Annotated in this window: 43 protein-coding genes and 1 pseudogene (2 of these 44 only partly in view); 18 read left to right on the top strand and 26 right to left on the bottom strand. The window is 61.9% G+C overall.

Annotated features, from left to right (window positions below):
* A protein-coding gene (mdeB, locus tag AC0IYN_RS27200) for an alpha-ketoglutarate dehydrogenase (protein WP_471844184.1) crosses the window boundary here: on the top strand, window positions 1-1350 show its 3' portion. It extends 1317 nt beyond the left edge of the window; the window shows 1350 of its 2667 coding nt (coding positions 1318-2667); its start codon lies beyond the left edge, outside the window; it ends in the stop codon at window positions 1348-1350.
* Window positions 1351-1386: 36 nt separating this feature from the next.
* On the opposite strand, the gene AC0IYN_RS27195 is transcribed toward mdeB, so the two are convergent.
* Both AC0IYN_RS27195 and AC0IYN_RS27190 read right to left on the bottom strand, forming a co-directional pair.
* Window positions 1387-1875 carry a DUF1289 domain-containing protein gene (locus AC0IYN_RS27195; protein ID WP_406598242.1) on the bottom strand — a complete coding sequence of 163 codons (489 nt, stop codon included), beginning with the start codon at window positions 1873-1875 and terminating at the stop codon, window positions 1387-1389.
* A gap of 150 nt (window positions 1876-2025) precedes the next feature.
* On the bottom strand, window positions 2026-3276 hold the full coding sequence (locus AC0IYN_RS27190) for a ribonucleotide-diphosphate reductase subunit beta (protein WP_005788524.1): 1251 nt from the start codon (window positions 3274-3276) through the stop codon (window positions 2026-2028).
* A 300-nt stretch (window positions 3277-3576) separates the two neighbouring features.
* Here AC0IYN_RS27190 and fae point away from each other — a divergent pair, with 300 nt between their 5' ends.
* From fae to AC0IYN_RS27170, 4 genes are all read left to right on the top strand, one after another.
* Window positions 3577-4089 (top strand): formaldehyde-activating enzyme, encoded by a 513-nt coding sequence (gene fae, locus AC0IYN_RS27185; protein ID WP_406598241.1) that lies wholly within the window; start codon window positions 3577-3579, stop codon window positions 4087-4089.
* 10 nt (window positions 4090-4099) lie between these two features.
* Window positions 4100-5134: an aldo/keto reductase gene (locus AC0IYN_RS27180; RefSeq protein ID WP_457240470.1), complete on the top strand. Its 1035-nt coding sequence runs from the start codon at window positions 4100-4102 to the stop codon at window positions 5132-5134.
* Window positions 5131-6564 (top strand): NAD-dependent succinate-semialdehyde dehydrogenase, encoded by a 1434-nt coding sequence (locus AC0IYN_RS27175; protein WP_471844182.1) that lies wholly within the window; start codon window positions 5131-5133, stop codon window positions 6562-6564. The genes AC0IYN_RS27180 and AC0IYN_RS27175 overlap by 4 nt, the downstream gene beginning before the upstream one ends.
* Window positions 6565-6780: 216 nt before the next feature.
* On the top strand, window positions 6781-8157 hold the full coding sequence (locus AC0IYN_RS27170; protein ID WP_457249227.1) for an MFS transporter: 1377 nt from the start codon (window positions 6781-6783) through the stop codon (window positions 8155-8157).
* On the opposite strand, the gene AC0IYN_RS27165 is transcribed toward AC0IYN_RS27170, so the two are convergent.
* The 6 genes from AC0IYN_RS27165 to AC0IYN_RS27140 form a co-directional block, all read right to left on the bottom strand.
* Entirely contained in the window at window positions 8104-8979 is an 876-nt protein-coding gene (locus AC0IYN_RS27165) for a LysR substrate-binding domain-containing protein (RefSeq protein WP_457249228.1), read from the bottom strand. The two genes, AC0IYN_RS27170 and AC0IYN_RS27165, sit on opposite strands and share 54 nt — an antisense overlap.
* A gap of 133 nt (window positions 8980-9112) precedes the next feature.
* Window positions 9113-10282 (bottom strand): hypothetical protein, encoded by a 1170-nt coding sequence (locus AC0IYN_RS27160; protein ID WP_078048212.1) that lies wholly within the window; start codon window positions 10280-10282, stop codon window positions 9113-9115.
* Window positions 10283-10366: 84 nt separating this feature from the next.
* A complete protein-coding gene (locus AC0IYN_RS27155) occupies window positions 10367-12007 on the bottom strand; it encodes a dipeptide ABC transporter ATP-binding protein (RefSeq protein ID WP_406598236.1) in 1641 nt (546 codons plus the stop codon).
* A 2-nt stretch (window positions 12008-12009) separates the two neighbouring features.
* On the bottom strand, window positions 12010-12846 hold the full coding sequence (locus AC0IYN_RS27150) for an ABC transporter permease (RefSeq protein WP_406598235.1): 837 nt from the start codon (window positions 12844-12846) through the stop codon (window positions 12010-12012).
* Window positions 12843-13796 (bottom strand): ABC transporter permease, encoded by a 954-nt coding sequence (locus tag AC0IYN_RS27145; RefSeq protein WP_099493384.1) that lies wholly within the window; start codon window positions 13794-13796, stop codon window positions 12843-12845. The genes AC0IYN_RS27150 and AC0IYN_RS27145 overlap by 4 nt, the downstream gene beginning before the upstream one ends.
* 43 nt (window positions 13797-13839) lie before the next feature.
* Window positions 13840-15483 carry an ABC transporter substrate-binding protein gene (locus tag AC0IYN_RS27140; RefSeq protein ID WP_406598234.1) on the bottom strand — a complete coding sequence of 548 codons (1644 nt, stop codon included), beginning with the start codon at window positions 15481-15483 and terminating at the stop codon, window positions 13840-13842.
* A gap of 235 nt (window positions 15484-15718) precedes the next feature.
* On the opposite strand from AC0IYN_RS27140, the gene AC0IYN_RS27135 reads away from it, so the two are divergent.
* Window positions 15719-16648: a LysR substrate-binding domain-containing protein gene (locus tag AC0IYN_RS27135; protein WP_406598233.1), complete on the top strand. Its 930-nt coding sequence runs from the start codon at window positions 15719-15721 to the stop codon at window positions 16646-16648.
* A gap of 460 nt (window positions 16649-17108) precedes the next feature.
* Here AC0IYN_RS27135 and AC0IYN_RS27130 read toward each other — a convergent pair whose 3' ends face one another.
* Window positions 17109-18413 (bottom strand): ATP-binding protein, encoded by a 1305-nt coding sequence (locus tag AC0IYN_RS27130; protein ID WP_471844177.1) that lies wholly within the window; start codon window positions 18411-18413, stop codon window positions 17109-17111.
* Window positions 18410-19150 (bottom strand): response regulator, encoded by a 741-nt coding sequence (locus AC0IYN_RS27125; RefSeq protein WP_028616631.1) that lies wholly within the window; start codon window positions 19148-19150, stop codon window positions 18410-18412. The genes AC0IYN_RS27130 and AC0IYN_RS27125 overlap by 4 nt, the downstream gene beginning before the upstream one ends.
* A 255-nt stretch (window positions 19151-19405) precedes the next feature.
* Between AC0IYN_RS27125 and AC0IYN_RS27120 the strand changes: the two are divergent.
* Window positions 19406-19930: pseudogene (locus tag AC0IYN_RS27120) on the top strand (sigma-54 factor interaction domain-containing protein); the annotation flags it as partial.
* A gap of 58 nt (window positions 19931-19988) precedes the next feature.
* Here the strand turns inward: AC0IYN_RS27120 and AC0IYN_RS27115 are convergent.
* Complete coding sequence (locus tag AC0IYN_RS27115) at window positions 19989-21401, bottom strand: aminotransferase-like domain-containing protein (RefSeq protein WP_471844175.1); 1413 nt, start codon at window positions 21399-21401, stop codon at window positions 19989-19991.
* Window positions 21402-21524: 123 nt separating this feature from the next.
* Here AC0IYN_RS27115 and AC0IYN_RS27110 point away from each other — a divergent pair, with 123 nt between their 5' ends.
* From AC0IYN_RS27110 to AC0IYN_RS27100, 3 genes are all read left to right on the top strand, one after another.
* A complete protein-coding gene (locus AC0IYN_RS27110) occupies window positions 21525-22157 on the top strand; it encodes a LysE family translocator (RefSeq protein WP_471844173.1) in 633 nt (210 codons plus the stop codon).
* An 82-nt stretch (window positions 22158-22239) separates the two neighbouring features.
* Entirely contained in the window at window positions 22240-23298 is a 1059-nt protein-coding gene (locus AC0IYN_RS27105; protein ID WP_457240285.1) for a diguanylate cyclase, read from the top strand.
* Window positions 23299-23345: 47 nt separating this feature from the next.
* Window positions 23346-24575 (top strand): M20/M25/M40 family metallo-hydrolase, encoded by a 1230-nt coding sequence (locus AC0IYN_RS27100; RefSeq protein WP_471844171.1) that lies wholly within the window; start codon window positions 23346-23348, stop codon window positions 24573-24575.
* A 641-nt stretch (window positions 24576-25216) separates the two neighbouring features.
* Here the strand turns inward: AC0IYN_RS27100 and AC0IYN_RS27095 are convergent.
* From AC0IYN_RS27095 to AC0IYN_RS27075, 5 genes are all read right to left on the bottom strand, one after another.
* The gene (locus tag AC0IYN_RS27095) at window positions 25217-25501 is read right to left on the bottom strand and encodes a hypothetical protein (protein ID WP_471844169.1); all 285 of its coding nucleotides are present in this window, start codon (window positions 25499-25501) and stop codon (window positions 25217-25219) included.
* A gap of 309 nt (window positions 25502-25810) precedes the next feature.
* The gene (locus AC0IYN_RS27090; protein ID WP_471844167.1) at window positions 25811-26131 is read right to left on the bottom strand and encodes a contact-dependent growth inhibition system immunity protein; all 321 of its coding nucleotides are present in this window, start codon (window positions 26129-26131) and stop codon (window positions 25811-25813) included.
* Window positions 26128-30771 (bottom strand): RHS repeat-associated core domain-containing protein, encoded by a 4644-nt coding sequence (locus AC0IYN_RS27085; protein ID WP_471844836.1) that lies wholly within the window; start codon window positions 30769-30771, stop codon window positions 26128-26130. Before AC0IYN_RS27085 ends, AC0IYN_RS27090 begins: the two co-directional genes overlap by 4 nt.
* 131 nt (window positions 30772-30902) lie before the next feature.
* Window positions 30903-33986: an efflux RND transporter permease subunit gene (locus AC0IYN_RS27080; protein WP_471844165.1), complete on the bottom strand. Its 3084-nt coding sequence runs from the start codon at window positions 33984-33986 to the stop codon at window positions 30903-30905.
* Between the two features lie 2 nt (window positions 33987-33988).
* Window positions 33989-35095 (bottom strand): efflux RND transporter periplasmic adaptor subunit, encoded by a 1107-nt coding sequence (locus tag AC0IYN_RS27075; protein ID WP_457249058.1) that lies wholly within the window; start codon window positions 35093-35095, stop codon window positions 33989-33991.
* Window positions 35096-35197: 102 nt separating this feature from the next.
* Here AC0IYN_RS27075 and AC0IYN_RS27070 point away from each other — a divergent pair, with 102 nt between their 5' ends.
* From AC0IYN_RS27070 to AC0IYN_RS27040, 7 genes are all read left to right on the top strand, one after another.
* Window positions 35198-36403 carry a multidrug effflux MFS transporter gene (locus AC0IYN_RS27070; RefSeq protein WP_406599200.1) on the top strand — a complete coding sequence of 402 codons (1206 nt, stop codon included), beginning with the start codon at window positions 35198-35200 and terminating at the stop codon, window positions 36401-36403.
* A 76-nt stretch (window positions 36404-36479) separates the two neighbouring features.
* Window positions 36480-37346, top strand: a complete 867-nt coding sequence (locus AC0IYN_RS27065) for a pirin family protein (RefSeq protein WP_471844162.1) — start codon at window positions 36480-36482, stop codon at window positions 37344-37346.
* A gap of 166 nt (window positions 37347-37512) precedes the next feature.
* Complete coding sequence (locus AC0IYN_RS27060; protein ID WP_406599202.1) at window positions 37513-38958, top strand: mechanosensitive ion channel domain-containing protein; 1446 nt, start codon at window positions 37513-37515, stop codon at window positions 38956-38958.
* A gap of 122 nt (window positions 38959-39080) precedes the next feature.
* Window positions 39081-40505 (top strand): aldehyde dehydrogenase, encoded by a 1425-nt coding sequence (gene aldA, locus AC0IYN_RS27055; RefSeq protein ID WP_457240179.1) that lies wholly within the window; start codon window positions 39081-39083, stop codon window positions 40503-40505.
* A 76-nt stretch (window positions 40506-40581) separates the two neighbouring features.
* The gene (locus AC0IYN_RS27050) at window positions 40582-41892 is read left to right on the top strand and encodes an MFS transporter (RefSeq protein ID WP_406599204.1); all 1311 of its coding nucleotides are present in this window, start codon (window positions 40582-40584) and stop codon (window positions 41890-41892) included.
* Between the two features lies 1 nt (window position 41893).
* A complete protein-coding gene (locus AC0IYN_RS27045; RefSeq protein WP_471844159.1) occupies window positions 41894-43111 on the top strand; it encodes a mandelate racemase/muconate lactonizing enzyme family protein in 1218 nt (405 codons plus the stop codon).
* 27 nt (window positions 43112-43138) lie between these two features.
* Window positions 43139-44752, top strand: a complete 1614-nt coding sequence (locus AC0IYN_RS27040; protein WP_471844157.1) for a GMC family oxidoreductase — start codon at window positions 43139-43141, stop codon at window positions 44750-44752.
* Window positions 44753-44968: 216 nt separating this feature from the next.
* On the opposite strand, the gene AC0IYN_RS27035 is transcribed toward AC0IYN_RS27040, so the two are convergent.
* Window positions 44969-46066, bottom strand: coding sequence for a DSD1 family PLP-dependent enzyme (locus AC0IYN_RS27035; RefSeq protein WP_471844156.1), 1098 nt, complete (start codon window positions 46064-46066; stop codon window positions 44969-44971).
* Between the two features lie 70 nt (window positions 46067-46136).
* Here AC0IYN_RS27035 and AC0IYN_RS27030 point away from each other — a divergent pair, with 70 nt between their 5' ends.
* Window positions 46137-46763: a helix-turn-helix transcriptional regulator gene (locus AC0IYN_RS27030; RefSeq protein WP_471844154.1), complete on the top strand. Its 627-nt coding sequence runs from the start codon at window positions 46137-46139 to the stop codon at window positions 46761-46763.
* Here the strand turns inward: AC0IYN_RS27030 and AC0IYN_RS27025 are convergent.
* The 9 genes from AC0IYN_RS27025 to AC0IYN_RS26985 form a co-directional block, all read right to left on the bottom strand.
* A complete protein-coding gene (locus AC0IYN_RS27025) occupies window positions 46751-47131 on the bottom strand; it encodes a RidA family protein (protein ID WP_078048236.1) in 381 nt (126 codons plus the stop codon). The genes AC0IYN_RS27030 and AC0IYN_RS27025 overlap by 13 nt on opposite strands.
* The gene (locus tag AC0IYN_RS27020) at window positions 47128-48093 is read right to left on the bottom strand and encodes a threo-3-hydroxy-L-aspartate ammonia-lyase (RefSeq protein ID WP_471844152.1); all 966 of its coding nucleotides are present in this window, start codon (window positions 48091-48093) and stop codon (window positions 47128-47130) included. The genes AC0IYN_RS27025 and AC0IYN_RS27020 overlap by 4 nt, the downstream gene beginning before the upstream one ends.
* A gap of 70 nt (window positions 48094-48163) precedes the next feature.
* Window positions 48164-48943 (bottom strand): ABC transporter ATP-binding protein, encoded by a 780-nt coding sequence (locus AC0IYN_RS27015; protein ID WP_406599209.1) that lies wholly within the window; start codon window positions 48941-48943, stop codon window positions 48164-48166.
* 11 nt (window positions 48944-48954) lie between these two features.
* Window positions 48955-49716 carry an ABC transporter permease gene (locus tag AC0IYN_RS27010; RefSeq protein WP_252994101.1) on the bottom strand — a complete coding sequence of 254 codons (762 nt, stop codon included), beginning with the start codon at window positions 49714-49716 and terminating at the stop codon, window positions 48955-48957.
* A 10-nt stretch (window positions 49717-49726) separates the two neighbouring features.
* Complete coding sequence (locus tag AC0IYN_RS27005) at window positions 49727-50479, bottom strand: ABC transporter permease (RefSeq protein ID WP_252994102.1); 753 nt, start codon at window positions 50477-50479, stop codon at window positions 49727-49729.
* A gap of 203 nt (window positions 50480-50682) precedes the next feature.
* On the bottom strand, window positions 50683-53148 hold the full coding sequence (locus tag AC0IYN_RS27000) for a TonB-dependent receptor plug domain-containing protein (protein WP_406599210.1): 2466 nt from the start codon (window positions 53146-53148) through the stop codon (window positions 50683-50685).
* 139 nt (window positions 53149-53287) lie between these two features.
* On the bottom strand, window positions 53288-55528 hold the full coding sequence (locus AC0IYN_RS26995) for a TonB-dependent receptor (RefSeq protein WP_406599211.1): 2241 nt from the start codon (window positions 55526-55528) through the stop codon (window positions 53288-53290).
* Between the two features lie 323 nt (window positions 55529-55851).
* A complete protein-coding gene (locus AC0IYN_RS26990) occupies window positions 55852-56910 on the bottom strand; it encodes an ABC transporter substrate-binding protein (protein WP_078048243.1) in 1059 nt (352 codons plus the stop codon).
* A 107-nt stretch (window positions 56911-57017) separates the two neighbouring features.
* Window positions 57018-57671: the 3' portion of an ABC transporter substrate-binding protein gene (locus AC0IYN_RS26985; RefSeq protein ID WP_078048244.1), read on the bottom strand. 396 nt of this gene lie beyond the right edge of the window; the window shows 654 of its 1050 coding nt (coding positions 397-1050); its start codon lies beyond the right edge, outside the window; its stop codon occupies window positions 57018-57020.

Genomic DNA, 57671 nt, shown 5'->3' with positions numbered 1-57671 from the left:
TCCCTGAGCTTCTTCAAACCCGCGCCGGACAGCCTGGAATTACGCTACCTGCACCAGCGGCGCCAGGCGTTGGGCGGCTATGTGCCCAGCCGCAGCCCGGTGGCCGCGCCCGTGAGTGTGCCGGCGGTGTCGGGCTACGCCGGTTTTGCCACCGCCGCCGACGGCAAGGAAATGTCCACCACCATGGCCTTTGTGCGCATGCTCACCAACCTGCTCAAGGACAATGCCCTGGGCCCGCGCATCGTGCCCATCGTCGCCGATGAGGCGCGCACCTTTGGCATGGCCAACCTGTTCAAGCAGATCGGCATTTATTCCAGTGTCGGCCAGCGCTACGAGCCGGAAGACATCGGCTCGATCCTCAGCTACCGCGAAGCCACCGACGGGCAGATCCTGGAGGAGGGCATCAGCGAAGCCAGCGCCATCAGCTCCTGGGTTGCGGCGGCCACCAGTTACTCGGTGCATGGCCTGCGCATGTTGCCGTTCTACATCTATTACTCGATGTTCGGCTTCCAGCGCGTGGGCGACCTGATCTGGGCTGCCGCCGACCAGCGCGCCCGTGGCTTCCTGCTCGGCGCCACCGCCGGGCGCACCACCCTGGGCGGCGAAGGCTTGCAGCATCAGGACGGCAGCAGCCATCTCACCGCCGCCACCGTGCCCAACTGCCGCGCCTACGACCCGGCGTTCGCCGGGGAATTCGCGGTGATCCTCGACCACGGCATGCGCCAGATGCTGGAGCACGATGTGGACGAGTTTTACTACGTGACCCTGATGAACGAAAACTACCCGCAGCCCAGCCTGCCGGACGGGGTTGAAGCAGCGATCATCAAAGGCATGTACCGCCTGCAAGGCACCGCCGATGCCCAGGTGCGCCTGCTGGGTTCCGGCACGCTGGTGCGTGAGGCCCAGGCAGCTGCGCAGTTGCTGGCGGAGGACTGGCAGGTGGCGAGCGAGGTGTTCAGTGTCACCAGTTTCAGCGAACTGGCACGGGACGCACGGGAGGTGGAGCGGTGGAATCGCTTGCATCCGCAGGCGGTCGCACGGGTTAGCCACCTGAATGAGTGCCTGCCCAGCGGCGCGCCGGTGGTGGCGGTGTCCGACTATGTGCGGGCAGTGCCACAGATGATCGGCTCGTATCTGGATTCGCGCTACACGGTACTTGGCACCGATGGCTTTGGCCGCAGTGATACGCGGGCGGCGTTGCGGGATTTCTTCGAGGTAGATCGCCATCACCTGGTGCTGGCAGCACTGACGGCGCTGGTCGAGCAGGGCAGCCTGCCGCCGCAGGTGTGCCAACAGGCGATTGCACGCTACGGCCTGCAAACAGAACGCGAAGCCTCCTGGACGCGCTGACTGGCGCACATCCAAATGTGGGAGCTTGTGGTGTTTTTAGACAGTGGCGATCAGGGCGGGCCCGAACGCTTCCTTCAGGAAGCCGGGGGCGATGTACCGCTCGTAATGCGCTTCGGACAAGAGGAAAAACTCCCGGTCAATCGCATCACGCAAATCCGCCAGGCTGCGCTCACGAAACTCCGGCAGCAATGCCAGCCCATACGCGTCCAGCTTGGAGATCACCCGCGCGCCCCGTGCAATCAACTGGTAGGCCCAGCAATACGGGGACTGGTGCGGCATAAAGCGGATCTTGCGATTTTCCAGTTGCTGGCGCAGCAGGTGCGCGTCAAACACCTCCAGCTTGCTGGCCATCACCTGCACCAGCAATTGCTCCAGGCGCAGCCACACTGCCTGTTTTTCCTCGGCGTTGTAGCCGTTCCACTGGATCACTTCGTGGTGGTAACGCTTGCAACCCCGGCAGACCAGGTCCCCGTAAACGGTGGAGCACAGGCCGACGCAGGGCGTCTTGATCGTGTGATTGGGCATAAGTGGCAATTTGCAAAGTCTGTAAAACACCGCAGACCCAATGTGGGAGCGGGCTTGCTCGCGAATGCAGAGTGTCAGTTGATAAATCTGGTAACTGATACACCGCTTTCGCGAGCAAGCCCGCTCCCACAGTTAGGTCTGTGTCGTTGATTAATCCCAGCTCAGCGCGCCGCCAGTCTGGTACTCGATCACACGGGTCTCGAAGAAGTTTTTCTCTTTCTTCAAGTCCATGATCTCGCTCATCCACGGGAACGGATTCGTCGTCCCTGGGTACTCTTCCTTCAAGCCAATCTGCGACAGACGACGGTTGGCGATGAACTTGAGGTAATCCTCCATCATCGCCGCGTTCATGCCCAGCACGCCGCGCGGCATGGTGTCACGCGCGTATTCGATCTCCAGCTGAGTCCCTTGCAGGATCATCTGGGTCGCTTCTTCCTTCATCTCGGCATCCCACAGGTGTGGGTTTTCGATTTTGATCTGGTTGATCACATCGATACCGAAGTTCAGGTGCATCGACTCGTCACGCAGGATGTACTGGAACTGCTCGGCGACGCCGGTCATTTTGTTGCGACGGCCCATGGACAGGATCTGGGTGAAGCCGCAGTAGAAGAAGATGCCTTCCAATACGCAGTAGTAGGCGACCAGGTTGCGCAGCAGCTCTTTGTCGGTCTCGACGGTGCCGGTTTCGAACTTCGGATCGGAGATCGAACGGGTGTACTTCAGGCCCCAGGCGGCCTTTTTGGCGACCGATGGGATCTCGTGGTACATGTTGAAGATCTCGCCTTCATCCATGGCCAGCGATTCGATGCAGTACTGGTAGGCGTGGGTGTGGATCGCTTCCTCGAAGGCCTGGCGCAGGATGTACTGGCGGCACTCCGGGTTGGTGATCAGGCGGTACACGGCCAGCACCAGGTTATTGGCGACCAGGGAGTCGGCGGTGGAGAAGAAGCCCAGGTTGCGCATGACGATGCGACGTTCGTCGTCGGTCAGGCCTTCGGGGTTTTTCCACAGGGCGATGTCGGCGGTCATGTTGACCTCTTGCGGCATCCAGTGGTTGGCGCAGCCGTCGAGGTACTTCTGCCAGGCCCAGTCGTACTTGAAGGGCACGAGTTGGTTGAGGTCGGCGCGGCAGTTGATCATGCGCTTTTCGTCAACGGCGACACGGGCGGCGGAACCTTCCAGCTCGGCGAGGCCTTCGGCGACGTCGAGTTTGTCGAGGGCGGCCTTGGCGCGGATGATCGCGGCGGAGTCGTTGGCGGTCACGTTACGGGCTTCCAGCGCAGCGGCGGCGCCGGCACCGTCAAGACGGTCCATGTTGGCTTCGCTGGCGTGGCCGGCGTTGGCGCCCTTGATCACCGCTGCACCGGTGTCTTCGTTGTCGACTTCATCCCAACTCAGCATTGAAATTCTCCTTCCTGGTACTCGAAAAATAAGTGTTTTTGCAGGCTTCAAGGCATTGAAATACTGCGCATAGTGTGGTCGGTAAATACCGATACTGCACACTATGTAGTGGTCCGTTGTGTTTGTGGGCACACTATATGGTGTGTAACAACGATGGTCAACGCACAAGACGGCTGCCGATGTCGCAGGGGTATGAGCAAAACTCACAGCCCCATGACTTTTAATGGTTACGGCCGCTTTCCTCCCCAGTGCTAAAAATTTGCCAACCAGCTCCCCATAACAACAAAGAGCGTTTGCGCAATGAAAACACTGGATCTCTACATCGGCGAAGGTTTCGAAGGCCCGGGCGTCAACGCGGCCCATATCAACATCCTGATCGGCCCACGCAACGGCCCGGCCGGCCAGGCGTTCGCTAACAGTCTCGCTTCCCCCAGCCAGGGGCACTGCCCGTTCATGGTGATCGCCCAGCCGAATATCCCGGTCAAGCCCATGACCCTGTACGTCAACAAGGCTGAAATCAGCAGCGACCTGCACGGCAACGCCACCTGGGGCGCGTCCCAGGCCGGCATCGCCAAGGCTGTGCTAGAAGCCTTGCTCGACGGCACCTTGCCGGCCGAGGCCGAAGACGAGTGGGCCATTGTCACCGCCAACTGGGTCAACCCCGCCTGCGATGACCTCGACGCCGTCTACCTGAACAACTACAACGCCTGCCGCACCGCGATCCGCGCCGCCCTGACCGGCACGCCGTTCACCGCGCAACTGGCGGATGTGGTCAACCACATCAGCAACCCTTTCTACACGCCCAAGGCCTGAGGAGATTCCCATGCAATACATCCGTTTGGGCAATTCCGGCCTGCAAGTCTCGCGCCTGTGCCTGGGCACCATGAACATGGGCACCCCGGACTGGAAACCGTGGATCTTCGACGAAAAGCAAAGTGAGCCCATCGTCGCCCACGCGCTGGACAACGGTGTCAACTTCATCGACCTGGCTGACTTCTATTCCGCCGGCGTCGGCGAGGAAGTGGTAGGGCGCATCCTCAAGCGCGTGGCGCGGCGTGACGACATCGTGGTCACCACCAAGGTCGGCTACGGCACCCGCAGCGGCATCAACGCCAGTGGGCATTCGCGCAAGCACATCATGGACAGCATCGACGCGTCCCTCAGCCGCCTGGGCATGGATTACGTCGACGTGTTCATGCTGCACTACTTCGACGTGAACACCCCCGTGGAAGAAACCATGAGCGCATTGAACGACATCGTGCGTTCCGGCAAGGCGCGCTACATCGGCGTGTCGACCATGCTCACCGGCCAGTTGGCGAAAATCCTCATGGCCTGCGAGCGCAATGGCTGGGTCAAGCCGATCAATATGCAGCTGCAACTGAACTGCGCCTACCGCGAAGAAGAGCGCGAGATGATCCCGTTCTGCCGCGACCAGGGCCTGGGCGTCTCGGTGTTCAGCCCGCTGGCCCGTGGCTTGCTCACCGGCGAGGTGCAGTCGACCCGCAACCAGACCGACTTCTTCACCCAGCAGATGTACAGCGACCAGGCCTCGTTCGACATCGCGCACTCGGTGCAACGCGTGGCCCGCGCCCGTGGCGTCTCCAATGCACAGATCGCCCAGGCCTGGGTCGCCAACCACCCAGGCGTCGATGTGATGCTGGTCGGCGCCGACACCACCGAGCAATTCGACAGCGCCCTGGCAGCCCTCGACACGCAACTGGATGCCGAGGAGCTGCACGAGCTGGAACGCAACTACACCCCGTGCGATGTGATCAACGACTACACCGCCGGCAAGCGCATCCTGCGTGCGGCCCGCCCGGGCCTGGAACGTTTCAACCTGATTGAGGCCGTGGCATGAACCCGCTGATCCACAATGGCAACTACATCGATGGCCAATGGTCGAGCGGTGGGCCGACCTACCCGGTGCTTAACCCGGCCAATGGCGCGCTGATTACTGAGGTACAGCGCGCCACCGCCGAAGAAACCAACCTGGCCATCGACGCCGCCAGCCGCGCGTTGCCGGCCTGGCGCAAGCTCACCGCCAAGGAACGCAGCCAGCGCCTCAAGCGCTGGAGCGAGCTGATGCTCAGCAACCAGAAGGACCTGGCGCACCTGCTCAGCCTGGAACAGGGCAAGCCGCTGGCCGAGGCCATGGGCGAAGTGGTCTACGCCGCGAGCTTCCTGGAGTGGTTCGGCGAAGAAGCCAAGCGCGCCTATGGTGACGTGATCCCGAGCCACAAGGCGGATGCACGCATCATCGTGGTCAAGGAAGCCATCGGAGTGGTCGCCGCGATCACACCGTGGAACTTCCCGCTGGCGATGGTCACCCGCAAGGTCGGCCCGGCGCTGGCGGCGGGGTGCACCATGATCCTCAAGCCATCGGAAGAGACGCCCTTGTCGGCGTTTGCCCTGGCGGTGCTGGCCGAACAGGCGGGAATTCCGGCCGGCGTGTTCAATATCGTCTCCGGCGACGCCGTGGCGATTGGCGGTGCGCTGCAAGCCTCCAGCGTGGTGCGCAAGCTGTCGTTCACCGGTTCCACCCGCACCGGCAAGCTGCTGATGCGCCAGGCGGCCGACACGCTGAAAAAGGTCTCCCTGGAGCTGGGCGGCAACGCGCCGTTTATCGTGTTTGACGACGCCGACCTCGACGCCGCCGTCAAAGGCGCCATGGCCTCCAAATTCCGCAACACCGGGCAGACCTGTGTGTGCGTCAACCGCTTCTTTATCCAGGACGGCGTGTACGACGCCTTCACCCGCAAACTGGCAGAGGCAGTGGGCGCCATGCGGGTCGGCAGCGCGCTGGACGGCGACACCGAGCAAGGCCCACTGATCAACGCCGCCGCCCTGGCCAAGGTCGAAGCCCATGTCGGTGATGCCTTGGAGAAGGGTGCGAAGCTGGTGTGCGGTGGCCGTCGCCATGCGTTGGGCGGCACCTTCTTCGAACCGACCATCCTCACCGAAGCCCACGGCGACATGCTCATCGCCCAGGAAGAAACCTTTGGCCCGGTGGCCGCGTGCTTCCGTTTCAAGGACGAAGCCGACGTGCTGCAACGCGCCAATGACACGCCGTTCGGTTTGTCCGCCTACTTCTACAGCCGCGACATCGGCCGCGTGTGGCGCATGGCCGAAGGCCTGGAAGCCGGCATGGTCGGTATCAACGAAGGGATCATCTCCACCGAAGTCGCGCCGTTTGGCGGCATCAAGGAATCCGGCCTGGGCCGCGAAGGCTCCAAGTACGGGTTGGATGACTACCTGGAGATCAAGTACCTGCTGATGGGCGGCCTCTAATCCGCTGTGATTTTGCTGTGGTGAGCGGGCTTGCCCCGCGCTGGGGCGCGAAGCGGCCCTCATTCAGACAACTCAGTCATCCAGCCAGGCTTCATTGGCAGGTTTTGGGGCTGCTGCGCGGCCCAGCGCGGGGCAAGCCCGCTCACCACAACATCCCGCTCGCTACAAAAGTTCGCTTTTCGTTACTCCGTCAAGAACAACAATATGGAGAACACCATGACTGCTCAATCGATCAAAATCGACGACCTGCCGATCGGCCGTTTTCACCTGAAAATCGCCGGCCTGACCTTTGGCGCGCATTTCACCGACGGCTATATCCTCGGCCTGATCGGTATCGCCTTCACCCTGCTGAGCCCACAGATGCAACTCGATGCTTTCTGGCAAGGCCTGATCGGCGCCTCGGCCCTGATCGGCCTGTTCCTGGGCAGCCTGTTTTTTGGCTGGATCTCCGACACCCTCGGCCGGCAAAAAATCTTCCTGGTCAGCTTTGTGCTGATCACCGTGGCCTCGGTCATGCAGTTCTACGCCGAAACGGCCATGGGCCTGCTGCTGTGCCGCATCCTCATCGGCATTGGCCTGGGCGGCGACTTCAGTGTCGGCCACGCCATGCTGGCCGAGTTTTCACCGAAGAAACACCGTGGCGTGCTGCTCGGTTCGTTCAGCGTGATCTGGACCTTCGGCTATGTGGCCGCGACTTTTGTCGGCACCGCCATGCTCAGCCTGGGCGATGATGCCTGGCGCTGGATGCTGGCGTCGTCGGCGATACCCGCCGGCTTGATCCTGATCGCGCGCATCGGCACCCCGGAATCGCCGCGCTGGCTGGTCAACCGTGGGCGCATCGCCGAGGCCCGCGCTATCGTCAAGAAACACCTTGGCGAGCACGTGGTGCTGGATGAAGAACCGTCGACCCAGGCCCGTTCCGGCTACGGCGTGCTGTTCAGCCGTGAATACCGCAAGCGTACCGCGTTCAATTGTTTGTTCTTCGTGTGCATCGTCATGCCGTATTTCGCGATCTATACCTTCCTGCCGTCGATCCTGCAGAAGATGGGGCTGTCCCAGGGCTTTGGCACCGAGCTGCTGCTTAACCTGCTGCTGATTGTCGGCGCGTTGATTGGCATCTGGTGCACAGTGAAGTTCTCGCGCCGGGGCTTCTTGATCAACGCGTTCATCATCCTTGCGGCGGCGTTGTTTCTGTTGGCGGTGTTGCCGGGGAGCCTGGCGTGGTTGATGGTGCTGACCTTCGGCGTATTTACCTTGGTGCTGTCGGCGGTGAGCAATCTGGTGGGGGTATTCCCGGCAGAAAGTTTCCCCACCGAAGTGCGCGCCAGTGGCATCGGCCTGGCCACGGCGGTCAGTCGCCTGGGCTCGGCGATCAGCACCTTTCTGTTGCCGGTGAGTGTGGCCGGGATCGGCTTGAGCCCGACCATGGGCATTCTCGCGGCGATCCTGGTATTTGGCGCGATCATTTCCTGGGCCTGGGCGCCGGAAACCAAGGCGTTGACCCTGAGCCAGGCGTGCAAGGCCGAGGCGCCCCCGGTGTCAGGGGTTGCTGACCTGGCCCAGCCACTGCGTAAACAACCGCACCTTGGATAAACCCTGTTTGTCCGTCGCCACATCCAGCCAATAGCCATAGGGGCCGATCACCTCCACGGGGGTGATCGGCAACAGGCTGCCGTTGGCCAGCTCGCGTTCGATCATCTGCCGGTCGATCACCGCCAAGCCACCGCCTGCCAGGGCGGTATGGATCACTTGGTCGAGGGTGCTGAATTCCAGGCCCTGGTCGGCATCGATATCCTCCCGGCCCATGGCCGCCAACCAGTTCTCCCAGACCTTCAAGCGTTTGCCGTCGTGCAGGATGTGCAGCAACGGGGAGCACCGCAGATCCGGCGGCTGGCCGTCGCTGAACAATTCCGGGCTGGCAACCGCAATATGTCGCTCCATCACCAGCAGCTCGCTGCTGCAATGCGCTGCCGGTTCCAGGCCGAAGCGGATCTGGCAGTCGATTTGCGCGAGGCTGTCGTGGGTCGCCTGGTGGGTGACGCTGAGGTTGATGTCCGGGTAACGCTCGCAGAAACGCCGCAAGTGCGCGGATAACCAGCGCGTGGCCCAGGTCGGCGGCGCGACGACGCGCAGGCGCTGGCGCAGGTTGGGCACGCGCACGGCTTGCAGGGCGCGCTCGATGTGGTCGAAGGCGTCGCTCAAGTGCGGGGAGAGGGCGAAGCCGGCTTCGGTGAGGGACAGCCCTTGAGGGGTGCGGATGAAGAGCGCAACGCCGAGGTAGTCTTCCAGTTGCTTGATCTGCCGGCTGACCGCACCCTGGGTCACGTTAAGGCCCACGGCAGCCTGGCTGAAGCTGCGGTGGCGGGCGACTTCTTCAAAGACGCGGAGCATGGTAAGGGCGGGGAGGTGGCGCATGGTTGGAGTCCCACACATTGTTTTTATTGTGTTTGTGCTAACGCCATCGCCGGCAAGCCGGCTCCTACAGGGGCCGTATTTCAACTGTAGGAGCCGGCTTGCCGGCGATGGCGGTTTCGAAAACGCTGCCTGATTAGAAATAATACCCAATGTTCATGTACAGCTGATTCTCCCACTGGTTGCTACCCCCAGCCCCCAGGCTCTGGGTATAGCTGCTGCCACCAATGTAGGGGTCGTTCTTGCCGATCAACCATTCGGTGGCGATCCACAACTTGCTGAACGAGAACGACGTGCCGAGGATCACCCGCTGCGACGTTTTGAACTCATCGGCAGATTTATCAAAGGCGCTGTAGTTGGCATACAGCTTCACACCGCTGACCTGATCCCACAGGTACTTGCCGCCCACGTCATAACTCAGGTCCGCCACATAGAGGTTGCCGCGACTGGCGACGTTGAAGGTGCCGTCATAGCCGCCCAGGGTCACCACTTCGTCGGTGCCGGCGTTGCGTGGCGACATCTGTTGGCGCGCCGCCTGCAGTTGCAGGCCCCACGGACCGTTTTTGCCCAGGTAGTGGATGGCCACGGCGTTGCGGCGGCCGTCGTTGCCGGTGTCTTTGTTTTCCAGGGTCGAGGTCAGGCCCGACAGGCCCACTTCGGACTTCCAGTCGCCCAGGTCCAGGGCCTTGGCCACGCGCAGCACCACCGTGTTGCGTTCCTGGTTGTCGCTGCCGTCGGCCACGTAGCTGTCGGCGCCGGAGACCACGCTGGAATAGGTCACGCCCTTGCTGGTGCCCTTGCCTTGCCAGGCCGGGCGCAGGTAATAGCCGGCCTGGATATTCCAGTCGCCGGTCTGCTGCACGTACTTGGCGCCGACCTGCTGCACGTCTTCCAGGCCGATCACGTTGCCCAGGGTTTCGTAGAACGTGCTGCCGAAGTAGGGCTGCAAGCCGAATGGCACCGTGTTCAACCCCACCTGCACTTGCTGCTCGGGGTTGAACTTGTAGCCGACCCAGGCGAACTTGGCGAACTGGATATCGCCGTAGTTCTTGGTGTACTGGTAAGGGTACGAACGCCCGTAGAAACGGTACTGCGCCTCGCCGATCCAGCTGTCGGAGTTGTACTTGGCGCTGAGGAACACAGTGTCCAGGCCGAACTTCTGGATGTCGCGGTCCGGGTCGTAGTCCCAGCGCGCACGGATGGCGCCGCCGAGGTCGAGGTTGTCGGTGACCTGCACGGCCATGGCCGGGCTCGCCAGGGCGCCGAGCACGGGGATGAGGGTGAAGTAGCGCATCGTTGGTCGCATGGTTTTACTCTCGTTTTTAGTTTTTTTGGGCAACAGCAGCCCGTTGCCGCAGCGAACGCTGCGGCGCGGGGAAAAGGGTTGGGCTCAGTGCGCGGCGGGGCGGATCAGCCGCAGGGGCGGCCCGGCAGCGGGCAGTTCGGACGCACCCGGCGCCGCCGCCAGCAGTGCCTGGGTGTAGGTATTTTGCGGACGCAGCAGTACCTGCTCGGCGGTGCCGTACTCCACCACTTCGCCTTGGCGCATGACCGCGATGTGGTCGCTGATCTGCGCGGCCACCCGCAGGTCATGGGTGATGAACAGGATGCTCAGGTTCAGTTGCTGTTGCAGGTCGGCGAGCAATTCCAGTACCTGTTTTTGCACTGACACATCCAGCGCCGAGACGCTCTCATCGGCAATCAGCACTTGCGGGCGCATCGCCAGGGCGCGGGCAATACCAATGCGTTGGCGCTGGCCACCGGAAAACTGCCGGGGCTTGCGCTGCAGAGCGTCGCGCTTGAGCCCGACTTGTTCGAGCAAGTCGCCGGCCTCGGCCCAGGCGTCCTTGGCCGACAACCCACGCAATTGCGCCGCGCGGGCAATGATGTCGCCGACGCGGTGGCGTGGGTTCAACGAGCCATACGGGTCCTGGAAAATCATCTGGATCCGCCGCCGATTGGCCGCCAGCGCGGCGCCGCTGAGGGCCAGGAAGTCGGTATCGCCAACCCACACATGGCCGCTGTCGCTGTCCACCAGGCGGATCGCCGCCTTGACCAGCGTGCTCTTGCCCGAGCCGGACTCGCCGACAATCGCCAGGGTCTTGCCCCGTGGCAGGTTCAGCGACACATTGCGCAGCGCCGCCACCGAGCTGCCGCCGACGGTGTAGGTCTTGGTCAGGTGCTCGATGCGCAAGGCCATTTCGCCATCGACGCTCGGCACATGCAGTTCGGGGTGCAGCGCCGGCACTGCCGCAATGAGTTTGCGGGTGTAGGCATGGGCCGGCGCGTTCAGCACCTGGTCGCGCTCGCCGATCTCCACCAGGCGGCCGCCCTCCATCACCGCGATACGGTCGGCAATCTGCGCCACCACGCCAAAGTCATGGGTGATAAACAGAATGCCGTGCTGGCCGCGTCCCCGCAGGTCACGCACCAGTTTCAGCACCTGGGCCTGGGTGGTGACGTCGAGGGCCGTGGTGGGCTCGTCGGCGATCAGCAAGTCCGGGTTCATCGCCAACGCCATGGCGATCACCACCCGCTGGCATTGGCCGCCGGACAACTGATGGGGAAAGCTGTTGGCAATGCGTGGCGGGTCCGGCAGTTGGGTGGATTCCAGCAGCGCGAGCATGCGTTCACGGCGCTCGGCGGCGGGCATCTGCGGGGCATGGATGTCGAAGATTTCTTCGACCTGCTTGCCAATGCGAATCGCCGGGTTCAGCGCCGCCATGGGTTCCTGGAAGATCATCGCGATGCGGTTGCCACGCAGGGCGCGCAGGCGGGCGTCGTCCAGGGTGCAGATATCCTCGCCGAGAAAGTCGATCACGCCCCCGGCATGCCGCAGGCCTTTGGCGTAATCGCCCATGATCGCCGCCGACAGCACGGACTTGCCCGAGCCGGACTCGCCGATCACACACAGGATTTCACCCTTGCGCACCTCCAGGCTGATGCCCTGCACGGCGTGGCTGCGGTCGGCGCCGATTGGCAGTTCGACCGAGAGGTTATCGACCCGCAACACGGTTTGATGGCGGCTCATGCTCAACTCCTTGCGCCTTGCTGCGCGTGTTCATCCAGCCCGTCGGCGAGCAGGCTCAGGCCGAGCATCAGGGTGGAGATGGCGATGCACGGGAAGATCACCAAATGCGGAAAGGAAATGGCCATGGCGCGGCCGTCGTTGATCATGCCGCCCCAGTCCGGGGTGGGCGGCGGCAGGCCGAGGCCGAGGAAGCCCAGGGCGCCGATCATGATCGCGGTGTAGCCGATACGCAGGCAGAAATCGACGATCAGCGGGCCGCCACAGTTGGGCAGGATCTCCACCAGCATGATGCGCAGCGAGCCTTCACCCTGGGTGATGGCGCTGAGCACGTAGTCGCGCGAGCGTAGGTCGATGGTCAATGCACGCATGATGCGGAAGATCGCCGGGGCGCTGGTGAAGGTCACCGCAATCAGGATATTCAGCGCCGACGCACCGAGGGCGATGATGATCACGATGTACAGCACCAGCACCGGGAACGACAGCACGGTGTCGGCCACGTAGGACAGCACTGCGTCGACCCAGCCATTGAAGTAACCGGCGCACAGGCCCATGGCGATGCCGACGGCAAAGGCGGTGAGGGTGGCGAGGATCGACCAGAACAGCACCGTGCGCGTGCCCCAGATCAGGCGCGAGAGGATGTCGCGGCCGATCATGTCGGTGCCGAGCAGGAAGCGGGCGCCGTCTTCCCCGGCGGTCATCGGCGAGAGCAGCGGGGTGAAGCTTTCCAGTGGGTCATGGGGCGCCAGCCATGGCGCGCAGAGGGCGACCAGCACCCAACCGCCGACCAGCAGCAAGCCGAGCAGGGCCAGGGGATGCTTGAAGGATTTGAGCAGGTTCATTGGCGGCCTCCGCCGAGACTGCGCAGGGTGATGCGCGGGTTGAGCCAGGTGTAGGCCAGGTCCGAGAAGATCTTGCTGATACCGACCACCACGCCGCTGATCATCGCGCAGGCTTCGATCAGGTAGACATCGTGGTTCAGCGACGCGGTGTAGAGCAGCGAGCCGAAGCCCTTGTAGGCGAAAAACACCTCCACCACGATCACGTTCGACAGCAGCCACGGGATGTACAGCATGATCACCGTGACCGGCGCGATCAGCACGTTACGCAGCGCATGGCGCAGCACGATGCGCGGGGTGGAGGCGCCCTTGAGCCGCGCGGTACGGATGTACGGCGCCTGCATCACCTCGACCATCGAGGCGCGGGTGATACGCGCCAGGTAGCCGATGCCGAACAGGCACAGCACCATCAGCGGCAGCACCAGTTCCACCGCGCTGAAACCGTCGCTCATGCTGCTGACACCGGGCAGCCAGTTGAGCCAGAACACAAAGATCGCCGAGACGAACACCGCGCTGGCGAAGTCCGGGATCGAGGTGGTGACAATCGACAGGAACGACACCAGCCGGTCGACCGGCGAGCCCTGGCGAATCCCCGCGAGGACGCCCAGGGTCAGCGCCACCGGAACCATCACTAGCAGGGCCAGGCCGGCCAGGGTCAAGGTTTGCCACAGGTTGGGCAGCAACAGCTTGAGCACCGGTTCACGGAAGTACACCGAGGTGCCCCAGTCGCCGCTCACGAAGTCCTTGAGCCACACCAGGTAGCGCCACACGAAAGGTTGGTTGTAGCCGTGTTCCAGTAGCCACGCCGCGCGCTGGTCGGCGGCGGAGTAGGGGCCGAGGACGTTGATTGCCACGTCCTCGATATTCAGCTCCAGGGCCAGGAACACAATCAGCGACACCGACAGCAGGGTCGCCAGCAGCATCAGCAGTTTGCGCAATAGAAAATGAGCCATCAGGTGCATGCTCCGACAGGGAAGGGGTTACAGCGCTTATAAATCAGGCGCTCAGCCAGACATTGCCCATGGGATAGAAGTCGGAAGGGTGCACCTGGAAGCCCTGCACCTTTTTGCTCACGGCGGTGAACTTGTCGCCCCAGAACGGCTGCACGATCACGCACGCGTCCTGCAGGATCTGCTCGACGCTTTGCATGGCCTGCGCACGTTGTTTCGGGTCGATGATGCCCATGGCCTTGTCCAGGGCCGCGTCGAAGGCCGGGTCGCTGTAGTGGCTTTCGTTCCAGGCACCGCCGCCGCGATAGGCCAGTTCCAGGGACATCACCCCGAGCGGGCGGTGGGCCCAGTAGGTGAGGCTGAACGCGGCCTTGTCCCAGATTGGCCAGTACTGCGCGGCGGGGACGACCTTGAGGTTGATGCGGATGCCGGCTTCCAGGCAGTTCTGTTGCAGGATCTGCGCACAGTCCTGCTCATAACGGCCCTGGGTGTTGCCGACGATCAGGTCGATGTCCAGGCCATTGGCAAAGCCGGCTTCGACCAGCAGTTTTTTCGCCGCCGCCACATCGCGCTCGCGCTTGGGCAGGGGGAAGTATTCGGGGTGGGACGGCGCCACGTGGTGGTCTTCACCCAGGGTGCCCATGCCGCGATAGGCGACCTTGAGCATCTGGGCGTTGTCGGCGCACAGCACCACGGCTTTGCGCACCCGCACATCGGTAAACGGCTTTTGGTCGCAGGCCATGCGCATCACCACGGTCTGCGCCGATTTACAGCTCAGCAGTTGCGCACCGGGCAGGCGCTTGGCCAGGTCCAGTTCGGCCACGGTCACGCGGTACAGCACGTCGACCTGCCCGGCTTGCAGGGCGGCAAGGTGAGTGGACACGTCGGTGCCCATGTCGATGTAGCGCAGCTCGTCGAGGTTGGCGGGCTTGCCCCAGTAATCGGCGCGCTTGGCGAAGGTGGCCTGCTTGTTCACCGCAAATGACACCAGCGTGAACGGCCCGGTGGCCAGCGGGTTCTTGGCCCAGTCATCGCCGGCCTTGAAGCTGCGGTGCACGAGGGCGCAGGTGAAGGCGTTGAGCATCTCCGGGATTGCCAGGATCGGCCGCTTGAGGTGCAGGCGAAACTGGTAGTCGCTGACTTTCTCGAAGGCCTTGATGTCTTGGAACGCGGTGCGGTTGACCGACTTGGAATCGGCGGCGATCCAGCGCTGGATGTTGTGCTGCACGTCATCGACGTTGAAGCTGTCGCCGTTGCTCCACTTCACGTCCTGGCGCAGGTTGAAGGTCCAGGTGGTGAGGTCCTCGGAAGGGCTCCAGCTTTCGGCGAGGTAAGGGTGGGTGATGTTATCGGCATCGACCCAGGTCAAGTACTCCAGCGAGTTGCGCAGCAGGTTCGAGGCTTCGATCCAGGTGATCAGCATCGGGTCCTGGATTTCCTGGATGGCGCAGGCAAACCGCAGGCTGCCACCTTGGCGGGCCGGCGTGCCATCGGCGGCCTGAACGTCGTTGCCCAGCAGGGCCGAGCCGATGAAGCTGGAGGCACTGGCCACGGTAATGCCGAGCAGAGCGGCGGTGCGCAGGAATTGACGACGGTTGATTTCGCCGCGTTGCACCTGGGTGCACAAGGCGTCGACGGCGGGGTGCGGCGCGTTACCGTCCAGGGTCGCAAGAACGTTGGAGTCGGACATGGGGCTGCTCTCATGTTGTTTTTATTAGAGATGGCCGCAGTTTTGTCATCCGCGCAAAGATCGACAAACGATTAATTCAGGGGTTAAACGTTCGTTAAACGCATGTTAGTCCGCGCCATGGGTGCAACGCGTCGAGATAGACGCGCCGGTTGATACAAAAAATCATGTTGGCTAGGAAATATCCTCTGGCTCGTGGGATGCTTGGCACCTCGTCAGCCGTCTTCGAGTGCCCTTCATGAAACGCAAAATGCCCGGTCTCAATGCCCTCAAGGCCTTCGAAGTGGCCGGCAGTACCGGCAGTTTTACCCGGGCTGCCGAGCTGTTGAACGTGACCCAGAGTGCGGTCAGCCGGCAGGTGCGGCAGTTGGAAGAACAGCTGGGCGAGCACCTGCTGGAGCGGCGCCACCACCACCTGGAACTGACCAGCGCCGGTCGCGTATTGCTGCGCGCATTGCACCAATCGTTCGACAAGATCGAGCTGACGGTGCGCAGTATCCAGCAGAAAACCCACTCCAACCGCCTGCACATCAACGCACCACCGACCTTCACCAGCCGCTGGTTGATGCCGCGCCTGGGGCGTCTGCGCGAGGCTCATCCCGAGCTGGAATTGAGCATCACCACGTGCCTGCAGGACAGCTTGGCGCAGACCAGCACCCTCGATTGCGCGATTCGTTTTGGCAATGGTGAGTGGGATGGGTTGGACAGTTCGCTGTTGATTCAGGAGCGGCACATTGCGGTGTGTGCGCCGTCGCTGTATGCCCGTGAGTGCAGTGATGGGGTGGACCTCAATCGCATGACGTTGCTACATGTGTTGGCCAGTGAGGACCAGCGTTACCTCACTTGGAAGCACTGGCTGGACGCGGCGCGTATTCATGGCGTGGACACTCAGGGGGGGTATGAATTCGATTTGTTGGACCTGGCGATACGCGCGGCTACCGATGGGTTGGGGATTACGATTGCCGACTGGCATATGGTGGCGGCGGAGTTGGCGGCTGGGCAGTTGACCCAGGTGCTGAATGTGCATGTGGAGGGGCATCAGTCGTATTGGTTGGTGACCCGGCCAGAGCAGACGGATATGCCGCAGTTGCAGGTGTTTGGGCAGTGGTTGCAGGAGGAGATTTGGTTGGCGCAGCGGCAGTTGGAGCCTTCTACGGCGGTTAGCTGATGGGGGTTGGGGTGTTGGTAGTGATTGAGTACATATCCGTTATTTGGGTAATGGCCGCTTATGGTTCCGCCCTTACGGCGGCTCACTTTTGAAAAGCCCAAAAGTAAGCAAAAGGCTCTTGCCCCAACACTCGGCACCTCGCCTAGGCTCGGTGTGCCCGTAATCCGACAGTGATTTGGGGGGCCGCCGCCACGCGCCATCCATGGCGCGGGGCGGCTAAACCGGCATCCCTGCCGGTTTACCCCCCAAATCCCTGTCGAATTCCGGCCAGCGTGTTTGACGGGGCGCCTAAGATCAAAAGCCAGATCAAGATCAAGAGCGGCTCGCTTCGCATCGTAGATACGCGGTCCTGTAGGAGCCGGCTTGCCGGCGATGGCATCGATTCGGTCTGGCTGATTGCAACGGTGTCTGTATCGCCGGCAAGCCGGCTCCTACATGCGGAGTTTTAACCGGTGCCACGTCACAACTTGATTTTGATCTGTGCGCACAATCCGCCTTCTGCGCGGTTGCTCAAGGTCAGGGAGCCTCCGATGGCCACGGCCAGTTGTTGCGCAATCGCCAGGCCCAGGCCGGTGCCGCCGGTGCCGCGGTTACGTGAGCTTTCCACGCGGTAGAACGGTTGCATGACCTGCACCAGTTCGTCCTCGGCAATGCCGGGGCCGTTGTCCAGGACTTTGATTGAGAGTTCACCCTCGGCCGTCGAGCCGACTTCCAATTGTGCGGCGCCGGCGAATTTGAGGGCGTTGTCCACCAGGTTGACCAGCACCCGCCGCAGGGCGTGGGGGCGGGTGTCGAGTACCACGGCGCTTTTGCCGCTGAGGCTGACCTGTTTGTGCATGTCCTGGTAGTCGAACACCAGGCTGTCGAGGAAGGCGTCAAGGTTGATGCGGTGACTGGCTTCGGTGGTGCCGTGGACGCTGCGCGCGTAGGCCACGCCTTCGCGCACCAGGTGTTCCATCTCGCCCAGGTCGCTCCAGAGTTTGTCGCGTTCGGCGCAGTCGTCCATGAATTCGGCGCGCAGTTTCATGCGGGTGATCGGGGTTTGCAGGTCATGGGAAATCGCCGCCAGGATCTGCATGCGTTCCTTGAGGTATTCGGCGATGCGCTGTTGCATGGCGTTGAACGCGACGGCGGCGTGGGCCACTTCGGTGGGGCCTTTTTCGTCCAGCGGCGTGGGGTGGGCGTTGGGGTCGAGGGTTTCCACGGCGCGCGCCAGGCGGGTCAGTGGGCGGATGGCCAGGCGCACGGCGAACCAGGTGCAGCCCAGCAGCAGCGCCAGTTGCAGCACCAGCACCACCGGCAGCCAGTACGCGACGGGCAGGGCGGCGGGGCGTACGTCGAGGGTGATCGGGCTGCCATCGGCCAGGGTCAGGTGTGCCTGGAAGTGCTTCTGCATGCCGGGGATGTCGCGGAAAGTCAGCGCGTAGTGTTCGCCCAGCGCATCCGCGATCGAGGTGGCGGCCATGGGCATGTCGTCGCTGCGCATCGGCTCGCCGGTTTCGCCGGCATTGAGCAGGTAGCGGTAGTTTTGCCGGTCGAGACGCGGCAGCCAACTGGCGCGTTCGTTGGCGGGCAGGCGGTCGAGGATCGCCACCGAGGTGGCTACGTCGTTTTCCAGGTTGCCGAGCATGGCGGTACGCGCGCTGATGTAGCGCTCGTAGAACTGCGCACTGAACGACAACCCATGGGCGCACACCAGGCTGATCAGGAAGATCAGCGTCAACTGCGATGCCAGGGTGCGCGGCCAACCTAATCTGAAGCTCATTGCTCGGCCCCGAGGATTTCCACCGGCAGGGAGAACACATAACCCTCGCTGCGCACGGTCTTGATATACGCGGGTTCGCGGGCGTCATCCAGCAGGCGTTGGCGCAGACGGCTCACCAACAGGTCGATGGAGCGGTCGAACAAATCGGCATCGCGGCCCTGGGTCAGGTTGAGCAATTGGTCGCGGTTGAGCACGCGCTGGGGGTGGTCGAGGAACACCCGCAGCAGGCGGTATTCGGCGCCGCTCAGGGCCACCAGGGTGTCGTCTTCATCCAGCAGGTGGCGGGCGGTGGTGTCCAGGCGCCAGCGGCCGAAGCGGATCAGCCGGCCGGTCTCGCTCACCACCAGGTTTGGCGGCAGCATCCGCGTGCGGCGCAGCACCGCGTTGATGCGCGCCAGCAGTTCACGGGCGGCGAAGGGTTTGACCAGGTAATCGTCGGCGCCCATTTCCAGGCCGATGATGCGGTCGGTTTCATCATTGCGTGCGGTAAGCATCAATACCGGCGTGGCTTTATGCTTGCCCACCCGCAGCTCGCGGCACAGCTGCAGACCGTCGTCGCCGGGCATCATGATATCCAGCACGATCAGGTCCACCGGGGTGGTGTCGAGGAAGCTGCGCATCTGGCGGCCGTCGGCAACCACCGTGGTGCGCATGCCGTTTTTCTTCAGGTAGTTGCCTACCAGCTCGCGGATCTCCCGGTCGTCGTCGACGATCAGGATGTGATCGACATGATCCATGCTGCCTTCCTCGTTAAATACGGATTGGGCCGCAGTCTAGCCACTGGCGACGGCCTTGCCTTGTGCCCTTTGTATTGCAGTGTATCTGGCGATAAGGAGATACACGACGAAGCAAAATTGCCGGCACGACAGGCTCTATTCCGCAGCATTGCCGATAAACGGTTATGTACTAGTGAATTTTTAATACTTCTAGTTATATATGTGGCTGGGTAAAGTCGCCCCTACTTTGTCTATCTTGCCGCCGGGAAATTGTTCATGAACCGTCCCCACGGGCAGCCCACGCCGATCCTGACCTTGCCCCAGGGTGAAAAGGACCCGCTGTCGATCCGCGCCAAGGCCCTGGTGTTTTCCGACCCGCGCTCGCTGCAGCTGCTCGAATACCTGAAGCGCGTCGGCCCCAGCGAAGCGCCGGTATTGATCAATGACGAGACCGGCACCGGCAAGGCACTGGTGGCGCGCTACATCCACAGCGCCAGCGGACGCACGGGGGCGTTTGTGCCGGTGAACTGTGGCGCGCTCAGTGAGAATCTCGTCGAAAGTGAGTTTTTTGGCCATGAGGCCGGCTCGTTCTCGGGAGCGTCGGGGCGGCGTATCGGCTGGTTTGAAGAAGCCGATGGCGGCACCTTGTTCCTGGATGAAATCGGCGACCTGCCATTGCCCCTGCAGGTGAAGTTGCTGCGAGTGTTGCAGGAACAGGAGGTGGTGCGCGTGGGCTCGCGCAAGCCGATCAAGATCAATATCCGCCTGGTGACCGCCACCAACATCGACCTGCGCACGGCGGATCTGCTGGGAATCACCCGCAACGCCATGCGCACGTTACTGGTCAATCACGGCATGCTCAAGGGGCGTGCGAAGCCCTGAGCAGCAGTGATTCAAACACCTGTTGCACCTGCGGCTCATCGCTGTGGGCCACATTGAAACGCATCGAATCACGATGCGCCGGGTCGTTGCCGAACAGCACGCCCGGTGCCAGCACCATGCCCTGTTTCAACGCCGCCTGGGCGAGCAATTCGCCCCTCACTCCCGGCGGCAAGCGCGCCCAGATGAACATCCCGCCCTCATAGCCCAGCGGCAGTTCGCAGCCGCACCGCTTGAGCCATTGCTCGACGCGCCCACCGGCCTCCATCAAACGTTGCACCGTACGCTTGCGGTGCTTGGCGTAGCTGCCTTCGCTGAGCATGCGATAGACGATCTGTTCGAACAACTCCGAGGTCAAGCCGCCGCTCATCAGCTTCATGTTGGTGAGGTTGGCCGCCAGTTGCGGCGCGGCCACCACATAGCTGACGCGCGCGTTGGCGCTGAGAATCTTGGAAAACCCCGACAGGTAGGTGACCTGGTCAAGACCGGCGAGGGCGGCCAGGCGTGGTGCTGGGTTGGGGTGCAGGTCGCCGTAAAGGTCGTCCTCGACGATGTGGCACGCGTAGCGCTGGGTCAGTTGCAACAGGCGAAACGCCTGGCCCGGGCTGAAGGAATGGCCAGTCGGGTTCTGCAGGACGCTGGTGGTGAGGTACAGGCTGGGCCGGTGTTCGGCCAATAGCTGTTCGAGGGCCGTGAAGTCAAACCCGTCGGGGCGGCGCTGGATTGTCACCACCTTGACCCCGTGCAGGGCCAGGTTGGCGTGGAAGTTGAAATAGCACGGCGCATCCAGCAGCACCGTGTCGCCAGGCCGTGACAGCAGGCGCATGAGCATGTCCAGGCCTTGCACGGTGTTGGGGGTGGTGATGATCTGCTCCACCGGCACCGACAGGCCTTCGCCGTGCAGTTTTTGTTGCAGGGCTTGGCGCAACGGCAGCAGCCCGGCCGGCGTACCCAGCCCGGCGATCCGCAATGACGGTGCGCGCACCACGCTGCGCATGGCTTGGCGAATGGCGTCACTGTCCAGCCAGGCCTCGGGCAAGTGGCCGCCGCCGGGGCGCAGGTCGCCGGAGATCGTCGCGAGCGGGCGCCGCAGTACGCTGAGCAAGTCCTGGGGCAGTAAATCCACCCAGTTCGTGGTGGCCGTATGGGTGCGATCGATAGCCACGAAGTAACCACGGCCCTGGCTGGAGGTGAGCAGGTGGCGCCCGCGCAGGCGGTCGAGGGCTTCATTCAGGGTGAACTTGCTTACGCCCAGCACCTGGGTCAGTTCGCGCACCGACGGCAACTTGCTGCCCGCGGCCCATTCGCCGTTTTCGATGGCCTGGCTGAACGCCTCGACAATCTGTTGCACCTTGGGGGTACCCGCCACAAAGGCGATGGCCGATACGAACATGGGACTTCCTTATCTTTAATGGCGATTTTACCGGTGAAGTTCGGGCGAATTAGGCCTCACTTTACCTGCCTCGCGCAATGCCAAGTGCCTAGACTGCCCGCTCTCTTCCCCAGGTCCTCGGCCATGACAAGTGCGTTAACCCTCTCTTCGTTCCTCTACTTTCTGTTGTTCTGCGCCACCATGACGTTCAGCCCCGGCCCCATGACCTTGTTGCTGTTGAGCCTGGGCCTGCGCGACGGCCTGCGCAGCTCGATTCCCGCGCAGATCGGCGCCAGTGTGTCGTACCTGATTGCGATCCTGATCTTTGCCGTGGGCTTTTCCGAGTTGATCAAGGGCCACCCTGGTATCACCCAGGCCATCCAGGTGATCGGCGTCGCGTACGTCCTCCACCTTGCCTACAAACAGTGGACCAGCAGCGGCGTAGTGATCGAACGCATCGGCCATGTGGAAGCGGCGCGTAGCTTGTTTGGCAAGGGCTTGCTGACGGGGTTTTCCAACCCCAAGACCCTCATCATGTTCAGCGCGGTATTCCCCCAGTTTGCCGGGACCGGTGAGCACGGTTCGAGGCTGGACGTCGCCATCCTCGGCCTGACCTTCCTGGTGCTGCAGTTCGCCAGCGGCTGCCTGTATTGCTATTTCGGCCAGCGCATCAAGCATGTGCTGGAAGACCCCAAGCGCCGTGTGCTGTTGCAGCGCATCACCGCCGTGATGCTGCTGGGCGTGGCGTTGATGCTGGCGCGGGGCCTTGCACACTGAGCGTTTTGAACGCATGAGCGGTAGTGGCGAATTACTGGCGCCCTGATAGACTCCAGGCATTCACTCAGGATCTCACCCCGCCATGTCAGCTGCAGAAGGAAACGGACTTCCGCTCGCTTCACGGCTGTACAAATCCCGCACCCTCGGGTTGACGCTTGGATGTGTCTGCGTGGTGTTCGGGATGTATCCCCTGGACCCCGCCTGGTGGGTATGGGCGTGGATGCTGATCAACGCGTTTGCCTGGCCGCACCTGGCTTATCAACTGTCCCTGCGCAGCGCCAACGCCCTGCGCAGCGAACGGCGCAATCTGCTGTTCGACTCGTTTTGCGGCGGGTTCTGGGTCGGCGCCATGCACTTCAACCCGCTGCCGAGCGTGACCACCTTGTCGATGATGACCATGAACAACGTGGCCATCGGCGGCCCGCGCTTCATGCTGGCGGGGTGGGTGGCGCAGGCGCTGGGCATCGGCGCGGCATTGTTGGTGTTCGCCCCGGCATTCATCGCGGTGACTACCCAGGCGCAGCTCTACGCCTGCCTGCCGATCCTGATGCTGTATCCGCTGGCCCTGGGCTGGATCTGCTACCGCCAGGCGGTGACCCTGGCGCGACACAAGCGTGAGCTGTTGGCGCTGAGCCGCACCGACAGCCTGTCCGGCCTGCTCAATCACGGTGCCTGGAAGGACCATCTGGAAATCGAGTTCCAGCGCTGCCGCCGTGGCTCTGCCGGCGCCGCCATCGCGTTGATCGACATCGACCACTTCAAGGTCATCAACGACACTTACGGCCATGTCACCGGTGATATTGTCCTGCGCCAACTGAGCAAAGTGCTGCGCCAGAACCTGCGCGCCACCGACCTGGCCGGGCGTTACGGTGGCGACGAGTTCTGCGTGATCCTGCCGGACATGGCCCTTAACCGGGCCACCGAAGTGATGGACGCGTTGCGCGACCGCTTCAACGCCCTGGCCTATGCCCAGGATCCGACCTTACGCGTCAGCCTGAGTATCGGCCTGGCGCCGTATCAACCGAACCATGCAGATTCGACAAGCTGGTTGAACGATGCCGACCAGGCCTTGTACGAGGCCAAGAGCAGCGGGCGAAACCGTGTGAGTTCCGTGCAGGGGAGTTGGTTGCGATCGGTCTAGTGGGGTAGGGTGTGGCAGCCCCTCCAACAACAATCAAGGATCGGTTCATGCTCTTCACCTTCTCCCGCACCCTCCTGGCCGCCACCCTGGCCGTGTCCTTCGCCGTGCCGGCCTACAGCGCCGAACCCCATAAACAGATCCAGGCACAATCCGAACAGTACAAGGCCGACGCCCTGAAACTGCTGGAGCGCCTGGTGAATATCGACTCGGGTTCTGGCTATGAGCCGGGCCTGACGCAAGTGCGCGACATTGCCGTGGATGAGCTGAAACAGCTGGGCTTCTCCATCGAGCTGGTGCCGGACAAAGCGGCCAACAACAGTCACGTGGTGGCCACCCTCAAAGGCACCGGCAAGGCCAGGATCCTGCTGATGGCGCACATGGACACGGTGTTCAAGGAAGGCTCGGCCGCCGAGCGCCCGTTCCATATCAAGGACGGTCGCGCCTATGGCCCGGGCGTGATGGATGACAAGGGCGGCATCGTCGCCGGCATCTACGCGCTCAAAGTCCTCAAGGACCAGGGCTTCAAGGACTACGCGCAGATCACCTTCCTGCTCGACGCCAGCGAAGAAACCGGCTCCGATGCCGCCTCCGAGCTGATCCGCAAAACCGCCAAGGCCCACGACGTCACCCTTAACCTTGAACCTGGCCGTCCAGCCGATGGCCTGGTGGTATGGCGCAAAGGCAGCGCCACCGCCGTGGTCGAGGTCAAAGGCAAAGCCGCCCACGCCGGCGTCGCCCCGGAACTCGGCCGCAACGCCGCCATGGAAGCGGCGCACCAGATCCTGCAACTGGGCAAACTGGGCGACGAAGAGAAGAAAACCACCATCAACTTCACCGTAATCAAAGCCGGCGACCGCACCAACGTCATCCCCGACCAAGCCACCGCCAAGGCCGACGTACGCGCGGCCTTGCCAGAAGAATTTGACCGCATCGAGAAAGACCTGGCCCGCGTATCGGCCAACAAACTGATCCCCGAGACCGAAGTGAAGACCAGCTTGCAGCGTGGGCTGCCACCGATGCCGCAGACGCCGGAGTCGGACAAATTGGTCGCGATTGCCCAGGGCATTTATGGTGAATTGGGTAAGACGTTGACGATTGAAGGCAGTGGTGGCGCGGCGGATGCGAGTTTGTCAGCCGGGGTAGGGACGCCGACGTTGGATGGGTTTGGGATTGTTGGCGGGAATATTCACACACCGGAGGAGTATGCGGAGGTGGAGAGTGTGGTGCCGCGGGTTTATTTGCTGAGTCGGATGATTATGGAGCTTTCGAAGCGGTGATAGGGGTGGGGGTATTCATTTTTTTTGGGTGAGCCCCCATTTATCTCACTGAGCATATCCTGTGGAGCTTTTGTGGTGAGCAGGCTTGTTCGCGTTGGGCTGCGCAGCAGCCCCAGAACAGGTGATGCCGATCCACCTGAAAACCCCATTACCTGGAGTGGGGCCGCTGAGCGGCCCAACGCGAGCAAGCCAGCTCGCCACGAGGTGGCTGTGTTGCCTTGGAGAGTTGTATTACCAAGTTGATTGGTCCTCGAGGCTGGCTTTTTGAAGATCGTCTTTCCACCATTCATTCGCTAGCCGATGTATATCCTCGAAAAAGCCTCGAGGCCTTACCATGTCGCTCCATCCCCAGGGCAGGGAACAGTAGAACCCAGGAGCCTGGCGTAGGACGTGCGAAAAGTCATATGCTTCGTCATTTAGCGCAACGCTCAATTTGTCAACTAAGACTTTTCGATGTCGATAATTTAAATCTGTGCTTTTGTCTATTATGTGTTTTTTAATTAGTCGCTCCCTGTCGGCATCATTGTTTATGTCATAAGTTTCGAACTCTTTACCTAACGTCTCTTCGCGGTCGTAGATGTCGAAAGGTCCGAGGAAGTATCGAAGCTTTGGCTGGTACGGGATATTCAGAAAAGGGTGTTTTAACATTGATAGTCGCTCACCGGAAATACGGTGTAAAGTTTCTTTGTCTCGCGATCAAATTTAGCAATGGCCGTATTCATGTTTTCATCAAGTATCGGTTTGTTTAAATCTGTGGGGTTCGGTATGTATCCTCTTCCACAACCTTGCATTTCTATCCGGACGATGGGATTTCCGTAATAGTCCTCTCCGGTAAACGGGTCGAGTTTTCGAACTGTGCGTGTGGAAGCTTCATTTAAAGCAGCGAATTGCATTTTATGACTTTTGAACTGGGTGCTCAATTGCATTATTTATAGTCCTTCAGTGTGTTTGCTTGTATGTCAATCAGATGTCGGTTTTTTTAAGGTTGCTTCTTTATGATATTTTTTATGGCGTTTTAGCAGCACTTTCATGAAGCGCCGTTTTTCGGCGATCTCGTCTTCAAAATGCGTGTCGAGAAGATGGAACACTGATTCAAAACCGAGAGGCTTGGTTTTCTTTTCATCTGTCGAGCCTCCGAAGAGGCGATGCCGATTTGCCTAAAATATTCCTACTGCCTGGAGTGTGGGCGTTGCGTGGCCCAGCGCGAGCAAGTTCGCTCGACACAGGGGCGCGTTTCAGACAGGGTTTTCTTGTTTAACTAAGTAATTATCGAATTTCACGATAATGTGATTCAGCCAGGATAATCCTGAAGCCCATTGGCTGGGGTAGTAGTAATAACAATGCTGCTTGTGCAGTAAAATCTTTTGAAGGGTAGGCTCGTCTATATAGTCATTTATCAATTCTAGTATTCCTTTTTTTACAATTGTTATTGTGTCTCTTGAAGAATCAAACAGGAAGGCGTCTATCACTTCGTCAGCTGTCGAATGTTCTATGGTCCAATCCTGATGAAAGTAAGCGCCGAAAAATTGCTGCAGTTCTGTTAATGGAATTTTCATTTTTCCGGGTATCCCGTCAGTAATAGATAGCCATCTGGCATGCTGGGCCTTCTCTTCAGAACTAGAATGAAATTGTAAACAAGCTCGGGCGTTTCAGTGCCTCTAATAATACTCACGCCAACAGGCTGTCTAGAGCTGTCGTTGATTATATGTTTTTCCATATTCCCTTCTAAAAACTCTATGATTTCGTTCCGGTGATTGTTCAAGCTCCCAGACACAATGGATTCTGCTTCTTCTAGATTTTTGAAGGTTGATGCCGCGGGAATATGCGGTTCCAGATTAAGCCTTGCAATCAGTTGTGCTTCCGTCTGCGCAACATGCTTTCGAATCAAGTGCCCGCCTGCATTTTCATGTGCATCTAGTATGCCGCCAGGGCAATTTCCAACCTTACAGCTCAGTCCTAGGGGGTCTATCCATCCAGTAGGGTTGGGTACGTACTGATATCCGTTGATCCCACCCGCCAGCTTCACCGGGTCTGGCGTGAGGTAACGACCAACATCTGGATTGTAGTAGCGATGACGGTTGTAATGCAGTGCGCTTTCTTGATCGAAATACTGTCCCTGGAAGCGCAGCGGATTGTCGACTTTTCCTATGTCGAGACGGCTGATTTCGCCATACGCGCGGTAATGCGCTGACCAGACGATTTCGCCATTCGGGGCGGTGAGTTCCTGTGGGGTGCCGAGGTGGTCGAGTTGGTAGTGGTAGGGCTTGGTTTCCTTTGGGCCGAAGCCTTCCAACAAGACCAGCGGGCGGAAGCTGTCGGGTTCGTAGAGGTAGCTGCGGTGGCGGTTCGCGTGGTGTTCGGCGATGAGTTTGTCGCCTTGCCAGAAGAACTCAGTCGTGATGCCGTCGACGGTCTTGCTGATACGCCGCCCAAACGCGTCGTAGCGATAGCTCGCGGTTTGGCCGTTGGGCGTCTTAACGCCGATCAGCCGATGCTGGCAGTCGAAACGGTATTCGGTGACGAGTTGATGGTTTTTGCCGCGTCGTTCGCGGATGAGGTTGCCGAAGGCGTCGTAGTCGTAGTGGTGGTCGCCCTGGATCATCAGGCGGTTGCCGGCGACGATGTCGGGGCCGGGGCGGTTTTGCATGAGCAGGTTGCCGGCGGGGTCGTGGCCGAAGCGCTCTTGCTCGTCTTGGGTGTGGTCGGCGCGGGTGAGGCGGCTTAGGGGGTCGTAGTGGTAGCGGTGGTCGCCCTTGCGGGTGTCGAGCAGGCGGGTGAGGTTGCCGGATTTGTCGTAGTCGTAGTGGCGGCGGTATAGCGGGCCTTCGGCGTCGTTGATGCTCTGGTTGAGCAGGCGTCCCTGGTGGTCGTGTTGGTAATGGCTGATCAGTTGGCCTTGTTGGCGTTGGTGTTCCTGGCCGGCTTTGAATAGATGAGAAGTAAGGACTTCACCGTTCAGTTCGACGGTGGCGAGATGGCCACCTTTGGTGTGGTTGAACGTGAGGCGGTTATTGTCAGGCAGGCGTAGGTTTTGCAGGTGGCCGCAGGCGTTGTAGCCGTAGCGTAGGGTGCCCCAGCCTTGGTGCTCGGCGGTGAGGCGGTTTTGGCTGTCGTACTCGTAGGCCAACGCCCAGTGGCCGTCCTCGACGCTTAGGAGGTTGCCCTGGCGGTCGTAGGCGTAATCAACCTTGTTGCCGTCGGGCAGGGTTTTTCGTACAAGCCGACCGGCATAATCGCGTTCGTAGCGGGTAACCAGCTGACTACCGTCATCACCGTGTTCGGTCTTTTCCTGCAGGTTGCCATTGAGGTCGTAGACGTAAGCCGTGCGCTGACCGTCAAACCCAGTTTCCTGTTGGATAAGGCCATTGGCGTGATACTGGAGTCGGTAGGTTTCGCCAACCTCGTTTTCGATCTCGGTCAGCAACAAACGCGCGTTGTTGTAACGGTATTTGACCTGGCTTCCATCAGCGTTGATGCGCCGGCTGATCAGGTGCAGGCCGTTGGCGTATTCGTAGCGGGTGACGTGGCCGAGTTCATCCCGTTCGGAGGTGATTTTTCCGTACGCGTTGTAGCTGTATTCCCGTGTGGCACCGCCGGGCTGAGTCAGTTTAAGCAAGCGGCCTGCGGCGTCCCATTGATACTGGGTCAGCGCGCCATGTTCATCCTCGCGCGCAGCCCGCCGTCCAAGGCCGTCATAGCGATAGCGCTTAACGCCGCCATTCGGCAACTGCTCCTCAAGCAACTGACCACGCTCATTCCAAACCAGCCGATGACAGCTGTGATCGGGATACCAAACCTGCGTCAGTTGCCCGCGTTTGTTGTAGCTGTACTCAGTCGAATGGCCGTCAGGATCGGTCCTACGCGTAACGTCGCCCTGGTCATTACGCTCATATTTCCAAACCGCCTTATCCCGCCTTACAACCCGTACGAATCCATTGTCATGCTCGTAGGTCGTTGGCTCATCATCCCCCGGAAACAACGCCACCAAGCGCCCAGCTTCGTCGTACTGATACGCCGTGATCGCGCCCAGCGGATCCTGCTCAACCGTCAGCCGCCCGTTGTCATCGTAGGACTTGAAGTGCTCGGCCCCGTCCGGATCCACCCGTTGCACCAGCCGTGCGCGCTGGTCATGCACGTAGACTTCCTGGCTACCATCGGCGTTAAACACCGTGACCTGCCCGTTGTCGTCCCAGGCATAGCGCGTGTCCATCTGCGAAAAGCTCGCCCAATGCCGGACACACCGCGCCGCCTTGCCAGCTCGTTCCCACTCCCAGTAGAAACTCGCCCCACCGGCCAAGCCGCGTTCAAGAATGACGTGCTGATCGTCGTACCGATAAACCTCGCTTTCACCGACTGCATTGGTCGCTGAAACGAGTCGCCCAAGGTCGTCATAGGCGTAGGAAACAACCGTTTGTTCCGTCACCCAAACATACGGACCCTCATCCACGATGCGTTGAACTTGGTAGTCCACCGCCTCAATGCGGCCCGACGCGTAGCGCAACAACAGCGAGCGCCCCACGCCGTTATCGAGCCGCTCAATGCGCCCCAGAAAATCCCGGGCAACACGCAGTCGGTTGTCATACGCGTCGCTGATCGCTGTCAGCACACCGTCGCGGAAGTGGTAGAAACGTGACGCCTGAGCCAGCACCAGTTCATCGGGCAACGACCCGAGATAGATCGCCGCTTCAGCCAGGCTATTGGTGATTGCGGGGCGGGAAACCGTGGGCAAGGGCAGGGTGGTCGAGCGATTTTCATGATCGGTCCACACCACCGAATCACCGGAAACACTCAGCCGATGGGCCAGCGAGTGACTCCAGCCAAACCCCAACCCGCAGTCCATTTCCACCGCACTGGTGCGGTACAACCGGGTCCACTCAAACGGCAAAATGCCGTCCAACGCCCCATCGGTGAGGGTCAGCAGTTCTTCGCCCGTGACCATCGACACCGGGCAGCCGTTGGTGGCTGTCTTGTCAGAAGAGGCGGCCGCATCCCCAGCCGGGTTCTTAGCAACAGCCGGCACGTCATCCACGGGCTCTTGCCGCACCAACACCGTCCGTTGCGTGGCCTTGTCCCGAACCATCGGCACCGGGTTGGAAACCAACTGATCCCCAGCCTTCAACGGCGCATCCGGAATCACCTTGATCGGTGTCCCCGCGCTCCCCAGTAACAACGGTTTGGCCGCTTCGACATGCGCTTCCAACCGAGGTCCGACCAGTTGATCGGCCAGCCTCTCCAGCCACTGGCGTGCCCGGCCAGACTTGATATGACTTATCACCAGGGCACCCAGGCGCACCGTCACACCCATTGCCCCCATGGCCCTTATCAGCAACAGGCTGATCAACACCTCGCCGGTGATTTCCCCCATCACCTCGTTCATTTCTTGCGGTGGCAACATCCGTATCCAGCTGGATATCGCCGACACATAAATAAACATCAGCGGCTCATCGCTGAGTACCAGCAGGCCGCGGGCAATCGAGTCTTTGCTGAGTTTCAGCAGTTCATCCAATTCGGTCTGGGAGATGTACCGCAGCAACGTCTCACTGTGGGTCTGGATATCCGCCACCAGGTCGTACAATTGCGTGAAATTGTCCCAAACGCTGTAAAGCGCCTTACCCATTCCGTAAAGAAACGCCTTCTCCAGCATCCTGCGCTGATCAAGCGGGTTGGCGTCTGTGTAGTCCTTCCACTGCGCCTTGAAGGTGCTCTCCCACTCTTCGCGCAGGCGCACTTCCAATGCATCAATCACCGATTGATAAGAGGCATACAGCGCCTTGAAGTGGTCCTTGGAAACATTGGGGTAGAAGTTGACCCGGTAGCGCTGGTCGCGCTCACACTCGTCGATGTCGAGAATGCCGCTCGGGCCGATGGTCTTGTGGATCGGCTCGCCCAGTGGGCCGCCGTTGGGGGCGACGCGCTGCAACACCACCGGCGTGTTGCCGATGGGTACAAATGCGGTGCTTTGGAACATGTGCACCAGGGTCAGCTTGCCGTTAGCCTGGCAGCTCGCGACGGTGCTGCTCGCGAACAGGGAGCGCTTGATCGGCGCTACCAGCGCCACCTCATCCCCCACCTTGAAGACCTGTTCGATATCCAGCGCGGAAAAGCTCCAGAAGCTTTCCGCCCAGTCATCAAAGGTGTTCAGGCATTCCCGGAAATCGCGAAAGACGCCCTCTACATCGACCGTCTTCACATCCATTGGGGTCAGGGCCAGCCTGCCAATGGCCGGGTTCAAGAACCCGCTCCAATCAGAAAATCCATCTGCAATCCCTCGCGCTGTGTAGTCAGGCGAGGGACTTTGCGGACCTTTTCAGGGGAGGGGAGTAGAGCTTATCCGGCCGTTACGTGGGAAGTTTCGACAACTTTTGTCTTCTCCCGCCCCAGCACCAGGCTGCACAGCGCGGGCAAGAACAACAGCGTCAACACCGTGCCCACCAGCACGCCGCCAATCAGCACATAGGCCAGGGACGACCAGAACACCGACAGCGTCAACGGAATGAACGCCAGTGCCGCCGCCAACGCGGTCAGGATCACCGGCCGCGCACGCCGCACCGTGGCTTCAATGATCGCCTCGCGAATCGCCATGCCGTGGTCCTGGTTCTGTCGGATCTGGTCGGTAAAGATCAGCGTGTTGCGCATCAGTATTCCACCAATGCCGATCAAGCCCAGGATCGCGTTGAACCCAAATGGCTGGTTGAACAGCAACAAGGTCGGCACCGCACCGATCAACCCCAGCGGCGCAGTGGCAAAGACCATGAGCATCACGCCGAACGAGCGCACCTGGAACATGATCACCGTAAGGGTCAGCAGGATCATGATCGGGAACAGTGCCGCCAGGGCGACGTTGGCCTTGGCGCTTTCTTCCACCGGGCCGCTGATGTCGATCTGGTACCCGGCGGGCAGCTTGGCGATCAGCGGTTGCAGGTCCTTGAACACGGCCATCTCCACGTCGGGCGGTTGCACGCCGTCGATGATGTCGGCGCGCACTTCCACGGTGGTCGCACGATTGCGGCGCTTGAGGATCGGTTCTTCCATCACCGCCTGGAAATGCCCGACCTGTGCCAGCGGCACGGAGGTGCCGGCACTGTTGGTGAGGGTCATGTTGTTGAGGTTGCCGAGGTCTTCGCGCTGGCGACCCTGGGCACGGGCGACCACAGAGACGGTACGGTTGCCCTCGCGCACTTCGGTGATCGGGTTGCCGCTGAGCAGGGCATTTAGCTGCGACTTCACCTCGTTGGGGGTGAAGCCCAGCAACCGCAGGCGATCTTGATCCAGCACCAGGCGATAAGCGCTGGTGCGCTCGCCCCAATCGAGGAAGGCATCCTTGGTCAGCGTGTTGGCGGCGACGACTTTGCGCACGTCTTCGGACACGCTCCGCAGCACATCCACATTCGGGCCAGAAACGCGGAACACCACCGGGAATGGCACGGGCGGCCCGAACAGCAGTTGCGTCACGCGCACCCGCGCCGAAGGAAACTCACCGGCGGCGATGCGTTCACGCATGCGCAGTTTCAACGCGTCGCGGGCGTGGGAGTCCGGGGTTTGCACGATCAGTTTGGCGAACGCCGGGTCCGGCAGTTCGGGGTTCAGCGACAGGAAAAAGCGCGGCGCACCGCCGCCCACATAGGTGTCGACCAGGGTGGTTTGCGGTTCCTGCAGCAGCGCTTTTTCCAGTTGTGCGGCCACCGCCTCAGTGCTTTTGAAGGCGCTGCCGGGCGGCATGTACACCTCAAGAATCAGCTCGGAACGGTCGGAATTGGGGAAGAACTGCTTTTTCACCACGCCCATGCCCAACCCACACAGTACAAACGCGGCCACCACCAGCCCGGTCACCAGCCAACGCTTGCGCACGCAAGCTTCGACCAGCGTGCGCAGTTTCTGGTAGTAGCGCCCGGCGTAGATCGCATCATGGCCGCCGGGGACCGGCTTGATCTGTGGCAGCAGTTTCACACCCAGGTACGGCGTGAAGACCACGGCCACCAGCCACGATGAAATCAGCGCAAAACCGACGATCCAGAAGATATTGCCGGCGTATTCACCCGCTCCGGACCGCGCAAAACCCACCGGCAGAAAGCCGATGATGGTGACCAGCGTGCCGGTGAGCATCGGCGCCGCCGTGGAGCTCCAGGCGAAGGTGGCCGCGTGGATGCGGTCGAAGCCTTCCTCCAGCTTCACCACCATCATCTCGATGGCGATGATCGCGTCGTCCACCAATAAGCCCAGGGATATGATCAGCGCGCCCAAGGTAATGCGGTCGAATTCACGCCCGGTGAGCAGCATGATCACAAACACCACCGACAAGGTCAGCGGCACTGCAGCGGCCACCACCAGCCCGACGCGAAAACCCAGGGCCAACAGGCTGATCACCATCACCACCGCCAGGGCGACGAAGAACTTCAACATGAACTCGTTGACTGCCAGGCTGATGTTTTTCGCCTGGTCGGAGACCTTGGCGAAGTTCACGCCCAGCGGCAGGTCCGCCTGGATCCTGGCTTCCTGGGCCTTGAGGCTCTTGTCCAGGTCGAGGCCGTTCCAGTGTTTCTCCATGATCACGCCGAGCATCAACGCCGGGTCGCCCTGGTGACGGATGCGGTAGCTGGGCGGGTCTTCATAACCCCGGCTGACGGTGGCCACATCGGCGATGCGCAACACGCGGCCATTGACTTCCAGCGGCACGTTCTCAATCAGCGACAGGCTGTCGAACGCGCCGTCGATACGGATGTAGGCGCGAGCTCCGGCGGTCTCGACAAAGCCCGACGGCGCCACGGCATTCTGTGCGGCGAGGGCGGCAAAGATCTGGTCCGGCTTGATGCCCAGGGTCGCCAGGCGCTCATAGGAAAACTCGACAAACACGCGCTGGGCCTGCTCGCCAAGGATATTGACCTTCTTCACCCCCGGCAGGTTGAGGAAGTCCTGGCGCAGCGCTTCGGCCATCTGCACTTGTTGCCGATGCGGCAAGTGTTCGGCCTCCAGGGCGTACAGGGCGAAATACACATCGGAATATTCATCGTTGAAGAACGGCCCGATCACCCCCTTGGGCAGTTTGGCGGCTTCGTCGCTGAGCTTTTTGCGGGTCTGGTAGAACAGGTCCTGGATTTCGCTGGGGCGCGTGGACTCCTTGTAGGTCATGCGCATCGACACGAAGCCCGGCTGGGCGATGGTTTCGACGCGGTCGTAGTAGTCCAGTTCCTGCAGGCGTTTTTCCAGGCGGTCGGCCACCTGTTCCTGCATTTCCTGGGCAGTGGCGCCGGGCCAGGCGGCGGTGATGGTCATCACCTTGACGGTAAAGGACGGGTCTTCGGCGCGCCCGAGTTTGCCGAACGAGAAGATCCCGGCGGCAAGGATCGCAATGATCAGGAACAACGTGACCGCGCGATGCTTGACCGCCAGTTCAGAGAGGTTGATACCGCGCATGCTCAATTGTCCTGTTTGCGGTTGAGGGCCAGCGCTTGCGCGGGCAGCAGGCGCACCGCATCACCGCTGTGCAACAGGTGTGCGCCGAGGGCCACGATCACCTGGCCAGGGGCTACGCCGCTGTCGAGCAAGGCGTCTTCCTGGCCGAGGCTGGCGACTTTCACCGGGGCGAAACTGACCTTGTCGTCCGCGCCGATCAGCCAGACGCCGGTACCTTGTCCCGCATCCTGCAAGGCGCCGATGGGCACTCGGGTCTGCTGCGCCTGGCCGTTGCCTTGCAGGCGCACGGTGATGGTCGAGCCGAGGGCGAAACGGTCGACCGCGCCATGCAACACGTAGCGGGCGCGGTAGGTGCGGGTGGTCGGGTCGGCGCTGGCGGACAGTTCGCGCAGGGTGGCGGTCACCGCCTGGTCCGGGGCGCCGAAGGGGAAGGCCAGGGCTTTTTGCGACGCCAGGTCGCGTTGGTTTTCCGGCAGGTTGACGATGGCTTCGCGGGCACCGTCATGGGCCAGGCGCGCGACGATCTGCCCTTCGGCTACAACCTGGCCACGGTCTGCGCGTACGTCAGTGATGATGCCGTCGCCATCGGCCTTGAGGATCGAATAGGTGCGGCGGTTTTCGATCTGGCTGGCGTCGGATTGCGCCGAGGCCAGTTCGGCTTCGGCGACGCGCAGGTTGGTGGCCGACTGGTCGAAGATCTGCCGCGACACGGCGCCGGTGTTGGCCAGGCGCTGGTAGCGATTTTCGTCGTCACGGCGCTGGCGCAGTTGCGCCTGGGCGGCATTGACGCGGTTCTTGGCTGAGCGCAGTGCCAGTTCGAAGTCGCCGATGTCGAGCACCAGCAAGGTGTCGCCACGGGACACGTGCTGGCCGGGGTCGACTTTACGTTCGATGACCTTGCCGCTGACCCGAAAGCCCAGGTCGCTTTCGGTACGCGCAGCGACCACGCCGGTATAGGCACTTTGCTGGGTGCCGGCGGCTTCGACTTTGGCGGCAAGGACCGGGCGCGGCAGGGGCACATCGGCGGCGGTGTCGGCCTTGCTGTTGCAACCATTGAGGATAATCAACAAAGCCAGGGGCGTGAGAAGACGCAAGGGGAGAGGGTACATGGCGGGCTCCGAGGGATAACCATTGGGCAAAAAATTATGGACATAATTTTTTACGCATATTATGGTCGAAATATAAATTAATCCAGCCCCCGGATGCTCCCCATGACAAACGCCCCGGTCCCATCGCGAAGCCTGTTGTTTTTACTGGTGGCCCTGACGGCACTGGGTGAGGTCTCGACCCAATTGATCATCCCCGGCCTTGGCGCCATCGAGCAGGCGCTGGCTGCGCCGGCGGGATCGGCCTTGATGGCGCTGTCGGCGTTTGTGGCAGCGTTCGGCCTCGGGCAGTTGCTGTTCGGCCCGCTGTCGGATCGCATTGGCCGACGCCCGGTGCTCATCGGCGGCCTCGCGCTGTATGTGCTGGCGACGTTGTCGATGCTGCTGGTGCAGGACATCCACCAGTTCATTGCAGCGCGCGTGTTGCAAGGCCTGGGCGCCTGCGCCGCGCTGGTATTGGCGCGCACGGTGGTACGGGACGTGTGGAAGGCCGAAGCGGGGCCGGCGCTGGCGCTGACCATGATCGGCATGCTCTACGCCATCGTGGTGGCACCGATGGTCGGCGGCTTGTTGATAAAACTCTTCGGCTGGCACGCGCCGATCGTCCTGGCGCTGGTGATTGGCAGCGTGGTGTTGCTGCTGGCGTTGCTGTTCTTTCGCGAGAGCAACCATTACCTCGATCCCAAGGCCGGCCACTGGCGCACTCTTGGCGGCCAATACCTGGACCTGCTCAAGGGCCGCCAATACCGCGCGTTCGCCGTGGCCCTGGCGTGCACCTATGGCGCCATGTTTGCAGTGATCGCCGGTTCGTCGGCGGTGTTCATCAACCTGCTGGGCTTCAGCACGCTTGAGTACGGGATCAATTTCGGCCTGATCGTGTCGATGCTCATCGTCGGTTCCACCTACACCCGACGCAATATTCTGCGCCTGGGGCCCCAGAGGATTGTGGCGATGGGCGTGACGATGGTGGCCATCGGCGGCGTGTCAGCACTGGTCATTTATGCGCTGTTTGGCCTGTCGGTACTCGGCCTGGATATTCCGATCGCGCTGGTCACCCTGGGCGGCGGCCTGGTGCTGCCGGGGTCGGTGACGGGTGGCGTCATGCCCAACGCACACCGCGCTGGTCTGGCTGCAGGCTTGATGGGGTTTGCGCAGATGTTTGGCGCCACCTGCAGCGGTGTCTTGCTGAGCCAACTGCGCGATGGCAGTGCCGCGCCGATGATCATCATCCAGGCCTGTTTTGCGCTGACGGCGTTTGTGGCGTTTCACCTGTTGCGTCAGCGCCAGGTCGATGGATTGTCCTATACGTAGGACGATCCAGGCCGCTTTTGCCGGCTAGTGCCCAACGGCCAGCGGCCTTATGGTGTATGCACTTTGGAGGTACACCATGAAAAAGCTTATCGGCATCTACACCAGCCCTCGCGGCCATTGGGTCGGCGACGGTTTCCCGGTGCGCACGCTGTTTTCCTACGACACCATGGGCAAGCACATCAGCCCATTCCTGCTGCTGGACCACGCCGGTCCGGCAGATTTCACCCCGACCGAACAACGTCGCGGCGTCGGTCAACACCCTCATCGCGGCTTTGAGACCGTGACCATCGTCTACGATGGCGAAGTCGAACACCGCGACTCCACCGGCGCCGGTGGCACCATCGGCCCCGGCGACGTGCAATGGATGACTGCCGCCAAAGGCATTCTCCACGAAGAGTTCCACTCCGAAGCCTTCGCCCGTAGTGGCGGTGCGTTGGAGATGGTGCAACTGTGGGTCAACCTGCCGGGCAAGGACAAAATGGCCGACGCCGGTTACCAGACGATTGTCGATGGCGACATTCCGGCACTGCCGTTGGCCAACAACGCCGGTCAACTGCGCCTGATTGCCGGCGAGTTCGCCGGTACCCGGGGCCCTGCCCGAACGTTTACGCCCATCGACCTGTGGGACCTGCGCCTCAACGCCGGCAAGCCCGTCACCCTGGACCTGCACGAGGGGCGCAACACCGCCCTGGTGATCCTGCGCGGTACGGTCATGGTCAATGGCGGGGAAGTCGCGCGCCAAGGGCAATTGGCGCTGTTCGAGCGTGATGGTAGTCAACTGACGCTGGAGGCCAGCGACGACGCCAAGGTGTTGCTGCTCAGTGGCGAACCCATCGATGAGCCTATCGTCGGGCATGGCCCGTTCGTGATGAATACCGAGCGGGAGATTCATCAGGCGTTTGCCGATTTCCACTCGGGCAAGTTCGGGCAGATGCACGCCTGACGACCCGCTGCAAAACCCTGTGGGAGCTGGCTTGCCGGCGATAGCATCAGCGCGGTGTAACGCATACACCGAGGCGCCTGCATCGCAGGCAAGCCAGCTCCCACATTTTGTTTCCAGCGTTCTCATTTCATGCGATCTTCCCGTCATTGCCCCTGGAGTCGCCTGGATGCCTTCACTTATCGCTGATCACCCGATGTTGTGCGCCCTGGCGCTGATATTTATCGACATCGCCGTGTGGCGCCTTATCTCCGTCAACCTCGCCAACTGGAAGCTGGCCGCGCGGTTGGTGATTTTTGCCGTGTTCAGTGCCGTGCTGTTCAACGACGGCATGAACCCCATGCAACTCGCGCCCTATGCGGACAACACGGCCTTGCACCTGGCGGCGACGGCGTTGCAGATCGGCTGGTGGCTGTTCGCGGCGCGAACGCTGACGGTATTGCTGGGTGCGGTGATGATGCAGCGGGTCGGGCACACCGGGCGGTTATTGCAGGACCTGATGGGGGCGGTGATCTTCCTGATCGCGATCATTGCCGCCATGGCCTATGTGCTCGACTTGCCGGTCAAAGGCGTGCTCGCCACCTCCGGCGCGGTGGCGATCATCGTCGGCCTGGCGCTGCAAAGCACCCTGAGCGACGTGTTTTCCGGGATCGTGCTCAATACCACCAAGCCCTATCAGCTCGATGACTGGATCTCCATCGACGGCACCGAAGGTCGGGTGACGGACATCGACTGGCGCGCCACGCGCCTGCAAACTTCCCAAGGCAGCATGGCAGTGATCCCCAACTCCCTGGCGGCCAAGGCCAAGATCATCAACTTCTCGCGCCCGGCAGATATGTTCGGCCTGGCGGTCAGCCTGCAGGTCAGCCCCCACGCGCGGCCACAGACAGTCATCGAGGCCTTGGAACGGGCGATGCAAGGGTGTCGGCCGCTGCTGGCCAAGCCGGCACCCAGCGTGGCGTTCAAGACCTCGGCCAGTGGCGGCGTCGAGTATGAAATCAGCGGGTTCGTGCCGGCCATGACCCTCAAGCGCGAGGTGCGCAACCAACTGTACGACCTGGCCTTCCGTCACCTGCAAGCGGCGGGGGTCGGCTTGCTGTCAGCGACTGAAAGCAGTGCGCCACCGAGCATGTCTGCCGCGCGCGCGTTGCTGGAGCGGTCGTCGATTTTCTCCACCCTGCGCCAGGAAGAAAAAGACACCTTCAGCCAGAACATGACCCTGCACACCTACCGCGCGGGCGAGATGATCCTGCCGGCGGGGGAGGTCAGCGATCACTTGTTCATTGTTGAGTCCGGTGTGGTCTCGGTGATGCTGACCAAGGGCGGGCACAAGTTCGAGGCCGGGCGCATGGGGCCGGGAGAGGTGATCGGCGAGGCGGGCATTCTCTCCGACCAGGCGGCGCTGGCGGATTTCACCGCGAAGACGTTCTGTACCCTGTACCGCATCGAGAAGGAATACTTGAAGCCGTGCCTGGATGCGCGGCACGACATCAGCGAAGCCATGAAGACTTTGCTGGATTTCCGCCTGCACGCCGCGCAGGCGCTGACCCAGGAGGCACCGGTGGTGCCGGTTAAGAAAGGCTTCCTGCAGTGGCTGCGCCAGCGCGGTCTTTGAGGGCTGAAGCCGAGTAACCTGCGTTTTTCGCACGTTACCCCACGCAATAAATCGTTTGTCCAACGGCTGGCCGATGACAAAACTGCATGTCACTCGGATAACAACAACGTTGGGCAAACCACATGCAACTCGAGCGCAATTTTTTCAACGGTCAATTTGTCGAACCTGCCAGCGATGCACTGATCGCGGTCTACAACCCCGCCACGGAAGCCCTGGTGGGCCACGTCAGCGCCGCCACGCCGGATGAAGCGATTGCCGCCGTCGACGCCGCCGCCATTGCCCAGAAAACCTGGGGCAAACTCACCAGTATCGAACGCGCCGAGCACCTGCGTGCATTCGCCGATGCGCTGGATGCCTGCGCCGAAGCCATTGGCACCGCGTTGGCCAGCGAATCCGGCAAGAGTGTCAGCGATGCCAGCAACGAGGCGCGCTACGCCGCACAGATCACCCGCTACCACGCCGAATGGGCGCGCCGGATCGAAGGCGAGATCATCCCCAGCGATACCCCGGACGAAAACCTGTTCTTGCAACGCGAGCCGATTGGCGTCGTGGCTTGCCTGATCCCGTTCAACTACCCGGTCTACACCCTGCTGCGCAAGATCGCCCCGGCGCTGATCGCAGGTAACACCGTGGTGGTGCGGCCGAGCAACAACACGCCACTGTCGGCGTTTGAAATCGCCAAGGCCGTGGTCCAGGCCGGGGTGCCAGCCGGCGTGATCAACATCCTGACCATGGACCACGCCACCGCCGCCAGCGTCTGCACCCACAAGGCCGTCGGCCTGATTACCCTCACCGGTAGCGTGAATGCCGGGCGCATTGTGCTGGACTACTGCAAGGCCAATATCGCCAAACCGTCGCTTGAATTAGGCGGCAAGACCCCGGCGATCATCGAGGCGGATGCCAACCTGGAACAGGCCGCCAGCGCCATCGTCGCTTCCAAGACCACCCACTGCGGCCAACTGTGCACGGCGGTGGAGCGGGTGTATGTGCATGAAAGCGTCTACGCGCCGTTCCTGGCGCTGCTGAAAAGCAAGATCAGCGCGGTGAAGTTCGGCGATCGCGCCAGCGACGAAAACCTGATGGGCCCCCTGGTCAATGCCAGCGCGCAACAGCATATCCATGCCATGGTCGAGCGCGCCGTGGCCGCCGGTGCTGTACTGGAAACAGGTGGCGTGCTGCCCGAAGGCCCGGGCCATTTCTACCCGCCGACCCTGTTGAGCGGTTGCCGCCAGGACATGGAAATCATCCAGGAAGAAATCTTCGGCCCGGTGCTGCCGGTGCTCCAGTACCGCGACATCGACGAAGCACTGGCCATGGCCAACGACCACCAGTTCGGCCTGTCGTCGGTGCTCTACACCGAGAACTACCGCACGGCGATGAAAGTGGCGAATGCCATCGAAGCTGGCGAGTTGTACGTCAACCGCACCCCGGCGGACCCTTACCAGGGCTTCCATGCCGGCTGGAAACGCTCAGGGCTGGGCGGCGATGACGGTAAGCACGGGATGCTTGAGTTCACCCAGACCCGCCTGGTGGTCATGAAGTACTGATCCACGAATACCCGCAACACCCTTAATAAAAACAATTATCGGGGCACCCGTGCATCGGGTGCCTGAGGTCCGAATGATGTCCAAGCCTGCACCCGTTGCCCAGGTTCCCGCTGCCGTGCCTGCGGCAAACAGCGACACAGCCAGTCGCTATTTCCAATTGATGTTGCTGGTGCTGGCCGCCGGGGCGATCTACCCGATCCTCTACCTGCGCCAGGTCTACCAGACCACCATGCTCGACGTGTTCCACATCAACCACAGCGAGCTGGGATACCTGTACTCCATGCTCGGCACGATCTTCCTGCTCAGTTACCTGCCCAGCGGTTGGCTGGCGGACCGCTTGCCGCCGCGCTTTCTGATCTTCTTCTCGCTGGTTGCCACCGGCGCCTTGGGCCTGTGGTATTCCACCGTGCCGTCGATGACCGGCCTGATGATTATCTTCGGCTGCTGGGGCCTGACCACCGGCCTGACGTTCTGGGCCTCGGTGCTCAAGCGCGTGAAGATGATCGCCCACCACAGCGAGCAAGGCCGTTTCTTTGGCATCCTCGATGGCGGTCGCGGGCTGGTCGAGGCGCTGTTGGCCACCGTGGCCCTGGGCCTGTTCGCCTACGCCACCGAAACCCGCAGCCAGACGGCTGCCGAAGGCTTCAAGCACGTGGTCTACCTGTACTCCATTGTGTGCATCGCCATCGGCTGCGTGCTGGTGCTGCTCAAGGACCCCAAGTCCATGGCCGAGACGGCGGCGGTGGAGAAGGGCAAGTTCAACCTGGTCGCTGACCTGACCACCCTGGTGAAAATCCCCGAGCTGTGGCTGGTGACCGCCATCGTGTTCTGCGGTTACCACATGTTCTGGGCCACCTACAGCTTCTCCGATTACCTGCAGGGCAGCGGCATGACCGCCGTGATGGCCGGCACCATCACCACCATCAAGCTGTGGATGCGCCCCATCGGCGGCATCGGCGGCGGCTGGTTGGGGGATAAGTTCTCGAACATCTCGGTGTTGATCGTCGCACTGGTGCTGGTGACCCTGGCCATGGTCGGGCTGATCGTGTTCCCGGCACTCAACAGCCTGGGCCTGCTGATCGGCACGGTGATCTTCATCGGCCTGATGACCTACGCGATCCGTGGCCTGTACTGGGCGATCCTCGACAGCTGCGACATCCCGCTGCGTATCACCGGCCTGGCCATCGGCATTGTCTCGGTGGTGGGTTACCTGCCCGACACCTTTATCCCGCTGATCAACGGCTACCTGACCGACACCTACCCAGGCAAGGCCGGCTACAACCTGTATTTCGGCTACATCGCCTTTATCGGCGTGCTCGGCACCCTTGCGGCCTTGACCCTGCGCGCCCGAATCAATCGTAAAAAATTCAACCAGACAGGTGCCTGAGATGAAAATCGTCGCCCTTGAAACCCATATCGTCGCTGTTCCGCCACCCCACATCGGTGGCATGTACTGGCTGTTCGTCAAACTCAAGACCGACTGCGGCATCGAAGGCGTCGGCGAGATCTACGCTGCCACCTTCGGCCCCAAGGCCATGCTGCCAATCGTCGAGGACGTGTTCGAGCGTTACCTGCTCAACCACGACCCGCACCATATCGAGCGTTTCTTTCGCCAGGCGTATTCCAGCGGCTTCACCCAACGCCCGGACCTGACCATGATGGGCGTGGTCAGCGGCCTGGAAATGGCCTGCTGGGACATTATCGGCAAGGCCGCCAACAAGCCCGTCTACGAGCTGCTCGGCGGCAAGGTCAACGAGCGCCTGCGTTCCTACACCTACCTGTACCCGGTCAACAGCAAGGGCGAGTACGACTACGACGACCCGGACCTGGCCGCCGAGTGCGCCATCGAGAACATGAACAAAGGCTTCACCGCCGTGAAGTTCGACCCGGCAGGCCCGTACACCGCGTATTCCGGCCACCAGATCTCGCTGGAAGTGCTGGAGCGCTGCGAGACGTTCTGCCGCAAGATCCGCGAAGCGGTGGGCGACAAGTGCGACCTGCTGTTCGGCACCCATGGGCAGATGGTGCCTTCGTCGGCGATCCGCCTGGCCAAGCGCCTGGAGAAATACGACCCGCTGTGGTTCGAAGAGCCCGTGCCGCCTGGCCAGGAAGACGCCATGGCCCAGGTCGCGGCCAAGACCAGCATCCCGATTGCCACCGGCGAACGCCTGACCACCAAGTATGAATTCTTCAAGCTGCTGCAGGCGGGCGGGGCGTCGATCCTGCAGATGAACGTGGCGCGCTGTGGCGGGCTGCTGGAGGCCAAGAAGATCGCGAGCATGGCCGAGGCCTACTACGCGCAAATCGCGCCGCACTTGTACAACGGGCCGATTGGCGCGGCGGCGAGTTTCCAGCTGGCCACCTGCACGCCGAACTTCCTGATCCAGGAAAGCATCATGACCTGGGGCGGTTTCCATGCCGAAGTCCTGACCAAGCCGCTGCACTGGGAGGACGGCTACATCATCCCGTCCACCGAGCCAGGCCTGGGCGTGGAACTGAACATGGACGTGGTGCGCAAGCACACGCCGTACATCGGTGAGCGCCTGCACCTGCAAATGGCGCCGACCCCGGCTGACGTGAAAGACACTTCGCCCGCCAAGGGCTAAAAAAAACGACTGATGCGGTAACCGTGAATGACATATGACTACATCATCGCCGGCGCTGGCGCCGCAGGCTGCATCCTCGCCAACCGGTTGTCCGCCTCGGGCGAACACTCCGTGTTGTTGCTGGAAGCCGGCGGCAAGGACAGTTCCTGGTGGTTCAAGATCCCGGTCGGTTTCGCCAAGATGTATTACAACCCGACCTTCAACTGGATGTACTACAGCCAGCCGCAAAAACAGTTGGCGGGCCGCAAGATCTACGCGCCACGCGGCAAAGTGCAGGGCGGCTCGGGCTCGATCAACGCGATGATCTACGTGCGCGGCCAGGCCCATGACTTCAATGACTGGGCTGCCAATGGCAACGACGGCTGGGGCTTCAAGGACGTGCTGCCGTACTTCCGCAAGCTGGAGAACCACCCGCTGGGCGATACCGAGTACCACGGCGGCAGCGGTCCCATCAGCATTACGCCGATGAAGGGCCAGACCCACCCGATCTGCGACGTGTTCCTCAAGGGCTGCGAGCAACTGGGTTATGCCCACAGCGATGACTTCAACGGCCCGAACTTCGAAGGCGCGGGCCTGTATGACGTCAACACCCGCAATGGCGAACGCTGTTCCAGCAGCTTTGCGCACCTGCACCCGGCGCTGGGGCGCCCGAACCTGACGGTGGAGCTGCACGCCTTGGTGGACCGCGTGCTGTTCGACGACCAGCAGCGTGCCACCGGCATTGCCGTCACCCAACACGGCGTGGCCCGCACCTTCACCGCGCGCAAGGAAGTGATCCTGTGTGCCGGCGCGGTCGACACGCCGAAGATCCTGCAACTGTCCGGCGTGGCCGACCAGAAGCTGTTGGCCGAGCACAACATCCCGCTGGTCAAGCACCTGCCGGCCGTGGGTGAAAACCTTCAGGACCACCTGTGCGCCAGTTACTACTACAAGGCCAATATCCCGACGTTGAATGACGAGCTCAGTTCGTTGTTCGGCCAACTGAAACTCGGCCTCAAGTACCTGCTGACCCGCAAGGGCGCGCTGGCGATGAGCGTCAACCAGGCCGGTGGGTTCTTTCGCGGCAACGATGAGCAGAAGGACCCGAACCTGCAGCTGTACTTCAACCCGCTGTCGTACCAGATCCCGAAAAACAACAAGGCCAGCCTCAAGCCCGAGCCGTATTCCGGCTTCCTGCTGTGCTTCAACCCCTGCCGGCCGACCAGCCGCGGCACCATCCGTATCGCCTCGAAGAACCCACGGGACGCGGCTTTGATCGACCCCAACTACCTGAGCACCCAGAAGGACATCGACGAGGTGATCCAGGGCAGCCGGTTGATGCGCAAGATCATGCAGGCACCGGCGCTCAAGAGCATCACGGTCGATGAGGTATTGCCCGGCAAAGCGGTGCAGACCGATGAGCAGATGCTGCAATACTTCCGCGAAAACAGCGGCTCGATCTACCACCTGTGCGGCTCCTGCGCCATGGGCTCGGACCCGCAGGTATCGGTGGTGGACAAGCGCCTGAAGGTGCACGGGCTGGCGGGGCTGCGCATCGTCGATGCATCGATCTTCCCCAACGTAACCTCGGGCAATACCCATGCGGCAGTATTGATGGTGGCAGAGAAGGGTGCCGACCTGATCCTGGAGGATGCCCACTGACGCTTGTAGGAGCCCGGCTTGCCGGCGATGGCGCCTTCGACTCCTGCGCTGACCTTAACCACGCCATCGCCAGCAAGCCGGGCTCCTACAGAAACTGCCGGGCCAGACCCCGCGCATTCAGACCTGAAACCCGCACCCCGTAGGAGCCGGCTTGCCGGCGAAAAACCCCAACACCGCCGCGCTTGCCCTGATACCCCACGTCTTCGTTAAAGTGCGTCACCAGCCGCGCAGGCGTTCCCACACCTGTTGGTCGCCATTGTCTAAAAACGCGTGGTAATGCCCAAACTGGGTTCCGGTGGCGCACGCATGGTTGGGCAGGATGCGCAGCCGTGTACCCAAGGGAAATTGCGCGACCACGTCCTGGTCCTGGACGTGCGCCACGCCATGCTCCTGATTGGCGCTGTTCAACAGCAACCCCTGGATCGGCGTTCCGCGCTCATCACAGATCTGGCCGTAGCTGAAGTCGTTTTTCTGCGCTTGCGTACCGCGATCCCGGCTCATGGCCATCCAGCCGGCATCCGTGATGATCCAGCCTTTTTCCGGCTGATGGCCGATTACGGTGGTCAGCACGCTCAAGGCCAGTTCGTCGAGGCGGCATACGCCGATGTTGTGCATCACCAAATCGAAGAACGCATACACGCCGGCACGCAACTCGGTCACGCCCTCCAGGCTCACCGCCGACAGCGCGGTAGGCGTGGAGCCGACGCTGACCTGGGCGCACGCCATCCCGGCTGCGCGAATACGCTCGGCCGCTTCAACGCAGCGTGCGCGCTCCAGTTCGGCGATGGCTTGCAAGGCTTCAGGCGTATCCAGCCCGTAGCTCTCACCGGCATGGGTGAGCACGCCGACCAGGCTGTCGCCCAGCAGTCGGGCAACCTCCAGCAGGCGTGGATCCTGTGGCTTGACCCCGGACCGATGGCCGTCGCAATCAATCTCGATCATCACCGCAAAGGTTTCGCCATGCGCCCGACCGAAATCGACAATGGCCTGGGCGCCGGCGAGGCTGTCGGTGATCAGCGTCAGGGCGCAACCCCGGCGACGCAGCGCCAGGGCCTGGGGCAGTTTGTGCGGGGCCATGGCCACGGCATAGAGGATGTCAGTGATACCCAGGTCAAAAAAATACTCGGCTTCTTTCAGTGTCGACACCGTGATGCCGCTGGCGCCCGCGGCGATTTGGGCGGCCACCACTTCGGCGCACTTGTGGGTTTTGACATGGGGGCGCAACTGCACGCCCAGGCCGTTGGCACGCTGTTGCATGCGCTGGATATTGCGCTGCATTTTCACGGTATCAATCAGTGCGGCAGGCGTGTCCAAGGTTGCGGCTCCACAAGAGGGGACAGTGCTGAAATTGACGCCCTGTCCAGGACTGGATATGTTGTCTTGCATGAAAAACACCTCTCCCGACGATACTCATTTGATCAGCCAGCTCGAACAGATTGCCGAGGGCCTGAGCAAGACCTTCAGCCCCTTCTGCGAAGTGGTGCTGCACGACTTGCGCGACCCCCAGCACTCGATCCTGGCCATCCATAACAACCTGTCCGGGCGCACCGCAGGTGACCCGACCACCGAACTGGGCCTGGCGCGGATTGCCGACCCGGATTACCCGCAAGTCATCGCCAATTACCAGAACCAGTTCAGTGACGGTCGCCAGGTCAAGAGCACGTCGATCGGCATCAAGGGCGCCGGCGGCGAGTACGTCGCGGCGTTGTGCATGAACGTCGATCTCTCATTGTTCCGGGGCTTGCAGGGCATGCTGGAGCAGTTCGGCTCGGTCAGCGGCGACAAGCTCATCGAGTCCCTGGACCCTTCGGGCGCCGACGTGATCCGCGCCCGTATCGACCAGTTCGCCGCACGCCTGGCGACCACGCCGCGCGCGCTGAAAACGGCGGATCGGCGTGTGCTCATGCAGGAATTGAAAGACTCGGGCTGCCTGGATATTCGCCGGGCCATGGAAACCGTGGCCTCGCACCTGGGTGTATCGCGTGCGGCGGTCTACACCTACGCCAAGTAGCGCGCCACCGCCTCAATCTCCACCCGATAGCCGTGGTGCAACTCGGGCACCGGCACCACCGCACGGGCAGGGCGGTGGCTGCCCAGTGCGGCGGCGTACACCGCATCGAATGCGGGCCAGTGCTCGACGCCAGCGACGTACACCGTGACCTTCACCAAGTCCTCCGGCCTGCCGCCTGCGGCCCGCAGGATTTCCAACAGATTATTCAGCGCGACCTGGGCCTGTTCGGCAAACGGCGCCGCCAGGTTATGCCGCCCATCCGGGCTCACCGGCAATTGCCCGGAGATATACAGCGTGCCGGCGTGGCCGATCGCCTGGGAATAGTGCCCGGCAGGTGGTGCGGCAGCCGCAGTCTGGATGATGTTCATGAGGCCTCGCTGAGCAGCGCGGCGTACTTGGCGATATCGACGTTGCCGCCGGTGACGATAATCCCCACCCGCTGGCCCTTGAACCGTTGTCCTTCGTTGAGCAGCGCCGCCAGGCCCAGGCAGCCGGTGGGTTCCACCACCATCTTCATGCGCTGCATGAAGAACTTCATCGCCGCCACCAGCTCGGCGTCCGACACGGTGAGGATGTCGTTGACCTTGTCGCGGATGATGGGGAAGGTGTAATTGCCCAAGTGTTGGGTCTGGGCACCGTCGGCGATGGTGGCGGGTGTGTCGATGTGTACGATGCTGCCGCTGCGAAATGAGCGCTGGCCGTCATTGCCGGCTTGCGGCTCCACGCCGTAGAGCAGGCAGTCGGGTGCCAGGGCACGGGTGCTCAGCGCAGTGCCCGAGAGCATGCCGCCACCGCCTAGACCGACGAACAAGGCATCCAGCGGACCGGTGAATTCCAGCAACTCCTTGGCGGCCGTGCCTTGCCCGGCGAGGATGTGCGGATGGTCGTAGGGTGGGATCAGCGTCAGGCCGTGTTCAGTGGCCAGGTCGCGGCCGATCTGCTCGCGGTCTTCGGTAAAGCGGTCATACAGCACCACGCGGGCGCCATAGTCACGGGTGGCGGCGACCTTGGCAGCCGGCGCATCGGTGGGCATCACGATGGTCGCCGGTATGCCCAGCAATTGCGCCGCCAGCGCAATACCCTGGGCATGGTTGCCGGACGAAAACGCTACCACCCCGGCCTTGCGCTGCTGCTCGTCGAAGCGCGACAGCGCGTTGAAGGCACCGCGGAATTTGAATGAACCGGTGCGTTGCAGGTTTTCACATTTGATGAATACCTGGGCGCCGGTCAGCGCGTCGAGGGTGCGCGACGTGAACACCGGCGTCGGGTGGGCAATGCCTTCCAGGCGTTGCGCGGCGTCGATGACGTCTGGGTAAACGGGCGATGGCATGGGCGGACCTCGTTGTCTTGTTCTGGATAAAATATCCATAACAAGACAAGTTGTAAAGATCTGCCTGGGTTCAGTGACCCACCAGTTCCTCAAGCAATTTCTCTTTGTAGCCCTGCAATACCGGCGAGGCGCGGTCCCGAGGGTGGGGCAGGTCGACGCGGATTTCATGCTTGATCCGCCCGGGGTGCGCGTCCATCACAATCACCCGGTCACCGAGGTACAGCGCCTCTTCGATATCGTGAGTGACCATGATCACCGTGCACCGCTGCTGCACCCAGATGCGCTGCAGCTCGCGTTGCAGGTGCACGCGGGTCAAGGCGTCCAGGGCGCCCAGCGGCTCATCCAGTAACAGCACCTTGGGTTTGTTGATCAGCGCCCTGGCAATGGCTGCGCGTTGTGCCATGCCGCCGGAGAGCTGGTGCGGGTAGGCATGCTCAAAGCCGCTGAGGTTGACCAATGCGATATGTTCGACCACCTGGCGATCCTTCTCGGCCTGGGGCAGCGTGTAGTTTTTAAGCGCCAGGGCGATGTTCTGGCTGACGGTCATCCACGGGAACAGGCGATGGTCCTGGAATACGATGCCACGTTCCAGGCTGGTGGCCGCGATGCGTTTGCCGTCCAGCAGAATGTCGCCCTCGTACTCGGCCTCCAGCCCGACAATCAGGCGCAGCAAGGTGGATTTTCCGCAGCCGCTGGCGCCCACGATGCTGACAAACTCGCCAGGGCGCACATCCAGGTGAATATTCTGCAATACCGGCAGGTCGCGGCCTTCGATCCGGTAAGCCTTGTTCAGGCCCCTGATCTGCAGGGCGCCGGTGTGCACATGAGTGGGGTAAGCGATTGCATTCATAGCGGGGCCTTTCAACGGAGGTTGCGCCAGCGCAGCAAGTGGCGGCTCAAACGGGTGAACAACAGGGTCATCAGGTAACCGAGCAAACCGATGCACAGCACGCTGAGCACGATCACCTCCATACGCGAGCCGGCTTCGGCGTTCATCATCAGGTTGCCCAGTCCCGCCCCGGAAGACAGGAACAGTTCACTGCCGATGGCCGTGACCCAGGCAAATGCCAGCGCGTGCAACACCCCGGTGGCGATACTCGGCAGCGCTGCCGGCAGCAGTACCTGGGTGAACTGCTGCAGGGGCGTCAGCGCCAGCACCTGGCCGACTTCACGGTAGCGCCGCTCCACATGGCTGAAGCCCTGGTAGGTGTTGAGCACCATCGGGTAAAACGCCGCAAGGGTGACGATCAACACCTTGGAAAACTCGCCGTTGCCGAACCACATGGCAATCAACGGGATCCAGCCGAGCATCGGCACCTGGCGAATCGAGTGGAACAGTGGGCCGATCAGGCGGTTCGCCACGCTGGACAGCGCCATCAGCACCCCCAGCGTCACGCCGAACAGAATGCCCAGCACCAGGCCGCTGCTGGTGCGCGCCAGGCTGGCGAGCAGGTTGACCAGCAGTTCGCCGTTGCCGAGCATTTCCAGCAACGCGGTGCCAATCGCCGACAATGGTACAAAGGCGTAAGCGCCGGCGGCGTCCTGGCGCGAGGCGTATTCCCAGGCAAGCACCAGCAGCAACGGCAGCAACAGGCCCCGGGCTTTTTTCAATAGAGACAACATCGCAAGGCTCCTAGCGGGTCTGCCAGCGGAAGAGGTGTTGTTCGAGGCGACGAAACCCGTAGTCGAGGGCAAAGCCGATCACGCCCGTGACCACCACGCCAACCATCACCACATCGATACGCAGCATCTGCCGGGCCATCTCGATCATCTGGCCCAGGCCGCTGTCGGCCGCCAGCAGTTCGGTGGCGACCAGCACCACCCAGGCGCGGGTCAGGCTGATGCGAAAACCGGTGATGATCGGCGGCGCGGCGGCGGGCAGCGCCACCAGGCGCACAAAGGTCGGCCAGCGCAGGCGGTAAACGTCGGCCACTTCGAAATAACTGCGCGGGATGCCACGCACACCTTCACCCGCCGCCAAGGCCACCGGGAAGAACGCGGTCTTGGCGACGATGATGATCTTGAAGGTTTCATCGATGCCGAACAGCAGCACGAACATCGGGATCAGCGCGATGCTGGGGATCTGCCGCAAGGTATGGAACAGCGGCCCGCAATACACCTCCACGCTCTTTGACGTGGCCATCAGCACGCCGAACGCCAGGCCACACAACGAGCCGATGCCAAACCCCAGGCCGAGGCGCGACAGGCTATTGCCCAGGTGGTCGAGCAGTTCGCCGCTGGCGAGCAGCTCTTCAAAGGTTTGCAACACCTGGGCCGGAGGCACCAGCAGGTTGCGCGGGAAGATGCCGAGATGGGCCACCAGCGCCCAGGTGGCGAGCAGGGCGAGGGGCGAGATAAGCCAGGAGAGTAGTCGAAGGAGGCGCATGGCAGGTCTTAATTGGGCTAAGTACCTGGCAGCTATCGCAAGACATGTGCCACAAACCGTAGGAGCCCGGCTTGCCGGCGATGAGGCCCCGAGACGGGTGCATAAACAGAGGACGCCATCGCCGGCAAGCCGGGCTCCTACAGGGGGGAATCACAGAAATGGTGAATGGGTGCTGCTACAGCAGCACTCATTCAGCAATCCCCTCAGAAGTCGTAGCTCACACTGGTGTAGTAGAACGCCCCCTGCGCACCCTCCGGGCTGGTGATCGAGTACTTCGGCACGCCGTACAACTGCGCGCCATCGGCCTTGTCCGGATGCGTGTCGAACAGGTTGATCGCGCCCACCGACACCTTCACGCCCTTGTAGAAGGTGTATGACACATCCAGGTCGGTGACCCATTGCGGGCTGTAGGTCTGGTCCAGGCTGGGGTTGGTGGCGTTGAGGCTTTTCCATTCGCCATACCGGCGCTGGGCCACGGTGACGCCCCAGTTTTCATACAGCCAGTTGGCGCTCAGGGTCAGCTTGGAGTCCGGCGTGCCATCCTCGATCAGCCCCTGGGTGTTGCGCCCGACAATTTGCGAGCCCTTGATGTTGCCCACATCGCGCAGGCCGGTGATGGTGGTGTTGTTCTTGGCAAAGCCACTGCTCAGGTTCAGGCGGCCCCAGCGCTGCAGGTCCCACTGGTAGTTGCCGGTCAACTCGATGCCATCGGTGCGGGTGTCGGCGACGTTGGTGTAGAACGCCGCGCTTTGGATGTTGGCGTAGGGCGTGCCGGCGAAGATCGGCGTGACTACGCTGGCGGGCAACTGGTCGGAGAGGGTGATGCGGTTGTCGATGTTGATGCGATAGGCGTCCACCGTCACCGAGGCGTTTTCCAGCGGGCGCCACACCAGTCCCAGGGAATAGTTGGTCGACTCCTCCGGCTTGAGCGCCTTGCCACCGAGTGCCTGGGCTTCCGGGCTGTTGGCGCGCAGCGTGCGTTGCTGCACCTCGACGTAGTTGCCGCTGCCTGGCGGCTGCTCCACCACCTGCACACTGAACGACGACATGCCGCTCTGCACCAGCGATGGCGCGCGATAGCCGGTGCTGGCCGTGGCCCGCGCGGCGATCTGCGGGGTGAAGTCATAACGCAGCGAGAGCTTGCCGTTGGTGGTGTCGCCGAAGTCCGAATAGTGCTCGGTGCGCACGGCCACGCCGGCCTGGAATTTCTCGGTGATCTGGCCTTCCACATCGATGTAGGCGCCCAGCACCTTGCGGTCCAGGGACGCCGCGTCCACCTGGGTGATGCCCGAGTAGTAGCCGGGCACACGTCGTCCGGTGATCGGGTCAACCGTGTTGAACAGCGGCCCGTTCTGCCAACCGGCGGCTTCGCCCGCGCTCAACTGGTAGTTCTCCTTGCGCCAGGCCAGGCCGGCCGACAGGGTCAGCGGCTTGAACAGCAGGTCGGTGGGGAAGTCGCGCACCCAGTCCAGGGTCAGGTTGGTCTGGTCATTTTCGCGTTTGCCGGTGTAGATGCTCGACGGGCTGTTGGCGCCGTAGCTGGGGTTGATCGCGTTGCGGTCGTTGGACTTGAGCGTGTTGTTGCCATGGTTCAACGCCAGGTCGAATTTGCCCAGTTGCTCGTTCTCGAAGCGCAAGCCGCCGGTGACGGCATAGTCTTCCAGCCCGTAGCGGGTGATCGGCAAGCGGCCGTCCGGGTAGCGCGCCAACGCATTGCTGCCGTAGTTGTTGCGCAGGGTCGTGGGCGGGTCGAAGAAACCTTCGGCGTCGGTATTCTTGTGGGCGTAGGTGGCGAAGCCGTAGGCGGTCAGGCCCTCGCCGATCCCGATTTCGCTGTTGGCGACGACGTTGTACTGGTCCGAGACATTGCCCGCGCCCCAGCGCCAGGTGCGGTAGCGGTTGTTCTGCTCGCGCGGCGTGTTCACGCTGGTGTCGCCGGGGTAAAAGATCCGGTTGTCGGGGTTGGTGTCGCTGGCCGGGTCCTGGCTGCCGGCATCGAAACTGAGGGTGAGGAAACCGTCGTTGGGCAGCGCGAAACCTTTCCAGCCGCTGAGTTTGCGCTGGATGCCATCGCCTTTGTCATAGCCGCCGAAGCGGTAGCCGAGGTTACCGCCGTCGTCGTTTTCCTTGAGCACAATGTTGATCACCCCGGCGATGGCGTCGGAGCCATATTGCGCGGCGGCGCCGTCGCGCAGGATCTCGACGCGCTGGATGGCGCTGAGTGGGATCAAGCTTAAATCCACCGCCGCGGCACCACGCCCGTTCACCAGGCTTTGGCGGGTGATGTTGGCGCTGCTGTGGCGGCGCTTGCCGTTGACCAGCACCAGCACCTGGTCAGAGGCCAGGCCCCGCAACGAGGCGCCCTGGGCGATGGAGCCAGCAAACGCTCCCTGGGGCGACTGCGGGAAGTTGAACGACGGTGACAGCGCGGTGAGTGCGCCGGACAGGTCGGTGGCGCCGGTCTGCTGCAATTGCTCGCCAGAGAGCACGTCCACCGGTGCCGCGCTTTGCAAGGCGGTCAGGTCGCTGCGACGGGTGCCGAGGACCACCACGGTGTCGAGGTGATCGTTTTTGGCGGTGGGCTGGTTGTCGTCTGCGCCAAAGGCAGGCACGGCAAGGCTGCCCATGACCAGCGCGATGGCGCCGGCCAACGGAGTGCGTTGGAACATAACTAGGTCCTTTCAGAAACCACCAAACGTGTAGGCGACCGGTATGCCGGCGATGGCGTCCGGATGGGCGATGTATGGCTTCAGTGCCTCATCGCCGGCAAGCCGGACGCCTACAGTGGGTGGTGGTGGGAATTAGAGGTTAGAAGCGGCTGGTCACGCTCAGGCCCACGGTGCGTGGGTCGCCGTAGGTGATCACGTATTGGCCCAGGCCACCGTTTGGCCGGCCATGCACCTGGTAGCGGCGGTCGGTGAGGTTATTGACGAAACCGGTGACGCTGAGTTTTTCGTCCGGGCTGTACCAGGTCAGGCGACTGTTGGCCAAGGTGTAGTGCGGTTGGCTCAGGTCCTTGTCGGCGCTGCTCTGGCGGTCGGCGAGGAAGTATTCCTTGTCACGGAAGCTCACGTCGGCACCGGCCACCAGCTTGCCGCCGATTTCCAATGGGATGGTGTAGTCGCCACCCAGGGACACCACGTTGCGCGGCGAACGCACGAAGCTGTTGCCGCTGTAGTCACCGGTAACCGCACCGGTGCTGGGGTTGATGTTCTTGAAGTCGGTGTATTCGGTGTCGAGGAACGAGATCGCTGCGCGCAGGTGCAGGTAGTCGGTCGGCTGGCCTTCAAGCTCCAGTTCGGCGCCCTTGACCTTGCCCTTGGCCCCATTGGTCAACGCGGTGGTCAGCACACCGTTGTTGACCGTCAGCAGGTTCACCTGAATGTCGGAGTAGTCGTAGTAGAAGATGTTCGCGTTGGCGGTCAGGCGATGGTTGAACCACTCGGATTTCACCCCGAACTCATAGGCATCGAGTTGCTCCGGGTCCACCGTGGTCAACTGCGACAGGCTGGTGGACAGCCCGGTGTTGAACCCGCCCGAACGGAAGCCATGGGCGTAGCGGAAGAACACACGCACGTTGTCGTTGATACGGTATTCCGGGGTCAGGTCGTAGGTCCAGGCTTCCCAAGTCTTGTCTTCCTGACGGTTGCCGTTGGTACCGACGCCGCCCAGCGGGATCAACGGGCCGTTGGCGGTGGCGCGGGTCAGCTGGGTGAGGCTGAGGTCGATGTCTTTCTTTTCCTGGGTCCAGCGCAGGCCACCGGTGACGCTGAAATTGTCAGTGAAGTCGTAGGTCAGGTTGCCGAACAACGCGTAGCTGTCGGTCTTGTGGTCGTAGCTCAGGTCACGGAAATCCGTGGCGCCGTTGATCTGGTTGGAACCGGTGCCATTGGGTGTCGGGCCTGGCTGGATGAAGCGCCCGGCAGTGCTGTCCAGGTCTTCGTGGAAATAGTGAGCGCCCGCCAGCCAGCGCAGGGTTTCCTGCTGGGGCGAGGCCAGGCGGATTTCCTGGGAGTATTGGGTGTATTTGTTGTCGGCGGTGGAGGTGCCGTTGACCTCGTACGGCGTGTAGTCGGCATCGCTGCTGGACTGGCCGCGAATGTAGTCATAGGCACTGATGGACGTCAGCGTGTAGTCGCCCAGGTGCCAATTGAGGGTCAGCGACGTGCCGTCGTGGTCGAGCTTGGAATCGTCCTTGACGTTCAACGCGATATTACGCCCCAGCGGGCGCTGGTAGCCCACGTTGTAATAGCGTCCCAGGGTCAGCGCGCCATTGGCGCCATCACCTTTGAACTCGCGGCTGTGGATCTTCCACAGCGCATCCAGGTCGTCGTTGAGCTGGGCAAAAAACTGCAGGCGCACGGCCTTCTTGTTCACATCGCCGTAGGTGTGATCGTCCACCAGGTTTTTCTGGAAACCATCGCGCTCCTCGGAATACAGCGAGATTCGCGCCGCGAGTTTTTCATCCACCAGCGCGCCACCCAAGGCGCCGCTGAGGATGCGTTCGTTCTTGCTGCCAAAGCCAATCGTGCCGAAGCCGTCGGTGTCGAAAGTCGGCTTCTTCGAGATGATATTCACCGCGCCAGCCGTGGTGTTCTTGCCATACAGCGTGCCTTGCGGGCCGCGCAGGATTTCGATGCGCTCCAGGTCCCAGAGCGGACCGCCACCGGCAATCGGCGCGTTCAGGTACACGTCATCGGCATAGATGCCCACTGGGTAAACCGTGGCGGCGCCGGTATCGCCGGTGCCCAGGCCACGGATGTACCAGCGCGGGCGGCCGTCGCCGTCAGGGTTCTTGGCCGAGGCGTTGGGAATGAAGGTGGTGATATCGCCCATGTTGCGCACGCCATCGGCGACGATATTAGTGCCCTGGACCGCCGAAACCGCCACCGGAACCTCTTGAAGGGTTTGCTCGCGGTGTTGTGCGGTGACGGTCACGGTCTTGAGTGACGGCTCGGTTTTGCTGGTGTCTTCGTCAGCGGCTTGGGCGCCACCGGCAACCAGCAAAGCGAGCCACAAGCCCTTGGTGATTGGATTGATGTTATGCATTGCAGTCTCCCCCGGAAAATGTGTCCTTGAAGGCGGTAGAGCAGAGATCGTGCCAACGGGATTTCAGGGTTGATACAATCTTGCAAGTCATTGAAATTAAATGATATTAAAATGCGCTGTGGCGAAAATAACCCGCCGAAAAAAGGCCTTTGAACAGGCCTGTGGAGCAATCAGCAAAAAGTGCTTGGAGGGTGCTGCTGGAGCAGCAGGGGAGGTGTTGCCTGGCCAACATGGCAGGCACCCGGCTGGCCGGCGTTGGCGGTCTCGAAAACGCCATCGCCGGCCAGCCGGGCTCCTACAAGGGGGGGTGTGTGATGCCAGGGTTAAACGGCAACGCGGGAGGTGGAGCCGATGACTTTTTCCAGCACGCTGAAGTCGATCCAGTCGCGTACATCGAAGCGTCGGGGGATGAAGTGCCAGCGGAACAGGAAGTCGGTGAAATCCTGCAGTGCATCAATCGAGCGTGAGTCGAGGGTGGTGCGCAGACGCCTGTGGGCATCTTCGCCATACGCCGCCGTGACCCAGTACTCGCTGGTATTGAGTTCCTTGGCGAGGAAGCGCCGGGTCTCGTCCGGGTTGGCCCAGGCCCATTGCTCGGTGCGCAGCACGGTGTCGACGATCTTCACGCTGGCGTCGAAATGCTCCGTCAGCAGGTGGGTGTCCACCGTGAGGGTGCGCGGCGTGCCATTGTTGGAGCGGATCAGCGGGTCCGGGTGGGAGCCGGTGTCGACCACCACATGCAGGCCGAACTCGTTGGCCAGGTGCACGGCATGCGCACCCTTGAGGAAGATCGCGTCGATGTCGCCGCGCAACAGGCCGATCAGTTCGTTGTTGCGCCGGCTGAAACGGCTCACGCCCAGGCTGACCTCCGGGCCATACACGTAGGAGGTCTGGTTGTCGCTGTAGGTGCCGCCGTAGGGGTAGTCCACCAGTTCCACATCGGCGACTTCCAGGCCTTCGAGCTTGAGCGCGTTTTCGAGCCCGCGCAGGGCCTGGGCGCGGGTGAAGTCGATCTGCACGTTGGCCCATTTCGGCAGGCCGAAGCGCCGGTTTTTCAGGTCGCGCACGCTCTTCACACCGCTTTCGGCGGTGGTCAGGATCAGTTGCACTTCATCGCTCCACGACAGCCCCAGCACGCGGGTTTCGACACCGCTGGCATAGGCCCAGATTGCCGGGATATTGCCGCCGTGGCGCACCGAATTCTGCAGGTGATGGTCATAGTGGGCTTCGCGTACTTCCCGCTCGGTGGATTCGCGCAGCGATTGGATATTGGTGCCGTAAGGCAGGAAGGCTTCGGCCAGTCGCCCGGATTGCACCGCGATGCCAAGCCCGGTGGGGACCGGGCTGTGGGTGTACCAGAGAGTATCGAGTGGTTTGCTCATAAAATTCTTCGTTCAAATCCATGAAGCCGTCTGTAGGCGCCCGGCGTGCCGGCGATGGCGGTCTTGAACACGCTATCGCCGGCACGCCGGCTCCGACAGGGGGCGGGTTAGCCGGCGAGTGCGGTCTTGTTGTCGAGCAGCGCATTCAGCGGCCGTGCATCGATCCATTCGCGCACATCGAAGGTTTGCGGGATAAAGCGCCAGCGGTGCAGGAAGTCGGTGAAGTCCTGCAATGCCACGATCGCCTGTTCATCCAGTTCGGTACGCAGGCGCAGGTGTGCATCGTCGCCATAGGCGGCGGTCACCCAGTATTCGCTGCTGTTGGTTTCCCGGGCCAGGTAGCGGCGGGTGTCTTCCGGGTGGGTGTGGGCCCATTGCTCGGCGCGCAGCACTGAATCGAGGATGCCGGTGGCCACGTCGAAATGCTTGTCCAGCAGGTTCAGGTCCACTGCCAGTGTGCGCGGCGTGCCATTGTTGCTGCGGATCAGCGGGTCGGGGTGAGCGCCGGTGTCGATCACCGTGTGCAGGCCGAAATCATGGGCGTGCTGCGCCGCGCTGGCGCCCTTGAGGAAGATCGCATCGACTTCGCCGCGCAGCAGGCCGATCAGCTCCAGGTTGCGTTCAGTCACCTGTGCATTGACCGGTGTGCCGGCCACATTGCGCACCGCGCTGTCGCTGAAGGTGCCGCCATAGCTGAAGTTCTTGAGCTTCACATCGCCCACTTTCAAGCCTTCCAGCGACAGCGCATTCTCCAGGCCGCG

It is taken from the genome of Pseudomonas sp. AC112 (assembly GCF_979253545.1).
This window is presented reverse-complemented; position numbering and strand designations above follow the sequence as displayed.

Bases quoted from the DNA above. Each gene is read 5' to 3' on its own strand.
- AC0IYN_RS27045 (WP_471844159.1), top strand. From the start codon at position 41,894: ATGAAAATCGTCGCCCTTGAAACCCATATCGTCGCTGTTCCGCCACCC.
- AC0IYN_RS27065 (WP_471844162.1), top strand. From the start codon at position 36,480: ATGAAAAAGCTTATCGGCATCTACACCAGCCCTCGCGGCCATTGGGTC.
- AC0IYN_RS27105 (WP_457240285.1), top strand. From the start codon at position 22,240: ATGTCAGCTGCAGAAGGAAACGGACTTCCGCTCGCTTCACGGCTGTAC.
- AC0IYN_RS27175 (WP_471844182.1), top strand. From the start codon at position 5,131: ATGAACCCGCTGATCCACAATGGCAACTACATCGATGGCCAATGGTCG.
- AC0IYN_RS27150 (WP_406598235.1), bottom strand. From the start codon at position 12,846: ATGAACCTGCTCAAATCCTTCAAGCATCCCCTGGCCCTGCTCGGCTTG.
- AC0IYN_RS27180 (WP_457240470.1), top strand. From the start codon at position 4,100: ATGCAATACATCCGTTTGGGCAATTCCGGCCTGCAAGTCTCGCGCCTG.
- AC0IYN_RS27085 (WP_471844836.1), bottom strand. From the start codon at position 30,771: ATGGATGTGAAGACGGTCGATGTAGAGGGCGTCTTTCGCGATTTCCGG.
- AC0IYN_RS27080 (WP_471844165.1), bottom strand. From the start codon at position 33,986: ATGCGCGGTATCAACCTCTCTGAACTGGCGGTCAAGCATCGCGCGGTC.
- AC0IYN_RS27190 (WP_005788524.1), bottom strand. From the start codon at position 3,276: ATGCTGAGTTGGGATGAAGTCGACAACGAAGACACCGGTGCAGCGGTG.
- AC0IYN_RS27195 (WP_406598242.1), bottom strand. From the start codon at position 1,875: ATGCCCAATCACACGATCAAGACGCCCTGCGTCGGCCTGTGCTCCACC.
- fae (WP_406598241.1), top strand. From the start codon at position 3,577: ATGAAAACACTGGATCTCTACATCGGCGAAGGTTTCGAAGGCCCGGGC.
- AC0IYN_RS27010 (WP_252994101.1), bottom strand. From the start codon at position 49,716: ATGTTGTCTCTATTGAAAAAAGCCCGGGGCCTGTTGCTGCCGTTGCTG.
- AC0IYN_RS27070 (WP_406599200.1), top strand. From the start codon at position 35,198: ATGACAAACGCCCCGGTCCCATCGCGAAGCCTGTTGTTTTTACTGGTG.
- AC0IYN_RS27170 (WP_457249227.1), top strand. From the start codon at position 6,781: ATGACTGCTCAATCGATCAAAATCGACGACCTGCCGATCGGCCGTTTT.
- AC0IYN_RS27115 (WP_471844175.1), bottom strand. From the start codon at position 21,401: ATGTTCGTATCGGCCATCGCCTTTGTGGCGGGTACCCCCAAGGTGCAA.
- AC0IYN_RS27165 (WP_457249228.1), bottom strand. From the start codon at position 8,979: ATGCGCCACCTCCCCGCCCTTACCATGCTCCGCGTCTTTGAAGAAGTC.
- aldA (WP_457240179.1), top strand. From the start codon at position 39,081: ATGCAACTCGAGCGCAATTTTTTCAACGGTCAATTTGTCGAACCTGCC.
- AC0IYN_RS27020 (WP_471844152.1), bottom strand. From the start codon at position 48,093: ATGCCATCGCCCGTTTACCCAGACGTCATCGACGCCGCGCAACGCCTG.
- AC0IYN_RS27005 (WP_252994102.1), bottom strand. From the start codon at position 50,479: ATGCGCCTCCTTCGACTACTCTCCTGGCTTATCTCGCCCCTCGCCCTG.
- AC0IYN_RS27000 (WP_406599210.1), bottom strand. From the start codon at position 53,148: ATGTTCCAACGCACTCCGTTGGCCGGCGCCATCGCGCTGGTCATGGGC.
- AC0IYN_RS27095 (WP_471844169.1), bottom strand. From the start codon at position 25,501: ATGCAATTGAGCACCCAGTTCAAAAGTCATAAAATGCAATTCGCTGCT.
- AC0IYN_RS27155 (WP_406598236.1), bottom strand. From the start codon at position 12,007: ATGAGCCGCCATCAAACCGTGTTGCGGGTCGATAACCTCTCGGTCGAA.
- AC0IYN_RS27025 (WP_078048236.1), bottom strand. From the start codon at position 47,131: ATGAACATCATCCAGACTGCGGCTGCCGCACCACCTGCCGGGCACTAT.
- AC0IYN_RS27130 (WP_471844177.1), bottom strand. From the start codon at position 18,413: ATGAGCTTCAGATTAGGTTGGCCGCGCACCCTGGCATCGCAGTTGACG.
- AC0IYN_RS27090 (WP_471844167.1), bottom strand. From the start codon at position 26,131: ATGAAAATTCCATTAACAGAACTGCAGCAATTTTTCGGCGCTTACTTT.
- AC0IYN_RS27125 (WP_028616631.1), bottom strand. From the start codon at position 19,150: ATGGATCATGTCGATCACATCCTGATCGTCGACGACGACCGGGAGATC.
- AC0IYN_RS27015 (WP_406599209.1), bottom strand. From the start codon at position 48,943: ATGAATGCAATCGCTTACCCCACTCATGTGCACACCGGCGCCCTGCAG.
- AC0IYN_RS27050 (WP_406599204.1), top strand. From the start codon at position 40,582: ATGTCCAAGCCTGCACCCGTTGCCCAGGTTCCCGCTGCCGTGCCTGCG.
- AC0IYN_RS27135 (WP_406598233.1), top strand. From the start codon at position 15,719: ATGAAACGCAAAATGCCCGGTCTCAATGCCCTCAAGGCCTTCGAAGTG.
- AC0IYN_RS27040 (WP_471844157.1), top strand. From the start codon at position 43,139: ATGACATATGACTACATCATCGCCGGCGCTGGCGCCGCAGGCTGCATC.
- AC0IYN_RS27030 (WP_471844154.1), top strand. From the start codon at position 46,137: ATGAAAAACACCTCTCCCGACGATACTCATTTGATCAGCCAGCTCGAA.
- AC0IYN_RS27145 (WP_099493384.1), bottom strand. From the start codon at position 13,796: ATGGCTCATTTTCTATTGCGCAAACTGCTGATGCTGCTGGCGACCCTG.
- AC0IYN_RS27160 (WP_078048212.1), bottom strand. From the start codon at position 10,282: ATGCGACCAACGATGCGCTACTTCACCCTCATCCCCGTGCTCGGCGCC.
- AC0IYN_RS27110 (WP_471844173.1), top strand. From the start codon at position 21,525: ATGACAAGTGCGTTAACCCTCTCTTCGTTCCTCTACTTTCTGTTGTTC.
- AC0IYN_RS26995 (WP_406599211.1), bottom strand. From the start codon at position 55,528: ATGCATAACATCAATCCAATCACCAAGGGCTTGTGGCTCGCTTTGCTG.
- AC0IYN_RS27060 (WP_406599202.1), top strand. From the start codon at position 37,513: ATGCCTTCACTTATCGCTGATCACCCGATGTTGTGCGCCCTGGCGCTG.
- AC0IYN_RS27100 (WP_471844171.1), top strand. From the start codon at position 23,346: ATGCTCTTCACCTTCTCCCGCACCCTCCTGGCCGCCACCCTGGCCGTG.
- AC0IYN_RS27140 (WP_406598234.1), bottom strand. From the start codon at position 15,483: ATGTCCGACTCCAACGTTCTTGCGACCCTGGACGGTAACGCGCCGCAC.
- AC0IYN_RS26990 (WP_078048243.1), bottom strand. From the start codon at position 56,910: ATGAGCAAACCACTCGATACTCTCTGGTACACCCACAGCCCGGTCCCC.
- AC0IYN_RS27075 (WP_457249058.1), bottom strand. From the start codon at position 35,095: ATGTACCCTCTCCCCTTGCGTCTTCTCACGCCCCTGGCTTTGTTGATT.